57 protein-coding genes, 3 tRNA genes and 1 rRNA gene are annotated in these 57671 nt (G+C 38.2%); 55 read left to right on the forward strand and 6 right to left on the reverse strand.

The window, feature by feature from the left end; translation table 11 throughout:
• The 14 genes from rrf to rsmI all read left to right on the forward strand — a co-directional run.
• Positions 1-93 (forward strand): 5S ribosomal RNA (rrf, locus tag ACMZ42_RS21280); the annotation flags it as partial.
• 117 nt (positions 94-210) lie between these two features.
• Positions 211-645 (forward strand): SRPBCC domain-containing protein, encoded by a 435-nt coding sequence (locus tag ACMZ42_RS21285; RefSeq protein WP_415732725.1) that lies wholly within the window; start codon positions 211-213, stop codon positions 643-645.
• Positions 646-913: 268 nt separating this feature from the next.
• On the forward strand, positions 914-1507 hold the full coding sequence (locus tag ACMZ42_RS21290; protein WP_370081851.1) for a TetR/AcrR family transcriptional regulator: 594 nt from the start codon (positions 914-916) through the stop codon (positions 1505-1507).
• A gap of 187 nt (positions 1508-1694) precedes the next feature.
• Positions 1695-2231 (forward strand): HXXEE domain-containing protein, encoded by a 537-nt coding sequence (locus tag ACMZ42_RS21295; protein WP_370081853.1) that lies wholly within the window; start codon positions 1695-1697, stop codon positions 2229-2231.
• Between the two features lie 88 nt (positions 2232-2319).
• On the forward strand, positions 2320-3744 hold the full coding sequence (locus tag ACMZ42_RS21300) for an aminotransferase class I/II-fold pyridoxal phosphate-dependent enzyme (RefSeq protein WP_415732726.1): 1425 nt from the start codon (positions 2320-2322) through the stop codon (positions 3742-3744).
• Between the two features lie 17 nt (positions 3745-3761).
• On the forward strand, positions 3762-4391 hold the full coding sequence (gene tmk / locus ACMZ42_RS21305; RefSeq protein WP_415732727.1) for a dTMP kinase: 630 nt from the start codon (positions 3762-3764) through the stop codon (positions 4389-4391).
• A 263-nt stretch (positions 4392-4654) separates the two neighbouring features.
• Entirely contained in the window at positions 4655-4984 is a 330-nt protein-coding gene (locus ACMZ42_RS21310) for a cyclic-di-AMP receptor (RefSeq protein WP_049667342.1), read from the forward strand.
• Positions 4985-5031: 47 nt separating this feature from the next.
• Positions 5032-5472, forward strand: coding sequence for a YaaR family protein (locus ACMZ42_RS21315; protein ID WP_370081859.1), 441 nt, complete (start codon positions 5032-5034; stop codon positions 5470-5472).
• Positions 5473-6033: 561 nt separating this feature from the next.
• Complete coding sequence (gene holB, locus ACMZ42_RS21320) at positions 6034-7038, forward strand: DNA polymerase III subunit delta' (RefSeq protein ID WP_370081863.1); 1005 nt, start codon at positions 6034-6036, stop codon at positions 7036-7038.
• Positions 7031-7846 carry a stage 0 sporulation family protein gene (locus tag ACMZ42_RS21325; RefSeq protein WP_132364280.1) on the forward strand — a complete coding sequence of 272 codons (816 nt, stop codon included), beginning with the start codon at positions 7031-7033 and terminating at the stop codon, positions 7844-7846. Before holB ends, ACMZ42_RS21325 begins: the two co-directional genes overlap by 8 nt.
• Before the next feature lie 27 nt (positions 7847-7873).
• Entirely contained in the window at positions 7874-8230 is a 357-nt protein-coding gene (yabA, locus tag ACMZ42_RS21330; RefSeq protein ID WP_370081865.1) for a DNA replication initiation control protein YabA, read from the forward strand.
• A 63-nt stretch (positions 8231-8293) separates the two neighbouring features.
• Complete coding sequence (locus ACMZ42_RS21335) at positions 8294-9043, forward strand: tRNA1(Val) (adenine(37)-N6)-methyltransferase (RefSeq protein ID WP_370081867.1); 750 nt, start codon at positions 8294-8296, stop codon at positions 9041-9043.
• On the forward strand, positions 9027-9290 hold the full coding sequence (locus ACMZ42_RS21340; RefSeq protein WP_142510476.1) for a GIY-YIG nuclease family protein: 264 nt from the start codon (positions 9027-9029) through the stop codon (positions 9288-9290). The genes ACMZ42_RS21335 and ACMZ42_RS21340 overlap by 17 nt, the downstream gene beginning before the upstream one ends.
• Complete coding sequence (gene rsmI / locus ACMZ42_RS21345) at positions 9287-10159, forward strand: 16S rRNA (cytidine(1402)-2'-O)-methyltransferase (RefSeq protein ID WP_370081869.1); 873 nt, start codon at positions 9287-9289, stop codon at positions 10157-10159. Before ACMZ42_RS21340 ends, rsmI begins: the two co-directional genes overlap by 4 nt.
• Before the next feature lie 412 nt (positions 10160-10571).
• Here the strand turns inward: rsmI and ACMZ42_RS21350 are convergent, their stop codons facing one another.
• Positions 10572-10850 (reverse strand): AbrB/MazE/SpoVT family DNA-binding domain-containing protein, encoded by a 279-nt coding sequence (locus ACMZ42_RS21350; protein WP_004229214.1) that lies wholly within the window; start codon positions 10848-10850, stop codon positions 10572-10574.
• 583 nt (positions 10851-11433) lie between these two features.
• On the opposite strand from ACMZ42_RS21350, the gene metG reads away from it, so the two are divergent.
• The 10 genes from metG to ACMZ42_RS21400 all read left to right on the forward strand — a co-directional run bounded on the left by metG (position 11434) and on the right by ACMZ42_RS21400 (position 20804).
• On the forward strand, positions 11434-13410 hold the full coding sequence (gene metG / locus ACMZ42_RS21355; RefSeq protein WP_370081873.1) for a methionine--tRNA ligase: 1977 nt from the start codon (positions 11434-11436) through the stop codon (positions 13408-13410).
• 253 nt (positions 13411-13663) lie between these two features.
• Positions 13664-14434 carry a TatD family hydrolase gene (locus ACMZ42_RS21360; RefSeq protein WP_370081875.1) on the forward strand — a complete coding sequence of 257 codons (771 nt, stop codon included), beginning with the start codon at positions 13664-13666 and terminating at the stop codon, positions 14432-14434.
• A 135-nt stretch (positions 14435-14569) separates the two neighbouring features.
• The gene (locus ACMZ42_RS21365) at positions 14570-15781 is read left to right on the forward strand and encodes a ubiquitin-like domain-containing protein (RefSeq protein ID WP_415732728.1); all 1212 of its coding nucleotides are present in this window, start codon (positions 14570-14572) and stop codon (positions 15779-15781) included.
• Between the two features lie 221 nt (positions 15782-16002).
• Positions 16003-16569 carry a ribonuclease M5 gene (gene rnmV, locus ACMZ42_RS21370; RefSeq protein ID WP_402934774.1) on the forward strand — a complete coding sequence of 189 codons (567 nt, stop codon included), beginning with the start codon at positions 16003-16005 and terminating at the stop codon, positions 16567-16569.
• Positions 16562-17443, forward strand: coding sequence for a 16S rRNA (adenine(1518)-N(6)/adenine(1519)-N(6))-dimethyltransferase RsmA (gene rsmA, locus ACMZ42_RS21375; RefSeq protein WP_370081881.1), 882 nt, complete (start codon positions 16562-16564; stop codon positions 17441-17443). The genes rnmV and rsmA overlap by 8 nt, the downstream gene beginning before the upstream one ends.
• A 157-nt stretch (positions 17444-17600) precedes the next feature.
• Positions 17601-17861: a biofilm formation stimulator Veg gene (gene veg / locus ACMZ42_RS21380; RefSeq protein WP_370081883.1), complete on the forward strand. Its 261-nt coding sequence runs from the start codon at positions 17601-17603 to the stop codon at positions 17859-17861.
• A gap of 109 nt (positions 17862-17970) precedes the next feature.
• Positions 17971-18153, forward strand: coding sequence for a small, acid-soluble spore protein, alpha/beta type (locus ACMZ42_RS21385; RefSeq protein ID WP_053594103.1), 183 nt, complete (start codon positions 17971-17973; stop codon positions 18151-18153).
• A 523-nt stretch (positions 18154-18676) separates the two neighbouring features.
• Positions 18677-19543: a 4-(cytidine 5'-diphospho)-2-C-methyl-D-erythritol kinase gene (ispE, locus tag ACMZ42_RS21390; RefSeq protein WP_370081886.1), complete on the forward strand. Its 867-nt coding sequence runs from the start codon at positions 18677-18679 to the stop codon at positions 19541-19543.
• 56 nt (positions 19544-19599) lie between these two features.
• Positions 19600-20433, forward strand: coding sequence for a pur operon repressor (gene purR, locus ACMZ42_RS21395; protein WP_079563681.1), 834 nt, complete (start codon positions 19600-19602; stop codon positions 20431-20433).
• Entirely contained in the window at positions 20430-20804 is a 375-nt protein-coding gene (locus ACMZ42_RS21400; protein ID WP_142510486.1) for a RidA family protein, read from the forward strand. The genes purR and ACMZ42_RS21400 overlap by 4 nt, the downstream gene beginning before the upstream one ends.
• A 153-nt stretch (positions 20805-20957) precedes the next feature.
• On the opposite strand, the gene ACMZ42_RS21405 is transcribed toward ACMZ42_RS21400, so the two are convergent.
• Positions 20958-21143 carry a hypothetical protein gene (locus tag ACMZ42_RS21405; RefSeq protein WP_370081890.1) on the reverse strand — a complete coding sequence of 62 codons (186 nt, stop codon included), beginning with the start codon at positions 21141-21143 and terminating at the stop codon, positions 20958-20960.
• A 189-nt stretch (positions 21144-21332) separates the two neighbouring features.
• Here ACMZ42_RS21405 and spoVG point away from each other — a divergent pair, with 189 nt between their 5' ends.
• From spoVG to ACMZ42_RS21480, 15 genes are all read left to right on the forward strand, one after another.
• Positions 21333-21626 carry a septation regulator SpoVG gene (gene spoVG, locus ACMZ42_RS21410; RefSeq protein ID WP_370081892.1) on the forward strand — a complete coding sequence of 98 codons (294 nt, stop codon included), beginning with the start codon at positions 21333-21335 and terminating at the stop codon, positions 21624-21626.
• 207 nt (positions 21627-21833) lie between these two features.
• Positions 21834-23204: a bifunctional UDP-N-acetylglucosamine diphosphorylase/glucosamine-1-phosphate N-acetyltransferase GlmU gene (gene glmU / locus ACMZ42_RS21415; protein ID WP_370081894.1), complete on the forward strand. Its 1371-nt coding sequence runs from the start codon at positions 21834-21836 to the stop codon at positions 23202-23204.
• A gap of 24 nt (positions 23205-23228) precedes the next feature.
• Positions 23229-24188, forward strand: a complete 960-nt coding sequence (locus ACMZ42_RS21420) for a ribose-phosphate diphosphokinase (RefSeq protein WP_370047888.1) — start codon at positions 23229-23231, stop codon at positions 24186-24188.
• Positions 24189-24788: 600 nt separating this feature from the next.
• Positions 24789-25379: a 50S ribosomal protein L25/general stress protein Ctc gene (locus tag ACMZ42_RS21425; RefSeq protein WP_402874737.1), complete on the forward strand. Its 591-nt coding sequence runs from the start codon at positions 24789-24791 to the stop codon at positions 25377-25379.
• 237 nt (positions 25380-25616) lie between these two features.
• Entirely contained in the window at positions 25617-26177 is a 561-nt protein-coding gene (gene pth / locus ACMZ42_RS21430) for an aminoacyl-tRNA hydrolase (RefSeq protein ID WP_370081898.1), read from the forward strand.
• A gap of 208 nt (positions 26178-26385) precedes the next feature.
• Positions 26386-26613 carry an anti-sigma-F factor Fin gene (locus ACMZ42_RS21435; protein WP_132364328.1) on the forward strand — a complete coding sequence of 76 codons (228 nt, stop codon included), beginning with the start codon at positions 26386-26388 and terminating at the stop codon, positions 26611-26613.
• A 137-nt stretch (positions 26614-26750) separates the two neighbouring features.
• The gene (mfd, locus tag ACMZ42_RS21440) at positions 26751-30263 is read left to right on the forward strand and encodes a transcription-repair coupling factor (RefSeq protein ID WP_415732729.1); all 3513 of its coding nucleotides are present in this window, start codon (positions 26751-26753) and stop codon (positions 30261-30263) included.
• A 513-nt stretch (positions 30264-30776) separates the two neighbouring features.
• Positions 30777-31313, forward strand: a complete 537-nt coding sequence (gene spoVT, locus ACMZ42_RS21445; protein ID WP_142510491.1) for a stage V sporulation protein T — start codon at positions 30777-30779, stop codon at positions 31311-31313.
• Between the two features lie 148 nt (positions 31314-31461).
• Positions 31462-33084 (forward strand): putative polysaccharide biosynthesis protein, encoded by a 1623-nt coding sequence (locus ACMZ42_RS21450; RefSeq protein WP_415732730.1) that lies wholly within the window; start codon positions 31462-31464, stop codon positions 33082-33084.
• Positions 33085-33093: 9 nt separating this feature from the next.
• A complete protein-coding gene (gene mazG / locus ACMZ42_RS21455; protein ID WP_415732731.1) occupies positions 33094-34554 on the forward strand; it encodes a nucleoside triphosphate pyrophosphohydrolase in 1461 nt (486 codons plus the stop codon).
• Positions 34555-34558: 4 nt separating this feature from the next.
• Complete coding sequence (locus tag ACMZ42_RS21460; RefSeq protein ID WP_370081906.1) at positions 34559-34849, forward strand: RNA-binding S4 domain-containing protein; 291 nt, start codon at positions 34559-34561, stop codon at positions 34847-34849.
• A gap of 149 nt (positions 34850-34998) precedes the next feature.
• Positions 34999-35298, forward strand: a complete 300-nt coding sequence (gene yabP / locus ACMZ42_RS21465; RefSeq protein WP_004229167.1) for a sporulation protein YabP — start codon at positions 34999-35001, stop codon at positions 35296-35298.
• Positions 35295-35786 carry a spore cortex biosynthesis protein YabQ gene (yabQ, locus tag ACMZ42_RS21470; protein ID WP_415732732.1) on the forward strand — a complete coding sequence of 164 codons (492 nt, stop codon included), beginning with the start codon at positions 35295-35297 and terminating at the stop codon, positions 35784-35786. The genes yabP and yabQ overlap by 4 nt, the downstream gene beginning before the upstream one ends.
• Positions 35787-35803: 17 nt before the next feature.
• On the forward strand, positions 35804-36268 hold the full coding sequence (locus ACMZ42_RS21475) for an FtsB family cell division protein (RefSeq protein WP_370081910.1): 465 nt from the start codon (positions 35804-35806) through the stop codon (positions 36266-36268).
• Between the two features lie 134 nt (positions 36269-36402).
• The gene (locus ACMZ42_RS21480) at positions 36403-36849 is read left to right on the forward strand and encodes a S1 domain-containing RNA-binding protein (RefSeq protein WP_054612548.1); all 447 of its coding nucleotides are present in this window, start codon (positions 36403-36405) and stop codon (positions 36847-36849) included.
• A gap of 151 nt (positions 36850-37000) precedes the next feature.
• On the opposite strand, the gene ACMZ42_RS21485 is transcribed toward ACMZ42_RS21480, so the two are convergent.
• The 4 genes from ACMZ42_RS21485 to ACMZ42_RS21500 all read right to left on the reverse strand — a co-directional run bounded on the left by ACMZ42_RS21485 (position 37001) and on the right by ACMZ42_RS21500 (position 37878).
• On the reverse strand, positions 37001-37252 hold the full coding sequence (locus ACMZ42_RS21485; protein WP_370081912.1) for a hypothetical protein: 252 nt from the start codon (positions 37250-37252) through the stop codon (positions 37001-37003).
• A 386-nt stretch (positions 37253-37638) separates the two neighbouring features.
• Positions 37639-37710: transfer RNA gene (locus ACMZ42_RS21490), tRNA-Glu, on the reverse strand.
• Positions 37711-37715: 5 nt separating this feature from the next.
• A tRNA-Met gene (locus ACMZ42_RS21495) sits at positions 37716-37792 on the reverse strand.
• A gap of 11 nt (positions 37793-37803) precedes the next feature.
• Positions 37804-37878 (reverse strand) — tRNA-Gly (locus ACMZ42_RS21500).
• A gap of 992 nt (positions 37879-38870) precedes the next feature.
• Between ACMZ42_RS21500 and ACMZ42_RS21505 the strand changes: the two genes are divergently transcribed.
• The 16 genes from ACMZ42_RS21505 to dusB all read left to right on the forward strand — a co-directional run bounded on the left by ACMZ42_RS21505 (position 38871) and on the right by dusB (position 57573).
• Positions 38871-41264 carry a SpoIIE family protein phosphatase gene (locus ACMZ42_RS21505; protein WP_370081914.1) on the forward strand — a complete coding sequence of 798 codons (2394 nt, stop codon included), beginning with the start codon at positions 38871-38873 and terminating at the stop codon, positions 41262-41264.
• Positions 41265-41292: 28 nt separating this feature from the next.
• A complete protein-coding gene (tilS, locus tag ACMZ42_RS21510; protein WP_370081916.1) occupies positions 41293-42699 on the forward strand; it encodes a tRNA lysidine(34) synthetase TilS in 1407 nt (468 codons plus the stop codon).
• A 64-nt stretch (positions 42700-42763) separates the two neighbouring features.
• Positions 42764-43306: a hypoxanthine phosphoribosyltransferase gene (gene hpt, locus ACMZ42_RS21515; RefSeq protein WP_132364364.1), complete on the forward strand. Its 543-nt coding sequence runs from the start codon at positions 42764-42766 to the stop codon at positions 43304-43306.
• Positions 43307-43731: 425 nt separating this feature from the next.
• The gene (gene ftsH / locus ACMZ42_RS21520) at positions 43732-45756 is read left to right on the forward strand and encodes an ATP-dependent zinc metalloprotease FtsH (RefSeq protein WP_415732733.1); all 2025 of its coding nucleotides are present in this window, start codon (positions 43732-43734) and stop codon (positions 45754-45756) included.
• Between the two features lie 142 nt (positions 45757-45898).
• Positions 45899-46732: an aldo/keto reductase gene (locus ACMZ42_RS21525; RefSeq protein ID WP_415732734.1), complete on the forward strand. Its 834-nt coding sequence runs from the start codon at positions 45899-45901 to the stop codon at positions 46730-46732.
• A gap of 782 nt (positions 46733-47514) precedes the next feature.
• Positions 47515-48282, forward strand: coding sequence for a type III pantothenate kinase (locus ACMZ42_RS21530; RefSeq protein WP_142510501.1), 768 nt, complete (start codon positions 47515-47517; stop codon positions 48280-48282).
• A gap of 21 nt (positions 48283-48303) precedes the next feature.
• Positions 48304-49185, forward strand: coding sequence for an Hsp33 family molecular chaperone HslO (hslO, locus tag ACMZ42_RS21535; RefSeq protein ID WP_402875094.1), 882 nt, complete (start codon positions 48304-48306; stop codon positions 49183-49185).
• Positions 49169-50140: a peptidyl-prolyl cis-trans isomerase gene (locus tag ACMZ42_RS21540; protein ID WP_415732735.1), complete on the forward strand. Its 972-nt coding sequence runs from the start codon at positions 49169-49171 to the stop codon at positions 50138-50140. Before hslO ends, ACMZ42_RS21540 begins: the two co-directional genes overlap by 17 nt.
• A gap of 419 nt (positions 50141-50559) precedes the next feature.
• On the forward strand, positions 50560-51489 hold the full coding sequence (gene cysK, locus ACMZ42_RS21545; protein WP_370081926.1) for a cysteine synthase A: 930 nt from the start codon (positions 50560-50562) through the stop codon (positions 51487-51489).
• A gap of 290 nt (positions 51490-51779) precedes the next feature.
• A complete protein-coding gene (locus ACMZ42_RS21550) occupies positions 51780-53189 on the forward strand; it encodes an anthranilate synthase component I family protein (protein WP_415732736.1) in 1410 nt (469 codons plus the stop codon).
• Positions 53186-53767 (forward strand): aminodeoxychorismate/anthranilate synthase component II, encoded by a 582-nt coding sequence (pabA, locus tag ACMZ42_RS21555; RefSeq protein WP_370081930.1) that lies wholly within the window; start codon positions 53186-53188, stop codon positions 53765-53767. The genes ACMZ42_RS21550 and pabA overlap by 4 nt, the downstream gene beginning before the upstream one ends.
• Complete coding sequence (gene pabC / locus ACMZ42_RS21560; RefSeq protein WP_415732737.1) at positions 53768-54607, forward strand: aminodeoxychorismate lyase; 840 nt, start codon at positions 53768-53770, stop codon at positions 54605-54607. It begins immediately after the preceding gene.
• 13 nt (positions 54608-54620) lie between these two features.
• Entirely contained in the window at positions 54621-55475 is an 855-nt protein-coding gene (folP, locus tag ACMZ42_RS21565) for a dihydropteroate synthase (protein WP_370081934.1), read from the forward strand.
• Positions 55475-55843: a dihydroneopterin aldolase gene (gene folB / locus ACMZ42_RS21570; protein WP_370081936.1), complete on the forward strand. Its 369-nt coding sequence runs from the start codon at positions 55475-55477 to the stop codon at positions 55841-55843. Before folP ends, folB begins: the two co-directional genes overlap by 1 nt.
• A complete protein-coding gene (gene folK / locus ACMZ42_RS21575; RefSeq protein ID WP_370081938.1) occupies positions 55840-56361 on the forward strand; it encodes a 2-amino-4-hydroxy-6-hydroxymethyldihydropteridine diphosphokinase in 522 nt (173 codons plus the stop codon). Before folB ends, folK begins: the two co-directional genes overlap by 4 nt.
• 171 nt (positions 56362-56532) lie before the next feature.
• Entirely contained in the window at positions 56533-57573 is a 1041-nt protein-coding gene (gene dusB / locus ACMZ42_RS21580; RefSeq protein ID WP_248717623.1) for a tRNA dihydrouridine synthase DusB, read from the forward strand.
• The last annotated feature ends 98 nt before the right edge of the window (positions 57574-57671 follow it).

The raw sequence follows: 57671 nt of genomic DNA on the forward strand, positions 1-57671 counted from the left end.
CACACCCGTTCCCATACCGAACACGGAAGTTAAGCTCTTTAGCGCCGATGGTAGTTGGGGGCTTCCCCCTGTGAGAGTAGGACGTCGCTAGGCACAAAGCAGCCACTGAGAAATCAGTGGTTTTTTTAATGTTTAAAAATCGGTAATAACGCCCTGAAAAATGTTAGAATTTAATTGATCTAAATGAATAAATAAAAGGGGTGTATTGAAATGGCAACAGGATTATATAGTGAAAATATTCAAATTGAGAAAGCAAAACTACAAGAGTTTATTCATAATAAAGAGCAATGGGCTGTACTAATACCCGGTTATTTACATCATGAATTTCCAAATGAACAAAATATGATTTGGGTATTTAAAGGGGATTTTGGCATTATCCAAAAAGCTGTAAAGGTTGAGCTTAAGTGCAAGGAATCAAACCCTAATCAAGTTATGTTTGATTTAGTAGGCTTATCAGACCCAATAAACGGTGACGGTTATTTTGAAATTACACAAGATCAGGATGGTACATGTCAGTTAGTAGGCAATTTAACAATGAAGGCAAGTGGTTTCTTAGCGGGCATGATGAATCCAATTTTAGAGAAGTTTGTACCGCAATTAGTTGAAAAGCTAGTACAAGGGATGGCGGTAAAAGCTAGTATCTAGTATGTTGTAGAGAAATTAGAGTTAAGTACATTTTAAAATAGTTTTTATTGATAAACGTGTAATATAAAGGATCGTTGCTATTAGGTGCAATGGTCTTTTTATATTTATCAGCAAAAGTAGTAAGAGATGACATGACATTATATTAAAACGTTTACGAGTCGGAACTGAAATCCTTTACGTTATTCGTACTTATTATATGGAATAACTTGACAGATCCCTTTGTGAAGTTTAAATTTGAGTAAACACTCAAAAAAGGTGGTGAAAAGGTTTGGTATCAAAGAAGGATAAAATTTTAGAAGCGTCATTAGAGCTTTTTACTAAAAAGGGCTTTACCGCAACGACTACTAAAGAAATAGCATTAAAGAGCGGAGTAGCAGAGGGGCTTATATTTTATTATTTTAAAGATAAAAATGAACTTCTTAATTATCTTATTCATGAGTTTTCATTTATTGGCTCACTACAAAATGAGATAAAAGAGCTTTCAAAGATGGAGCCATATCCAGCTTTAATTAAATTTGGCCAATTATATGCCAATTTTTTATTAGATCATAAAAACTTTTTAACTTTTATTTGGTCTCCAGAAATAGTACAGAATACAAATGTTAGTAAGGATATTGTGGATTTTATAAATGCAATGGGTGAACAAGTCAGTTCACTTTTGATAAGAGCTTCTTCATGTGCTGTGGAAAAAAAGACGGTAGAAACAGCAGCTTCAATGTTTCTATCAACAATATTAACGCATGTTTTAATTGAAGAAAGAAAAACAGATAAAATGCCAATTGAAAATAATCATTATATTGAAGAGGTAGCTATGTTTATATTAAAAGGGATTCAAAATCCGGGCGCATTTGTTTATCTATAGCGAAAGCAATGCGACAGCGGTAATTATGCCAAGTCGAAATTGATATAAGTTGATTGAAGTGGAGATTAGATGCCCCTAGGAAAGCGCCCAATCGGAACGGAAATCAACCACACGTTATGATGAGAAGCTATTTTTTTTGAGAAATTTTGAGTAATTACTCAATATATTTTAGATAGGAGGAATCATCATGGAACAATGGGTAGGTATTCAAACACTTATTTGGTTATTTCCTATTATGTTTATTCTTCATGATTTTGAAGAAATTATTATGGTTGAAAAGTGGCTAAACAAGAATTCTATCATCTTGTACGAAAGATTGCCGAAAAACATTGCTGATCGGGTTATTAAACAGTTTTCGATGTCGACAGCGCAGTTTGCGGTAGCAGTCATCGTAATATTCATGTTTGTAAGTAGTTCCACTTTTGTGGCAAATCAGTATGTGAATCAAGGGCCATATGGAGATATCTACTTTTTTACTGTTGTTACACTAACCTACTTTCTACATGCGTTCACTCACCTTGCACAGTCTATATTTCTTCGTTCCATTACACCTGGTGCATTCACATCTTTGATAATCGTTATTCCATATAGTTTAATTTTGTATCATTCGTTATTAGTCAATAAAGTCATAACTTGGAACATTATTTTTATTTGCTTACCGTTTTGTCTTTTAGTGATCCCTATTGCATTACTAGCACATTGGATCGGGAAAAAGGTTATATGAATTTCACTTTATTTATCTTCAGCAAATGTTTTTGTAACGTAAGTGTTATAATTAACTAAGAGAATATAACGGAAATGGGTGTTTTGTTTTGCAAAAGAAAAGGCCGATTGTAGAAGGATTAGAGCGCTTTCGACAACAACAAAATATTTCCTTTCATGTCCCAGGGCATAAGCATGGAGAGCTGTCCCATCTTCCTCAGCCCTTTAAAGATGTAATGCGGTATGATGTGACTGAATTATCAGGTCTTGATGACTTACATCACCCAGAGGAAATGATATTAGAGGCAGAAAACTTGTTGGCAGATACATATGGGGCGATGAAAAGTTTCTTTTTAGTAGGCGGATCTACAATTGGAAACTTAGCGATGATTTATGCCACATGTAAAAAAGGGGATACGATTATTGTCCAACGTAATGCACATAAGTCTATATTTCACGCAATTGAGCTTGTTGGAGCAAAACCTGTATTTGTTTCCCCGCTATGGGATGAACGTACATTAACTGCAACACATGTTTCTTATAAAGATTTAAAAGGTGCAGTTGATGATTATCCAGTGGCCCGTGCTGTCGTATTAACGTACCCTACTTATTATGGTATGACATCTAAAGAAATGCAGCAGCAGATCGCGTATTGTCATGAGAAGGGTATTCCTGTTTTAGTGGATGAAGCACATGGTGCCCATTTTAGTGCATGTACTTTATTTCAACCATCAGCATTGACGTTTGGTGCAGATATAGTAGTACAGTCTGCACATAAAACACTACCTGCTATGACAATGGCATCCTTTATGCATGTTAATTCTGATTTAATCGATGTCGACAAAATAAATCACTATTTACGTATGTTACAATCTAGCAGCCCATCCTATCTTTTATTGGCTTCATTAGATGATGCACGTTATTATATACAGACATATTTGGAGAGTGACGGTGCATATATAATAGGAAAAAGAGATCAATGGGTTGAGGCATTACGAGCTATTGGCTCTTTGGAAGTTATTGAGGTAGACGACCCTATAAAATTATTGTTACGTGTTAATGGCTATAGCGGTTTTCAATTACAAGAGGCATTGGAAGCAAAGCATGTATATGCAGAACTAGCAGATGCAAATCAAGTATTGCTTGTGCTACCTTTATTGAAACAGGGACATAACTATCCATTTGCAGAAATACGCGTTCGTATTAAGGATGCTATAACATTGTTAGTAAGTACACCAAAGGCAGAAATAATAACGGCTTCACAAACAGCCTATAATTTTGTAGCTATTACGGAACCAGCCTACACATTTGAGGAAATTGAAAAGGCAGAAAAAGAATGGTTACCGTATATGCGAACAATAGGACGTATCTCTGCTAATATGATTATTCCTTATCCACCAGGCATTCCATTGCTTGTTCCGGGAGAAAAAATAACAGTAGCAAAGCTAAGCCAGCTAGAGGAGTTACTGGCTTGTGGTGCAACGTTCCAAGGAAATCACCGTTTAGAAGAAAAGATGATTGAGATCATTAAATAGTTGGAGGCAATAACAGCATGAATTGCAATTTATTTATTACATTTGAAGGTCCAGAGGGTGCTGGGAAAACAACAGTTATTCAAAAAATAGCCGAGCGACTTGCAGAAGAAAATATTGATGTATTAGCAACGAGAGAACCTGGTGGTATTGAAATTGCTGAGAAAATTAGGAGCATTATTTTAAACCCTGAACATACAGCCATGGATGAGCGTACAGAAGCATTATTATACGCAGCAGCAAGAAGTCAGCATTATTTTGAAAAAGTACGACCTGCGTTGGATGCTGGTAAAACGGTTATTTGCGATCGATTTATCGATTCTTCATTAGCATACCAAGGATATGCGCGTGGTATCGGCGTTGATGAAGTATTATCTATTAACGAGTTTGCAATCGGTAAGATGTTACCCGATATGACAATATTATTTGACCTTGCACCAGAGGTTGGCTTGGCACGGATTCATGCTCATGGAGAGCGAGAAGTAAATCGCTTAGATGTCGAAAGTTTAGCTTTTCATAAGAAAGTTCGGGAAGGATATTTACAGTTAGTAGAGCGTTACCCTGAGCGTATACATGTCGTCAATGCGGATCAAAATATTGAGCGTGTTGTTGAAGATGTATGGTCATTAATATATGAAGCAATACAGTAAATGCATGAAGTTGTCTACCACAATGTGATATAATGGTAACATCAATAATCATTCAGCAATGTTTTCTGCGCGAAAGCAAAGCGACAGCGACAAATGTTTTCTGCGCGAAAGCAAAGCGACAGCGACAAATGTTTTCTGCGCGAAAGCAAAGCGACAGCGACAAATGTTTTCTGCGCGAAAGCAAAGCGACAGCAGCTGAATGCGGATAGATAAAAGGTAACTAAAATTTATTTAGATGAATTTTATCGAAGGGGTGAGTGCGAATGAAGTTAGTCGTAGCTGTAGTGCAAGATCAGGATAGCAGCCGCTTATCGAATGCTTTAACGAAAAATCAGTTTCGTGCAACTAAATTAGCGAGCACAGGAGGATTTTTACGCTCTGGAAATACGACGTTTCTTATTGGGACGGAAGACTCTCTCATACCTAAAGTTTTAGATATTATTCGTGATAATTGTCGAGCACGAGAACAAATGGTTGCCCCTGTTTCGCCATTAGGCGGGAATACAGATTCCTATATACCTTATCCTGTAGAGGTAGAGGTAGGAGGAGCCACAGTTTTTGTATTACCAATTGAACAGTTTCATCATTTTTAAGCACAATATATGTATTTGATAAAGAAAGCAAGTGGGGGCGAAACAGCTTGAAGATCAATCAAGATATACGTGTCGGGTTAAATACTAATCGTAAAGAGCCACTGCATAACAATAACCTAAATAACCGATTTGGAGATATGGTCGTCAAGCAAGGAACCAAATTACAGACTGAACAGCTTACACGATTGCTAGGGGATATTTCTACAGCAGGTGATCGTGTTGCAAGATCACGTAATTTACGAGAACTTGCTCGTTTTAAAATGCTTGTTAAACGATTCCTACAAGAAACGGTAGAGCATGGTATGGATTTAAAGCAATCCCATACTTGGAATCGTTTTGGTGAAGGAAGACGCTTGAAAATAATTGAAACTATTGATACGCGTCTTGTAGAGCTTGCGCAAGATATTTTAGATGAAGAAAAGGAAGCAATTGACCTTCTTGATAAAATCGGTGAGATTAAAGGCTTATTAATTAATTTGTATATGTAAAACCCGTGTCTCGTTCTCTTGTAGGCGCGGGCTTTTTTCAAATCTATTCAGCAGCCAAATTTATTTGTTGAATGACATAAAACTAATCTATCTGCTCTAAAGCCGCAGATATTTCTGTACTAAAATTGGTTCATCACCAAAATTTATGGATGACTTTTGTTAAAACGTCTACTATGTAAATAAGTTGATTGGAGTGGAGGCTGGGCGACTCCTTGGGGATTAGCGATAGAGGAACGAAGGCTAAAACCATCACATCCTGTGATAACGCCTTCGTGACTAACATCGTGTAGGCCCGAGACCCTGGAGCGAGCACATAGGGGAACGAAGGCTAAAAGCATCACGTTCTGTGATAACACCTTCGTGACCAACATCCTGTTGCCCCAAGCGGCTCATCGGACGCCCCCAGGAAGCTCTGCTCTGCGCGAAAGCGAAGCGTCAGCAACAACAAAGCGCCCAGCCGGAACGGAAATCAACCACACGTTTTGGTGATGATCCATAAAATTGAGCAATAGGAAACAATTATGCTATGAGCGTAATTGATATAGGAAGGAATTTAAATTTATGGCCAAGAATGTTGAAGAGCTATTCACACTGCAACCAGTCGTAATGAAGCAGCTTCAAACGATTTTTGACAAAAATAGATTAGCACATGCATACATTTTTGATGGCGAAAAAGGGACAGGCAAAGTAGATATTATGCAGTTTTTTGTCAAATTAATGCTATGTGAGCAACCAAGTCAAAATGTTCCATGTGAAACATGTCGAAATTGCAGACGTGTTGTTTCGGGTAATCATCCAAATATTCATCAAATTTATCCAGAAGGTCAATTTATAAAAATTGATCAAATACGTGATTTAATTGCAGAAATGAAGATGATGGGTGTTGAAGAGGGACGTAAGATTTATGTACTTCATCATGCAGATCGTCTCAATATTGCATCTGCAAACATGATACTTAAATTTTTAGAGGAACCAGAGGGTGAAGTAACTGCAATTTTGTTAACGGAGCAAATGCAGTCAATTTTACCAACGATTCGTTCTCGCTGCCAGCATGTTAAATTCCAAAAAATGCCCCGACACTTATTATTAAAGCATTTGCAAGATAGCAACATTTCTTACTCGATGGCTTCTACAGTGAGCATGCTGACGAACGAGCTCGAAACAGCTATGATTTTAGCAAATGATGAGCAGTTTGCACATGCTCGAAAAACAGTGTTAAAATTAGTAGAGGCAATTCGTCAGAATGTACATGAGGCAATGCTTGTTGTACATGAAGAATGGTTGCCACTGTTTAAAGAAAAAGGCGAGATGGAGCAGGCATTAGATTTACTACTATTTGCTTACCGTGATATAGTGTCAATAAAAGCTAATCCCGAAGTAGCTTGTACTTACCCAGACATGTTACAAACATTTAAAGAAGCTGCGCTACATTCGACTTATGAACGTCTATCTAGTCAAATGGAGTCTATTTTACAGGCACGTTCATCTTTACAGCGTAACATGAATAGGACGTTAATGATGGAGCAGTTAATGCTAAATCTGCAGGAGGGATATACATTTGTATAATGTAGTGGGAGTCCGTTTTAAAAAAGCGGGTAAAATATATTACTTTGATCCAGCATCATATCTACTCGAGGACAGCCAATATGTCATTGTAGAGACAGCTCGCGGTGTAGAATATGGTAAAGTAGTTGTCCCCCAAAAGGTTGTTGGGGATAATGATGTTGTATTACCACTTAAACAAGTTCTACGACCAGCGGATGAACGTGATCGTATCCAAGTAGAGGAAAATGCAGCCGAATCAAAGCATGCATTTGAACTAGCAAGCGCAAAAATCATTGAGCATAATTTAGAAATGAAGCTCGTTGATGTTGAATATACATTTGATCGTAATAAAATCATCTTTTATTTTACGGCTGAAGGACGCGTTGATTTCAGAGATCTTGTAAAAGATTTAGCTTCGGTTTTCAGAACACGTATCGAACTTCGTCAAATTGGTGTTCGTGATGAGGCGAAGTTGTTAGGTGGCATTGGTCCGTGTGGCCGAATGCTTTGCTGCTCAACGTTTTTAGGAGATTTTGAGCCGGTTTCTATTAAAATGGCTAAAGATCAAAACTTATCTTTAAATCCATCCAAAATTTCAGGTCTTTGCGGTCGTTTAATGTGCTGCTTGAAGTATGAAAATGATGAATATGAGGAAGCAAAAGAGGGTATGCCAGACGTTGGTGATATGACGATGACACCAGATGGCCGCGGTAAAGTTGTAGGTTTAAATGTACTGGAAAGACTCATTCAAGTATATTTACAAGAGCAGGAGCGCACAGTCGAGTATACATTAGAAGAACTGCTAGCATGCGAAAAAAATCTTATTTAAGATAGAGAATTGGACGAGGTGGCTTGGGTGAAGGACCGTAATTTCTTAGATACCGTTATGGAGTTCGAACAACAGCTCGAAGCAATGCAGGAGCAATTTAGTGCATTGAAACAATTTGTAGCGTTAATGATGGAGGAGCATAAAGCACTCGAAACAGAAAATCATCACCTTCGTACACGTCTAGAAGAACTACTTTCTAATGAAAACTCTGTACAGGCTTCTGATGTGAAGAAAGAGAATCCGTTAGATATTGGCGAAGGTTATGATAACCTAGCACGTTTATACCAAGAAGGCTTCCATGTTTGTCATGTTCATTTCGGAAGTTCCCGTAAAGGTGAAGACTGTCTGTTTTGTCTATCATTTTTAAATAAACAAAATGTGTAATAGAAGGCTGATTCCCACTATAGTGGTGTCAGTCTTTTGTTTTGTATAGTAGGAGGAAGAAACATGGAAAATTGGTTGAAGGGTGATGAACGATTAGACTATTTATTAGCTGAGAATTTACGTATTATTCAAAGTCCCTCGGTCTTTTCGTTTTCATTGGATGCAGTGCTACTTTCAAAATTTATCAATGTCCCATATCATAAAGGGAAAATTGTTGATTTGTGCTCAGGTAATGGTGTAATTCCACTTTTTCTAAGCGCCAGAACAAAGGGACATATTACAGGAGTAGAAATTCAACCACGTTTATTTGATATGGCTGAGCGAAGTATCCGTTACAATAAGTTAGAAGAACAAATTCATATGGTTCTTGGTGATGTGAAGGAAATTCCTAAGGAGCTTGGTATTGAAAAATATGATGTTGTAACCTGTAATCCACCATATTTTTTAGCACATGAAGCTAGTGATAAAAATTTAAGTGAGCATTACGCTATTGCACGTCATGAACTATATTTAACCCTAGAGGAAGCAATACAATCAGCAAGTAAATTATTAAAGCAAGGCGGAAAGGCAGCTTTTGTTCATCGTCCTGGTCGATTACTAGATATTGTTACGGCAATGCGTGCAAATCGCTTAGAGCCTAAACGTATGCAATTTATTTATCCGAAAGAAGGTAAGGAGGCCAATACACTATTAATAGAAGGAATTAAAGATGGTAAGCCTGATCTGAAAATATTACCGCCCCTGTATGTTTATAATTCGGATAATGAATATACAGCAGAAGTGAGAGAAATCCTTTATGGAAAAGAGCAATAGCCATTATTTTTATGTGTTAGAGTGTGCCGATCAATCCTTTTACGCTGGCTACACGAATAATGTAGACAGGCGTGTCGATGTGCATAATGCTGGTAAGGGAGCAAAATATACGAGAGCGCGAGGTCCAGTGGAATGTATTTATGTAGAGGAATTCGATACAAAACAAGAAGCGATGCGCGCAGAATACGCTTTTAAACAGCTAACACGAAAGCAAAAAATGAAATATATAGGGAGGGATGACGCATGAAATCTCAGAAAAGTACAATGCACGGTCATACAGGTTGTTTATATTTAGTGGCAACGCCTATTGGTAACCTAGAGGATATGAGTGTACGTGCGTTACGTATTTTAAAGGAAGCAGATATTATTGCTGCCGAGGATACACGTAATACAAAGAAGCTATGCAACTACTTTGATATAGAAACACCACTGATAAGCTATCATGAGCATAATTTAGAGGTGGGGGGAGAAAAGCTATTAGCCTTCTTACGTGAAGGAAAAACAGTCGCATTAGTTAGCGATGCTGGTCTACCTTGTATTTCCGATCCAGGTGCAGATATAGTCGAAAAAGCTATCGATCAAGACTTTCCAGTTGTGCCGGTGCCAGGTCCCAATGCTGCAATATCAGCATTAATCGCTTCTGGATTAACACCGCAGCCATTTTTCTTTTATGGATTTTTAAATAGAGGAAAAAAGGACCGTCGACAGCAATTAGAGCAACTAAAAAAACGTCAGGAAACTATTTTGTTTTATGAGGCTCCTCATCGTTTAAAGGACACTTTAAAAGATATGGAATCTATTCTTGGTAATCGTCGAATCGTATTAGCTCGTGAGTTAACTAAAAAATTCGAAGAGTTTTTACGTGGTACGTTGGCTGAAGCAGTGGAATGGTCACAAACGGAGGAAATTCGAGGGGAATTTTGTATTGTCCTTGAAGGTAATGAGAATGCCGAGGAAGAAATTAACGAAGATGCTTATTGGATGACAATGTCTGTCGTTGAACATGTCGATTATATTATTAATGATACAGGCGTTACATCAAAAGAAGCTATAAAGGAAGTAGCAAAACTACGTCAAGTAGCTAAGCGAGAAGTCTATAATGAATACCATAGTTAATGGAAAGAAAGAGGTTGCCTAAATAAGGCGACCTCTTTCTTTGTATATCTAATCAAATAGATGACTCATCACAATAACGTGAGGTTGATTTACGTTCCGGCTGAGCGCTCTATTGCTGATCCCCAAGGAATCGCCCAGCCTCCACTCCAATCAACTTAACTTCATAGTTTTACAAATGTCACGCCTAACCTTTAGTGAGGAGCATATAAATCAAATAAATTGATAATAATTGTAAAAAATAGTATCCTTAATCATAAAAGGTCTGACATGGACATTATAAGGGACTCGAAAATTGGGTATATTATATTTATCTTCTATTAAATGAAGATAACGCCTCCAGATGCATCAAGCCAAGGCGAAATTGATAAAAAAAAACCTAAATCACTGTGTTGATTTAGGTGTGTATATCAAATTATTTTTTTAAGTTAGATTGGATTTCTTTCACTAACATTTCTGCGCCTTCAGGGCTTAAAATTAATTTGCCTCCAACTAGACGGAAGTTATCATCAGAAACTTCACCAGTTACAGCACATGTCATGTTTGGCATATATTTTTTTAAGATGATTTTGTCATCATCCACATAGATTTCTAAAGCGTCTTTTTCTGCAATACCTAGTGTACGGCGAAGTTCGATTGGAATTACTACACGTCCTAATTCATCGACTTTACGAACGATTCCTGTTGATTTCATAATTATTTTTCCTCCTAATGTAAAAAAGTTATATTGGTATTTCGTCAAATTTCGACATAATTTCCTTGTCTGATAGTTATCATACCAAGTAATGCCATAAACGTCAATTAATTAATACACTAATATTATTGTTTTGAAAAAATTTTTTGAGGAGAAAACAGATATTTTGCTTATTTTAAAAGGTTTTTATTATATATTTTAATTTATAGTAAAAAAGCTTCTCATTTAAGACATTAAATGGATTGGTTCTATCATTCGACATTTTTCGCGCGCGATGAACTATCAATCAATTATACCTCGGCATAATTGCGTTCGGAATTGGCTTTGTGCCAGGCCTGCAGATGTTTTTTGTGCGAAAGCGTAGTGCTACCGCAGCGGCAGCAACTTGTTTTTGTCTGTGCGAAAGCGAAGCGTCAGCAACAGCACCGACGCTGATCACTCAGGCGTTTTCACAGGATGTAAAGGTCTTAGCCTGAGTTCCTCTATTTCAGCGGGTGTTTGGACACCCGCTGAAAGAAGTTGAAACGAATTTCGTACTTAGTTAGAATAGATAGTATACTGTGAAACAATGGAGGCAGTTCTTGTGAGCGAACAAAACAAAACATTCTATATAACAACCCCTATTTATTACCCAAGTGGGAAATTCCATATCGGTACAGCGTATACAACTGTAGCATCAGATACAATTGCACGTTATAAACGTTTACGTGGTTATGATGTACGTTTCTTAACGGGAATGGATGAGCATGGGCAAAAGATTCAAGAAAAAGCTGCAGAAGCGGGCAAACATCCTCAAGAATACGTGAATGAAATTGCAGATGCTGCGAAAAAGCTTTGGGCATTGATGGACATTTCATACGATGACTTTATTCAAACGACGCAAGAGCGTCATACGAAAACTGTCGAAAAGATTTTCCAAAAGTTTTTAGATAATGGTGATATTTATAAAGGTGAGTATGAAGGTTCGTACTGTACACCATGTGAATCTTTCTTTACTGAGACACAATTAGTAGAGGGTAACTGTCCAGACTGTGGTCGTCCAGTACACAAAGTTAAAGAGGAATCTTACTTCTTTAATATGAAGAAATACGCAGATCGTCTTTTAGCTTATTATGAAGAAAACCTTGAATTTATTGAGCCTGAATCTCGAAAAAATGAAATGATTAATAACTTCATTAAACCAGGGCTAGAAGATTTATCTGTTTCAAGAACTTCATTTGATTGGGGCATTAAAGTTCCAGGAGACCCTAAACATGTAATTTATGTATGGGTAGATGCCTTAACTAACTATATAACGTCATTAGGATATCTTTCGGAGGATGAAACATTATTCAATAAATATTGGCCGGCAGATGTACATGTAGTTGGTAAAGATATCGTTCGATTCCATACTATTTATTGGCCAATTTTCTTAATGGCACTAGATTTACCACTTCCTAAAAAAGTATTTGCCCATGGTTTTATAATGATGAAAGACGGTAAGATGTCTAAATCAAAGGGCAATGTTATTTATCCTGAAATGTTAATAGAACGTTATGGTTTAGATGCGACACGATATTTCCTATTGCGCGAGTTACCATTCGGATCTGATGGTGTATTTTCGCCAGAATCATTTGTTGAACGTACAAACTTCGACTTAGCAAACGATTTAGGCAATTTATTGAATCGTACTATTTCAATGATTAATAAATATTTCGACGGCATTATTCCAACTGAAAATCTTCAGTCGACAGAATTTGATGCGGCTTTAAAAGAGCAGGCTAAATCGGTACGTATTAAATATGAAGAAAGTATGGAAAAAATGCAATTTAGTGTCGTATTAGCAGACGTATGGACACTTGTTTCAAGAACGAATAAATATATAGATGAAACTCAACCGTGGGTGCTAGCAAAAGAGGAATCAGATAAGCCAAAATTAGGAGCTGTTATGCGAAATTTGGCGGAGAGTTTACACCAAATTGCTGTCATGTTACAACCATTTATGACATCTACTCCCAAACGAATTATTGAACAATTAGGCTTGGATGACAAATTCTTAGCATGGGAAACAATTGAAACATTCGGCAATACTATTCCAGCAAACATTAAAGTGGTAGAAAAAGGGATTCCCATTTTCCCTCGTTTAGAGAGTGAAGTTGAAATTGCGTATATTCGTGAAGAAATGCGTGGTTCAGTGAAAACTCCACAAGTGGAAGAAACAAAAAACGAGCAAAAAGCTGCAGAGGTTCCAGAAATTCCTGAAATTACTATTGATGATTTTATGAAAGTTGATTTACGTGTAGCTACTGTAACAGCGTGTGAAACTATTCCAAAGGCAGACAAATTATTAAAGCTTCAAGTGGATCTTGGATATGAGCAACGACAAGTAGTTTCAGGTATTGCAAAGTTTTATTCTCCAGATGAATTAATTGGTCAAAAAGTGATTGTAGTCTCTAACTTAAAGCCAGTTAAATTACGTGGTGAATTATCACAAGGAATGATTCTAGCTGGTGAAAAAGATGGGATTTTAAAATTAGCATCGGTTGATCCGAAGCTAGAGAACGGCGCAAAAGTAAAGTAATAAATTTTAGGAAGGCCTGCTGAATGTAAAAAGTTCAGCAGGCTTTTAAAATCCGTCTTGAAAATGAGTGTTTTATTATCTTGAAATAATTTATACACATTATTCATTGAGGTTTTTTAGGTATATAGTAACAAAAGCGGTGTCTGAGGTTATGAGTAATGTTATAATACTAAATTGTTTGTAACAAAATTGTAACACTGATGAAAAATATGAAATAATAATTTCTAATAAAATCTATGTTAGGAGAATGACGATGTTTATTGATACACATGTACACTTAAATGCAGATCAGTATGAAGAAGACTTACAAGAGGTTATAGATAGAGCTCTTGAAGCCAAAGTAGAAACAATGGTTGTTGTTGGTTTCGACCGCAAAACTATAGAAAAAACAATGCAACTGGTTGAACAGTATGATTTTGTTTATGGTGTCATTGGTTGGCACCCTGTCGATGCCATTGATTGTACAGAAGAGGATTTAAATTGGATTGAGAAATTAGCAGCACATCCAAAAATAGTAGGTATTGGTGAAACCGGGTTGGACTATTATTGGGATAAATCCCCGAAAGATGTTCAACAAGCACTTTTTCGCAAGCAAATTCATTTAGCGCAAAAGCTGAATTTACCAATCATTATTCATAACAGGGATGCTACTGGAGATGTTGTACAAATTTTACGTGAAGAAAACGCTGCTTCCGTGGGAGGCGTTATGCATTGTTATAGTGGCAGTGTGGAAACCGCACAAGAATGTATTGCTATGAATTTTATGATTAGTCTTGGTGGGCCGGTGACATTTAAAAATGCACGAATGCCGAAAGAAGTGGCGACAGAAATACCTTTAGAACATTTGATGATTGAAACTGATGCACCGTATTTAGCACCTCATCCATATCGAGGAAAACGTAATGAGCCAGCTTTAGTGCCATTAGTTGCAGAAGAAATTGCCCGTTTAAAAGGATTAACGATTGAGGAAATTGCACAAGTAACGACAGCCAATGCGAAAAAATTTTTTAGGATTGACAATTAACTAGCTGAGATGCCTCCAATACTGGGTTTGTGGTTGGCTAAAAAGGGAATGTCAATTTTCTTTGAAATACATTCGGGTTGACAGTGCCAAATCTAGTACGTATAATCCAACTTTGTATTAAGGAGGCGTTTTTTCATGTCAAATAATTCCATGAAAAACTTGTTCTTAGGATCATTGAGGAGTAAGCAAACAGTGATAAGCATTATTTCACTTGTCCTGTTTGTATCTGTAATTTCATTTGTACTTTATCAAGGTACTAAAAAGTCCGTAACGCTTGATTCGAACGGAGAAACAATCGAAGTAACAACACATGCCAAAACTGTAGAACAATTATTACAAGATCAAAATATAGACGTAGCAGAGCATGACAAAATATCACCCTCTCTGAACACCAAAATTGTTAATGGATTAGCAATTTCATGGGAACAGGCAAAAGAAGTAACTATTTCAGTTGATGGAAATCAGTCAAAAGTTTGGACAACTGAAACACAAGTGAAAGACATTTTGAAAGAAGCAAATATTGAAGTATCAGAGCATGACTCATTAGTACAAGGTCTAGATACAGAAGTAGGAGCAGACAACAAGATCGATATTCAAAAGGCGTTTCAAGTATCGCTTGTCGATGGCGTAAACGAGAGACAAGTATGGTCCACTTCGACTACGGTCGCTAACTTTTTAAAACAACAAGGAATTCAACTAAATGAATTCGATCGTGTCGAGAATAACCTGAAGGACGTAATCACTCCGCAGAGTAAAATCACAGTAGTTCGCGTAGAAAAGGTTATCGATGTAGTGGAAGAATCTTTAGATTTCGCAATTGAAAAGAAGCAGGATGCTTCATTACAAAAAGGAAAACAAAAAGTTGTAACAGCAGGCCAAAAAGGATTAATGACTAAAACGTATGAAGTTGTGAAAGAGAATGGCCAAGTTGTAGCTAAAAATTTACAATCAGAGAAAGTTGTAAAAGAATCGCAAAAGCAAGTGGTTGCAGTAGGTACTAAGACTGTAGTGGCTAGCGCAGCGACTGTATCACGTGGTTCATCAGAGCCAGCTAGTGGTAAAGAATTTTATGTAACGGCAACCGCTTATACACCTAATTGTAGCGGCTGCTCGGGGATATCTGCCACTGGGATTAATTTGCAATCAGGATCTGGGTTGAAAGTAATAGCTGTAGACCCTTCTGTTATTAAGCTCGGTTCAAAAGTTTGGGTTGAGGGCTATGGAACAGCTATTGCAGGAGATACTGGTGGTGCAATTAAGGGTAATCGGATCGACATACTTGTACAATCTGAATCCCAAGCTAGTAATTGGGGAGTAAGGAAAGTGCGTATAAAAGTATTAAATTAAAAAAATTGTAAAATTAATCAAAATGTTTTTCACTATTATTAGCTTTCCTGTTTTGACTGGCGGGAAAGCTTTTTTATTTTTTTCAGTAATTTGTTCTAGAGAATCAACAATAGCAAAATCAAGGCTGAATATTATAAAAGATGAATAGCCGGGTATTTCTGTACAATCGTACAGTGCAGTTGTAAAATGGTCTGAAGATAAGGTAGAAAAGAGGAGCCTTTTTGCAAATAAAAGAAATCATTGTTGTTGAAGGAAAAGATGATACAACAGCTATTAAGCGAGCTGTACAAGCAGATACTATAGAAACAAATGGATCGGCTATTTCAGAGGAAACACTGAAGAGAATTCAACATGCACAGGATAAAAGAGGTGTTATTGTTTTTACTGATCCAGATTATCCAGGACGTCGAATTCGTTCCATTATCGAGGAGCATGTAAAAGGTGTAAAACACGCTTTTTTACCGAAAGCCAAAACAATTGCGAAAAACGGTAAAGGACTAGGCATTGAGCATGCAGCAGATGAAGATATACGCGAGGCACTGCAACATGTCTATACCCCAAATGAGGTTGAGCCAACCACAGATGATATCACTCTCGAAGATTTAATGACGGCACATTTAATTGGCCATCCACGGGCGAAGACTCGACGTGATCGTCTTGGAGAAATTTTGAATATTGGTGCAACAAACGGCAAACAACTTCATAAAAGATTGAAAATGTTTCAAATTACAGAAAAGCAATTTGGTGCGGCAATCGCACAGTTAGATCAGGAGGAAAACGATGCATAAGGATATTGCAACACCAATTAGAACACAGGAAATTTTAAGAAAATATGGATTTTCATTTAAAAAAAGCTTAGGTCAAAACTTTTTAATAGATCCGAACATTTTACGAAATATTGTTAGTCATGCAAATTTAACTGAAAATAGTGGCGCAATCGAAGTTGGTCCTGGCATTGGAGCATTAACAGAGCATTTAGCAAGAAGTGCAAAAAAGGTTGTATCTTTTGAAATTGATCAGAGATTATTACCTGTATTAGAAGACACACTTAGCCCATATAATAATGTAACTATTGTACATTCAGATGTTTTAAAGGCGGATGTGGCTAAAGTAATTCAGGAAGAGATGCCAGGTATTGAAGATATTATGGTTGTAGCGAATTTACCTTATTATGTGACGACACCAATTTTAATGAAATTACTTAATGATCGTTTGCCGATTCGCGGTTTCGTTGTCATGATGCAAAAGGAGGTTGCAGATCGTATTACAGCTAAGCCTGGAACGAAGGAGTACGGTTCTTTATCAATTGCGATTCAATATTATGTAAAGGCTGATATTGCCATGACGGTACCGAAAACTGTTTTTATGCCGCAACCAAACGTGGATTCTGCAGTGATCCGTCTTATTAAGCATGATGAACCTCCAGTAAACGTAATTGATGAGGATTTTTTATTCGTTGTTACTCGTGCGTCGTTTGTACAACGACGAAAAACAATCTTCAATAATTTACAATCAGGTTTACCAAATGGTAAGGTACACAAAGAAAAAATTATGGATGCTTTAAGAGCGGTAAATATTGAACCAACACGTCGAGGAGAGACCCTAACCATTCAAGAGTTTGGAAAATTAGCCGATGCACTATACCCTACATTTGCAAAGTAAAAAATTTTTGTTAACTTTTTTGAGTATAAGTAAAAAAACATGTCTTTTTTATGAAAAATAAGTTGACAACATTAATTAGAGGCTGATAAAATAATATATTTTGTTGACATTTTTGGGCGAATCGCTTATACTATTTATTAGTGAGGTGTAAGCGAAAATGCCAAAAACTTTAGCGGACATTAAAAAGTCGTTGGATTGTCATTTGGGTAAACGTTTGCAGTTAAAAGCAAACGGAGGTCGCAAAAAAACGGTCGAGTGTGCAGGGGTATTGCGTGAGACATATCGCGCTATCTTTGTAGTTGAGCTTGATCAAGAAGACAATACGTGCAAGCGCGTATCGTATAGCTACACAGATATTTTAACTGAGGCAGTAGAGATTACATTTTTAGACGAAGCACAAGCTGCTATCGCAAAATAGTTTCTAGTACTTATTTCTATATTTTGAAACACTCATGTATAAAAACTGCATGAGTGTTTTGCGTTTTCTGGGGCATACTAAAATCGTCAGTTGTTAAGGAGGAGTTTATATGCCTAGAAAAGGTATCATGTCACCTCGTTTAAAGGAAGAGATCGCTAAAGAGCTTGGATTTTATGATGTTGTGCAACGAGAAGGCTGGGGCGGCATAAAAGCTCGAGACGCCGGTAATATGGTCAAACGTGCCATCGAAATGGCTGAAAGAGCAAGTAGTGAGCAAGAGCATAATAAGTAGCCTCTTTGTGAAAATAGACCACTTATTATTTTGAAACTTCAATTACAGGGATGAAAACTTCCTGTATACACAACAACACGACTGACGAAAGAGAACCGTTACACCAAATAGGGGTATACGGTTCTTTTTTTCCATTTTCACATTCCCATTATGGTAAAATAAAATGAATAATCTTGTGAAAGATGAATGACAGGTTTATCTTCATTCAGAAAATGTTTTATATAGCGAAGTGAACGCCAGCTACTGATGTTTTGTAACAGTTACAGAAGACTCCTACATCTAAAGACAGACAAAGTGTAATTTCTATTCAGTGTGTATTAAAATATCAAACTGAATGATCTGTCAGATGTTACGGTTTAAAGGACAAGCTAGGAGGTTAGCCTAACTCCATGCGATAAGGCTTATTAACCTGCATCGGTAGCTTTAATTTAAAATTAGGAGCATTGTTTATCTGTGCGAGGCGAAGCGTCAGCCAATTGCGCTAATGCGTAATTGATAAGTGTAGCTATAAGGAGGAAGAAAGATGCTTTATGTAAAGGCGCCTGCAAAAATAAATTTAACATTAGATGTGCTTTATAAAAGACCAGATAATTTTCATGAGGTAGAGATGGTCATGACAACTGTGGATTTAGCTGACCGTATCTGCCTAGAATCTCGAGAAGATGGCGTAATTGAAATAATTTCTACTGATAATTTCGTGCCAAATGATCACCGAAATTTTGCTTATCAGGCAGCGCGTCTAGTTAAAGATACATACGGCATTGGACAAGGTGTATCCATTACTATAGAAAAGGAAATACCAATCGCAGCAGGGTTAGCAGGTGGCAGTAGCGATGCGGCTGCTACACTAAAGGGTTTAAATGAGTTGTGGAATTTAGGGTTATCTATAGATGAGTTAGCTGAATTAGGTGCGAAAATTGGTTCGGATGTTTCATTTTGTGTCTATGGTGGCACAGCATTAGCAACGGGGCGCGGAGAAAAAATTCAGGAATTGCCTGCACCACCAAACTGTTGGGTAGTCTTAGCTAAGCCTAAAATAGGTGTCTCTACTGCAGAGGTATATGGAGGATTAAAGGTTGAAGGGTTAGAACATCCAAATACGAAGCAAATGATTCATGCTATTGAAACGGAAGATTATGAGCTACTATGTGCATCATTAGGGAATGTTTTGGAAACTGTAACTTTTAAGCTACATCCAGAAGTAGTAATGTTAAAGGAACAAATGAAGCGCTTTGGAGCAGATGCAACATTAATGAGTGGAAGCGGTCCGACGGTGTTTGGTTTAGTGGATAGTGAAGCTCGAGTGAGCCGAATTTATAATGGTTTACGTGGTTTTTGCGAAGAAGTATATGCTGTTCGGATTTTAGGTGAGCGAAATTCGCTTGCTTAAAACCGCAAATTTATGTTAATTTTACCTATAAATATTCGTGTTTAGGAGAGGGTCGCATGAAATGGAAGCGTAGTGAACGACTAGTTGATATGACGTACTATTTACTAGAACATCCACATCAGCTGATCCCGCTAACTTATTTTTCTGAACTATATCAATCTGCAAAGTCTTCTATTAGTGAAGATTTGACGATTGTAAAAGAAACTTTCGAAGAAAAAGGAATCGGGTTATTGATGACAGTACCGGGCGCTGCAGGAGGAGTTAAGTATATTCCTAAAATGTCCGAGGCTGAGGTCCGTTTAGTTATTCATGATTTAAAGGCGGAGCTTGAGCATTCAGATCGTTTGTTACCGGGCGGTTATTTATTTATGACGGACTTACTCGGCAATCCAGATTTAATTAATCGAGTGGGAAAGGTATTTGCATCCGCATTTGCTGATCAACAAATTGATGTCATAATGACTGTCGCAACAAAGGGGATCTCTATTGCCCACGCAATTGCAAGACATTTAAATGTACCAGTTGTTGTTGTCAGAAGAGATAGTAAGGTAACTGAAGGCTCTACAGTCAGCATCAACTATGTATCTGGTTCTTCCAGAAGAATTCAGACAATGGTATTATCAAAAAGAAGCATGAAGAGTGGGCAACGAGTGCTTATTACTGACGACTTTATGAAGGTCGGTGGTACAATGAACGGCATGAAAAATCTATTAGAGGAATTTGACTGTCAGCTAGCTGGTATTGCAGTGCTTGTAGAGGCTGAGCATGCAGACGAAACTTTAGTAGATGATTATTATTCACTAGTAAAGCTTCATGAGGTCAATGAAAAAGACCGTACAATTGCACTAAGTGAAGGTAACTATTTTTCTAAAAGGGGAAATGACAAATGAAAGTAGTAGCAACAACAAATGCACCAGCAGCAATTGGACCATATTCACAAGGGATTATTGTAAATGGCATGTTTTATAGCTCAGGTCAGATCCCACTAACAGCAACAGGCGAATTAGTGGAAGGTGATATCACTGTTCAAACAAATCAAGTATTTGCAAATTTAAAAGCAGTTCTAGCTGCTGCTGGATCATCTTTGGACAATGTTATTAAAACAACCGTTTTTATGAAGGATATGAACGACTTTGTTGCAATGAATGAAGTATATGCTAGCCACTTTGGTGATCATAAACCAGCTCGTTCAGCCGTAGAGGTTGCACGTCTACCAAAAGATGTGAGAGTAGAAATCGAAGTTATTGCCATCGTTAAATAAGGAATTTTTTAAGCTCACTAGAAGAGAATCTTTTAGTGGGCTTTTTTTTATAGCAATGTTTTCTGCGCGAAAGCAAAGCGACAGCGACAAATGTTTTCTGCGCGAAAGCAAAGCGACAGCGACAATACGCCAAGGGGAAGTGAATATTCTAAACTACAAGTAGTATCGCTGATAAAGTAGTGAAATCGATGATAGAATTCCAATAATCGCTGATAAAAATGGAAAAACCGCTAATAGAGTTCCAATAATCGCTGATAAAAATAAAATAACCGCTGATAAAACCCCAACAATCGCCGATAAGGAGCAAATCGCTGATAAAACTCCTAAAAGTATTACCAAACTGAAAAGTAACACCCATAGAGGGCGACTGACAAACAATTGACAAAATTTACGTATAAAAAAGGAAATATTATACTAATAAGTATTCAAATTTTTTAGAAAATTTGATAGACTAGAAAAAGGAAAATATTCGGTAATAAAGAATATTATATTTTCATTTAGGCATCTAAGAAGAGAGGTGGTGAGAAAATGGAAGTTACTGATGTAAGATTACGTCGTGTACAGACGGATGGTCGCATGCGTGCGATTGCTTCCATTACACTCGACAATGAGTTCGTAGTTCATGATATTCGTGTGATTGATGGCAATACAGGTTTGTTCGTTGCTATGCCAAGTAAACGAACGCCAGATGGTGAATTTAGAGATATTGCGCATCCTATCAATTCTACTACTCGTAATAAAATTCAGGAGATTATTTTAAACGAGTACCATAATTCAAGCGAAGTAGAAGCAGCAGAAGAATTAGAAGGAATTGGCGTATAGTTAAAGAGAGCTCTTCATAATTTGGAGAGTTCTTTTTATTTTGAGAATAAGAGAAAATGAGTAGTTTTAGGACATACATATTAACATTCGAGCATAAGGTGCATATGATTTGGAAATTCATCTTTTTGTCAAGTCAACATGCCTTGAAAATAGATGGATTTTGCTATATAGTCATAAGAGAAAATGAGCGTATTGGAGGACTTACAGATGAGCAACATTTTTGCTGTCATTTTGGCTGCAGGTCAAGGTACACGTATGAAGTCCAAATTATATAAAGTGCTCCATCCAGTATGTGGGAAGCCAATGGTACAACATGTGGTGGATCACATTCAAACGTTAGATGTGAATCGCATTGTAACGGTTGTAGGACATGGTGCAGAAAAGGTGAAACAACAGCTTGGCGATAAAAGCGAGTATGTTTTACAGGCTGAACAGTTAGGGACAGCTCATGCTGTACAACAGGCGGAGGCAATTTTAGGTAGCGAAGAAGGGACAACATTAGTTGTTTGTGGCGATACACCACTTATTCGCCCTGAAACGATGCAAGCATTATTCGAGCATCATCAAGCAAAGAATGCTAAAGCAACGATTTTAACAGCTATTGCTGAAAATCCAACAGGCTATGGTCGTATTTTACGTGGCGACAATGGACAAGTGGAGCAAATTGTTGAGCAAAAGGATGCTTCAGCAGAGCAGCAATTAGTGAAAGAGATTAATACGGGCACATATTGCTTCGATAATAAAGCGTTATTTGAGACATTGAAGCTTGTGAAAAATGACAATGCTCAGGGTGAGTATTATTTACCTGATGTGATTGAAATTTTACAAAAACAAGGCGATGTCGTTGAAGCATTTGTAACGGAAGATTTCGAAGAAACACTTGGTGTTAATGATCGTGTTGCTCTGTCTCAAGCAGAGGCGCTAATGCGTACAAGAATTAATGAAAAGCATATGCGTAACGGTGTCACAATTATTAATTCAGAAGCAACATACATCAGCGCTGAGGCAATGATTGGTCGTGATACTGTCATCCAACCAGGTTCTATGATTGAAGGTACAACTGTTATTGGTGAAGATTGTATAATCGGGCCAAACACACAAATCATTGATAGCCGTATCGGTGACCGAACAACTGTACATTCTTCTGTTGTACGTGAAAGCGCTGTAGCAGAAGACACAGCTATAGGACCGTTTGCAAATATTCGACCACTTTCTGATATAGGTAGCCATGTGAAAATTGGTAACTTTGTAGAAGTGAAGAAAAGTAAACTAGGTAATGACACGAAAGTATCCCACTTAAGCTATATTGGCGATGCTGAAATAGGAAGCAATGTCAATATTGGCTGTGGTTCCATTACAGTAAACTATGATGGGAAAAACAAGTTCCAAACAATTATTGAAGATGATGTATTTGTAGGATGTAATACTAACTTAGTAGCGCCAGTGAAAGTTGGAAAAGGTTCATTTATTGCAGCAGGATCTACAATTACAAAAGAAGTTCCTGAGGATGCGCTAGCAATTGCTCGTGCAAGACAAGAAAACAAACCGAATTATGTAAGCAAATTAAATTCAAAATAATTATCAACTAAACAGGAGGCCATCATGCCGTATCATTATGCAAACTCACAATTAAAAATATTTTCACTTAACTCTAACAATCCGCTTGCTCAAGAAATTGCGCAAGAAATGGGTGTTGAATTAGGTAAATCTTCTGTTAAACACTTCAGCGATGGAGAGGTTCAAATTAGCATTGAAGAAAGTATTCGTGGTTGTGATGTGTTTATCGTGCAGTCTACTTCTGCGCCTGTAAACGAACATTTAATGGAGCTTTTAATTATGGTAGATGCTGTAAAACGCGCATCTGCTCGTACAGTAAACGTTGTAATGCCTTATTATGGATATGCTCGTCAGGACCGTAAAGCAAAAGCACGTGAGCCAATTACAGCTAAATTAGTAGCAAACTTACTTGAAACAGCTGGTGCAACACGTGTTATCGTTTTAGATTTACATGCACCACAAATCCAAGGTTTCTTCGATATTTTAATCGATCACCTGATGGCAGTGCCTTTATTATCTGATCACTTCAAATCAAAAGGTATCCCAGAAGAAGAAATCGTTGTTGTTTCCCCAGACCATGGTGGTGTAACACGTGCTCGTAAAATGGCAGAACGTTTAAAAGCACCTATTGCAATTATTGACAAACGCCGTCCAAAACCAAACGTTGCAGAAGTAATGAACATTGTTGGTAATGTTGATGGTAAAGTGGCAATCTTGATTGATGATATTATTGATACTGCTGGTACGATTACAATCGGCGCGGATGCATTACGTGCAGCTGGTGCGAAAGAAGTTTATGCTTGTTGTTCTCACCCGGTATTATCAGGCCCAGCAATCGAGCGTATCGAAAACTCTTCGATTAAAGAATTAGTTGTAACAAATACAATCCAACTTCCTGAAGAGAAAAAATCTCCAAAAATTACAGAGCTTTCAGTAGCTAAATTGATGGCAGATGCAATCTCTCGTGTCTATGAAAATAAATCTGTAAGTACTCTATTTGATTAATATAAATAAACAGATCCCAATATGTGGCTTATTAAGGACAAATCTACGTTTGTAAGTAGATTTGTCCTTTTTCTAGGTTTCTTTTGTTTGAATTTTCTTGTAAAAGGGTATATGGTAATTGTGACTTAATAATATTTACACTACTTTATAAAAAATAGTTTACCGCCTAAGGTGGGATATATTTTGTTAAAACATAAGTTGATTGGAGTGGAGGCTGGGCGACTCCTTGGGGAATAGCAATAGAGGAACGAAGGCTAAAACCATCACGTCCTGTGATAACGCCTTCGTGACCAACATCGGTGCTGTCGCTTCGTTGTACTATGCTTTCGCACAAAAAACATCTGTTGGCCCAAGCGGCTCATCGGACGCCCCCAGGAAGCTCTGCTCTGCGCGAAAGCGAAGCGTCAGCAACAAATGTTTTATCTGCGCGAAAGCGAAGCGTCAGCAACAAAGCGCCCAGCTGGAACGGAAATCAACCCCACGTTATGGTGATAAGCTAAAATTGTAGTAAATATTATTATAGCCTTAACAAATGTCATTAAAAGTAGTGACATTTATAATAAGGCGTAAATAAATTTTTCTTGGAAGGGGAAGTATAGTATGAGTACAGTATTAAGTGTTAAAAAGCGCGAAGCTGGGCATCGTTCGACATTAACCCAACTTAGAAAAGGGGGAGCCATTCCTGCAGTTATTTACGGCTATAAATTAGATTCGACCCCAATTTCTATTTCAGCGAATGAATTCAGAAAATCCATTCAAAAGAATGGGCAAAACGGTGTTTTTTCAATGGAGTTAGATGGTAAAAAGGTGAATGTTGTTGTATCAGAAATCCAACAATGCTCAATGAAAGATGAAGTAAATCATATCGACTTTTTAGCAATTGATATGTCCGAAGCAATAGAAGCTGAAGTGCCTATTAGACTTGTTGGAGAGTCAGTTGGAGTTAGTGTGGGTGGCATATTAATGCAGCCCAACCTAGATGTGAAAATTAACGTAAAACCAGCAGATATACCAGAAGCTATTGAAGTTGACATTACTGAACTTAAAATTGGTGAAACAATTACGGTAGCAGATATTCGAGATACGATTGATTTTGATATTATCAGTGAAAATGGTCATACATTGGTATCAATTATGGCCCCGGCAGTCGTTGAGGAATCGACAGTAGATAGTGAGCAGGTACAAGAGTAAAAATATTTGTTAAGGAAAGGCTACTGAGGAAGTTAAACTTCTTCAGTAGCCTTTTATATTTTAAATTAATACATGTGTTGTTTTAAAACCATTTCACGATATGTATGGTTGAAGTGAGGATTTTAAATAATATCAAGCCATTATTGAACTTTTACTTTCAAAAACTGTACAAACTGCTTTCTTAGTGCATGATATGGTAAAATAATGACTATTAGATTTGAAAGAAGAGGGGTACTTATGAAAATTATCGTTGGTTTAGGGAATCCAGGCAAGCCTTATGAGCATACAAGACATAATATTGGCTTCGATGTTATTGATGCATTAGCTGAAAAATGGGGTACACCTTTAACTAATTCAAAGTTTAATGGTATGTATGCAACGGTACATCGTCCTGAAGGAAAGGTTCTACTTGTTAAACCTTTAACATATATGAATTTATCGGGGGAATGTGTTGGGCCCCTTATGAACTATTTTGATATTGATGTGGAAGACTTAATTGTTATTTATGACGATTTAGATTTAGAAACAGGGAAATTACGCCTGCGTCAAAAAGGAAGTGCGGGTGGACATAATGGTATTAAATCATTAATTCAGCATCTAGGTACACAAGAATTTAATCGCATACGTGTTGGGGTTAATCGCCCGCCTGCTGGTATGAAGGTAGCAGATTATGTGTTGTCAAAATTTTCAAAAGAAGATCAAGCTATTGTTAGTGAAGCTATTGAAAAAAGTGTAAATGCTGTAGAAGAATCTCTTTCAAAGCCATTTCTTGATGTGATGAATCGCTTTAACGGGTAATAATAGGTTAAAGCGTAGTGTGGATATTACAGCTGTTTTAACCTAAGCGGCTCATCGGACGCCCCCAGGAAAGCGACTGGTTGGTACGAAAATCAACCCCACGTTTCTATATTCTAAAAGGCGCTAAAGCAAAATTGGAAGTGCATAATCTGTTTTAGAAATGTCTATACTTTAAGTAGTAAGTTGCTTAAAGGAGGATGATTTGGAGATGTCAGTTCGCTATCGATGTCGTCATTGTGAAGTTGAAATAGGAACACTACCATTTGATGCAGATGATACAATTCGAAAACTACATATTTTCGAAATGGGTGAAGCGGATGATTATGTTGAGAAAGATCAGCATGGTCACACGACGGTGCACTGCATTTGTGAGCAATGTGAGGATTCGCTGAAACAATATCCAGATTATCACGCACTCAATAAATGGATTCAATGATTGGAAGGATGCTTTGGCGCACATCACGTGCGTTCAAAGCTTTTTCCATTGATAAAATATACAAAAAAGATGCGTATTATAGTACTAGATTACTAGTAATGGCGAATAGAATTATGCGCTGAGAGGAGCTTTTGACATTGGAAGTTTTACGACAGCTTGTGATGCAGGACAAACATATCACATCATTTTTACAGGAGATTCAGAGCGGTCAATCTGCAACACAGCTTATAACAGGATTAACAGGAAGCGCGCGCCCGGTAATGGTCGATGCTTTATTTGAATATGTAAAAAAACCTATTTATATTGTATCTCCTAATCTATTGCAGGCACAAAAAATGGTTGACGAGCTGGCGGGACTTTTAGGTGAGGAGCATGTTCATTATTATCCTGCCGATGAGTTTATTGCTGCAGATTTGTCTGTTGCCTCTCCAGAGTTACGTGCTGAGCGTATCGCAACACTTGATTGCCTAGCTAGAGGTGAAAAAGCTGTTTATGTGATACCAGTTGCGGGCTTACGCAAAATGATGCAGCCTAAAGAGCATTGGCAACAGTATTTTTTACAGATTGCAGTAGGCGAAGATATTCAGATTGATGAATGGCTCCAAACGTTAGTAGAGATGGGTTACGTGCGTAATTCAATGGTGACAACACCTGGAGAGTTTGCGCTACGTGGAGGGATATTAGATATTTATCCACCATATTTAGAGGCGCCGATTCGTATAGAATTATTTGATACGGAAGTTGACTCGATTCGAACATTTTCTGCGGACGACCAACGTTCCATTGATAAATTGCAGAAGGTTCGTATTCTACCAGCATCAGAAGTTATTTTGACAAAGGAAGAAAGAATGGCATTGGCAGGCCGTTTAGAAGCGGCATTAGCGACAAGTTTAAAGAAAGTCAAAAAGCAGGAGACGAAGGAATTACTGTATCAGCATATTCAATATGATATTGAATTGTTACAGCAAGGGAATTTACCGGACTATGTAAATAAATATGGTTCGTTATTGTATGAGAAAACATCATATTTAGGAGATTATTTTGTACATGATGGCATTGTGCTGTTTGATGAGCTCGGACGTATTCAGGAGGTTATGGATGCCTGGGAGCGCGAAGAGGATGAGTGGTTTTTATCATTAATTGAAGAAGGAAAAATGGTGCATGATGTAAAGCCAGCATTCTCTTTGAAAGAAATCCTAGCAATGCTGTCTCAACAAAAGCTATACTTCTCATTATTTTCACGAACATTTGCAGGGGTATCTTTTAATAAGACGACGAACTTTTCTTGCAAACCAATGCAACAATTTCATGGCCAAATGTCATTATTACAAAGTGAGATTGAACGCTGGTTGCTTGGTAAATTTACAGTATTAATTGTTGCAAGAGATAAAGATCGTGTTAAACGTGTACAGCAAATGCTTGGAGAATATGATATTCATACGACAATTGGTAAGCCGACAGAAGCGGGTATTTATATTGTGGATGGCTCACTATCTAGTGGCTTTGAATTACCACTACAACGTGTGGTGATTGTCACAGAGGATGAGTTATTTAAACAACAGGTGAAGAAAAAAGCACGTCCTCAAAAAATGACGAACGCAGAACGTATTAAAAGCTATACAGAAATTAAACCAGGCGACTATGTTGTCCATGTACATCACGGTATTGGGAAATATATAGGCTTAGAAACATTAGAGGTAAATGGAACACATAAGGATTACTTACACATTCGATACCGCGCAGATGATAAGTTATATGTTCCCGTAGAGCAAATAGATTTAATCCAAAAATATGTAGCATCTGAAGACCGAGAACCGAAGCTACATAAATTAGGTGGAGCAGAGTGGAAAAAAGCTAAAGCCAAGGTATCCTCTGCTGTGCAAGATATTGCTGATGATTTAATTAAGCTGTATGCGAAACGTGAAGCAGAGAAAGGCCATGCATTCGCGATTGACAACGACGATCAGCGCAATTTTGAGGCTTCTTTCCCCTATGAAGAAACGGAGGATCAGCTACGTTCAATTATCGAAGTAAAACGTGATATGGAGCGTGAGCGTCCGATGGATCGTCTTGTATGTGGAGACGTAGGGTACGGCAAAACAGAGGTAGCGATTCGTGCGGCATTTAAAGCAATTCAAGATGGCAAGCAGGTAGCTTTCCTTGTGCCGACAACGATTTTAGCGCAGCAGCATTACGAAACGATTCGTGAGAGATTCCAAGACTTTGCTATGAATGTAGGTCTCTTGTCTCGTTTCCGTTCGAAAAAAGAGCAAACAGCGACGTTAAAGGGCTTAAAAGAAGGGCAAGTTGATATTGTCGTTGGAACGCATCGAATTTTATCTAAAGATTTAACATTCCAAGACCTTGGACTACTGATTGTTGATGAGGAGCAACGTTTTGGTGTAACGCATAAGGAAAAAATTAAACAACTTAAGACGAATGTCGATGTATTAACGCTAACGGCAACTCCGATTCCAAGAACACTTCATATGTCGATGGTAGGTGTTCGTGATCTATCGGTAATTGAAACGCCACCAGCAAACCGTTTCCCTGTGCAAACTTATGTAATGGAGCATAGCGGTGCATTAGTGGGGGAAGCTATTGAGAGAGAAATGGCGCGTGGTGGGCAAGTATTCTACTTATACAATCGTGTAGAAGATATGGCTCGTAAGGTTGATGAAATTCAAATGCTTGTCCCAGAAGCGCGTATTGGGCATGCACATGGCAAAATGACGGAATCAGAATTAGAATCTGTTATATTAGCCTTTTTAGAAGGTGACTATGATGTGCTTGTAACGACAACCATTATTGAGACAGGCGTGGATATACCAAACGTTAACACATTGATTGTTCATGATGCTGATCGAATGGGCTTAGCGCAGCTTTATCAATTGCGTGGGCGTGTTGGACGTTCTAATAGGGTGGCGTATGCTTACTTTATGTATCAACGTGACAAAGTCCTTACGGATGTAGCTGAGCAAAGATTACAGGCGATTAAAGAATTTACAGAGTTAGGTTCGGGATTTAAAATTGCTATGCGTGACTTATCTATTCGTGGTGCAGGAAATTTACTTGGAGCGCAGCAGCATGGCTTTATTGATTCTGTCGGTTTTGACTTGTATTCACAAATGCTGGAAGAAGCGATTGCTGAGCGCCAAACAGGTGTGAAAAAAGAAGAGAAGCCTGACATTGAAATTTTATTGAGTGTGGATGCGTATATCCCAGATGCATACATTCCTGATGGCTATCAAAAAATTCAAATGTATAAACGTATAAAAGCAATGGATCAAGTGGAGGAGTACAGCGAAATCATAGAGGAATTACAGGATCGTTTTGGTGATCTTCCGATTGAAACAGAGCGTTTATTGCGAATTGCGCGTATGAAGGTATGGGGCTTGGGTACAGGTGTATTGTCTGTAAAAGAAAAGCAAAAAATTATCACAATATTGTTGTCTGAAGAAGGTACTGGGCAAGTTGATGGCGGTAAAATTGTGGAAGAATCTATGAAATTTGAACGTGCTGTAGGGTTTGGTATGGATGGTATGCAATTGAAACTAACGATTGATGAACGTAAGTGTGGGAAATATCAACCCTTTGATATTTTAGAAGAAATGATGCATATTATTGCTGACGCAAAAAAACAACAATAGAAGAAAAGCTGATCTTATCTCTAGGGATAATGATCAGCTTTTTATTGTTAAAAACAAAAAATTACAAGGAAATCTCTGTGAATGTTGTGGCGCTTTATCTTCATTTATTAATTGGACTGTAGACTGTGTGGCTCCTTAGAGATCAATATCACAAATTGAGACTCATGAGCTAGATAGTAGGGAAAATAAGGGTAAAAGTATCACTTTTTGTTATGGTTCTTTTGTGATAAACATCCTTTTGACTTATTGACGTAATGGCAAAGGTTGAATTATTATTATTTCTTGTTAAAAATATTTTATAAATTAATTTATAAAAATTTGTTTTTGTGGTTAATCTAAGATAAGTTGATTGAAGTTGAAAAATTCTACATGGTATTTGCTTAGGTTTTTAAGGCCTTTTTGAAAATATTGTTGGGTGTGAAATCCTATTTCTTCAGTTTTTGCATAGATTGCTTCATAAAAAACCATACTAAAATTGAAAAAATTTCATTGTAGCGAAAGCGAGGATTAAGAATGAAGGCAACAGGGATTGTTCGTCGTATTGATGATTTAGGGCGTGTGGTTATTCCAAAAGAAATTCGTAGAACGTTACGTATTCGTGAGGGAGACCCACTAGAAATTTATACAGACCGTGAAGGTGAAGTCATTTTAAAGAAATATTCTCCAATTAATGATTTAGGGGAATTTGCAAGAGAATATGTGGAAACATTATATGAAACGTTAGGTACTCCAGCGTTTGTAACCGACCGAGATGAAGTAATTGCTGTCTCAGGGATCGGTAAGAAAGAGTATATTAATCGTCGTATTACATCCTTTGCGGAAAGTTTTATGGACGAACGTTCAACAAAAATAGAAAAAATGGAAACAACAATCGAGATTGTTCCTGGACAATATGAGCAAGTAAAGTCTTATTGTGCAACGCCTATTATGGTAAACGGTGATCCGATCGGCTGTATTATCGTTTTGTCTAAAGTACACTTTATCGGTGAAGTTGAAGTGAAAGTTGCTGAAACAGCGGCTAACTTCTTAGCTAAACAAATGAATAGTTGATAAGAATTGAAAGTTATTGCGCTGACCTTTTTAGGCTGAACAATAACTTTTTTTCGTACATAGTTTTATGGTAGTGCTACCCGCGCGCGTCATACTTTGGAGATGTGCTATACTATTGGCATTGTTAAAGAAGGAAAGAGGGCAATTTATGTCGGAACGTTTTGGCATGAAAAGCTACATGAAGGGCGCAGCCTTACTTACAATTGCTGCTCTTATTGTGAAGGTTCTTAGTGCAATTTATCGTGTGCCTTTTCAAAATCTTGTTGGTGATGAAGGATTTTATATTTATCAGCAAGTGTATCCAGTTATATCTATTTTTGTCGTATGGACAGCTAGTGGATTTGCAGTAGCTATTTCTAAAATGCTTGCAGATAATGATTGTATTTTAGACCCGCTAGAGAGAGATCATAAACGAAGCGGTATTATGCGTATTGTTTTTCGTTATTTAACCGTACTATCGTTATTGTTTTTTGTTGCTTTATTTAGTGGTGCTGAAATAATTGCGCAGCTTATGGGCGATACTCAGCTTGCGCCTTTAATACGGACGGGTTCATTTATAGTACTTGTTATGCCAGCTCATGCTATTTTTAAGGGCGGCTTCCAATCAAGAGGCATTATGGAGCCGATTGCTTATGCACAAGTCCTTGAACAAGCTGTGAGAGTATCTGTCATTATAGCAGGAACATTTATCATTATGAAGACGACAGAATCACTTTATAGTGCTGGACAAATGGCCATTATAGGTACAGTTATTGGTGAAATTGTAGGCTTTGTATTACTTGCGCTGATCTTTAAAAAACGTTTTGGTTTATTTAATGATAAGAAACAACAGCGGCGTATCGATAGTTTTCCCATTATTAAAGAGGTAACATTGCTGAGTTTAAGTGTGAGCATGAGTGGTCTATTGTTGCTTGGCTATCAGTTAGTTGATTCCTTTACAATTTATTCGCTATTAATAGATGGTGGAATGGATCAGACGGTAGCTAAGGCAACAAAAGGCGTTTATGATCGTGGGCAGCCATTGGTACAGCTCGGAGTTGTTATTGCTTCTTCACTTTCACTTGCTATTGTGCCTCTTGTCGCGCATATGTCCAAAAGACAGGAAGGCCGTAGTGCCATTCCGTTTATTCAACTAACGTATAAAGCGTCTGTATTATTTGGGTGGGCGGCATCTCTAGGTTTAATACTCGTTATGCCTTATATTAATGTAATGCTCTTTAAAACAGATGCACTGTCGGAAGTACTTATGGTATATGTATTACAAATTGTGCCATTGTCAATTATTTTGACATTTACAGCTATTTTGCAAGGCTATGGAAAATTAAAAAAGCCGGCTTTATTTTTGATTATAGGTTTTATTTTAAAAATAATATTGAATGTGCTAACAATTAGTTTATTCGGTGTATTAGGTGCGGCTATTGCGAATAATGTAGGTCTTTTGTTTACTGCCCTAATACTTATTTTTTATTTAAAAAGAATGACTGCCATTCAATTAGCGCCAGCCAATTTTTACAAAAAAGTTGGGATTGCATCACTCAGCATGGCAGCTGTAGTGCTAGTTTGGCTACAGTTTATACCATCGTTGTTAAACCAATTTTTATCACCTCGATTTGTCGCAGTGGTAGCAGGTTTTTCGGCCGTGTGTTTAGGAGCGTTTGTAATGATCACAATAATTGCTAAGTTACGAGTACTAGTCGAAAAAGAGTGGTACTTACTACCGTTTGGGCGCAAAATGGCAGTTTATCAATTATGGTTAAATCGAAAGAAGTAGGTGGATTGATTGAATACTTTAACAGTTATTGGTCTAGGTGCGGGTGATTTTAATCAGCTGCAAATGGGTGTCTATAAAAAGCTAAAAGCGGCAAGAAAATTATATGTTCGTACAGTGGACCATCCTGTATTAGAAGAATTATCAGCTGAGGGCTTACAATTTGAAAGCTTTGACGCAGTCTATGAAAAACATAATTCGTTCCAGCCTGTGTATGAGGAAATTGCAGAAAAGCTTGTGGCTGCAACAGCAAATGAAGATGTCATGTACGCTGTACCGGGGCATCCACTTGTCGCAGAGCAGACTGTACAATTGCTTATTGCCGCTGCGGATGAGGGAAAAGTAAAACTAGTCATTGAAGGTGGGCAAAGCTTCTTAGATCCAATATTTGGTGCGTTAAAAATCGACCCAATTGAGGGTTTCCAACTGCTGGATGGTACTAGCTTTTCTATGCATGACATTAACATGCGTCAACATATTTTAATAGCTCAAGTATATGATACATTTAGTGCATCAGAAGTAAAGCTAACGTTAATGGAGAAATACGATGACGAATACCCTGTTACAGTCGTTACAGCAGCTGGCTCGTCACAGGAAAAATTAGTGACGGTACCACTTTATGAACTCGACCAAAGCGTTGAGGTGGACAATTTAACAACGGTATATGTGCCACCTGTAAAATCACAAGAGGACGCTTTACGAGACTGGACAACTTTCCGTCAAATTATTGCTGTATTACGAGGTCCAGATGGCTGTCCGTGGGATCAAAAGCAAACACATGAGTCACTGAAAAAATATTTACTAGAAGAAGCACACGAATATTTGGCAGCGGTAGATGCAGAGGATGACTTTGCGATGATCGAGGAGCTTGGAGATGTACTGTTACAAGTGTTCCTTCATGCACAAATCGGAGAAGATCAAGGTTACTTTACGTTGGAAGATGTATTAGCTTCAATAAGTGAAAAAATGATTCGTCGACACCCTCATGTATTTGGAGATGTATCGGTGGAAGATGTAGAGGGTGTTGTAGCTAACTGGGAAGTTATAAAAGCGGAAGAAAAGGGTATAAGTGAAAAGCCACTATTAAAAGAGGAATACCGGGCGTCCTCTGCTCTACAAACAGCATATAATTATCAAAAAAGAGCTGCGAAGGTAGGATTTGATTGGCCTGATGTAGATGGAGCATGGGACAAGTTTGCAGAGGAGTGGCAGGAGTTTCGTAATGAGGTGACGAAAGGTACAAATGCGTCACGTCTTGATGAATTTGGAGATGTCTTGTTCACACTTGTGAATTTAGCGCGTTTCTACAAGCTATCTCCAGAAGAGGCTATGTTACATGCGAATGAGAAGTTTGCGAAACGCTTTGGTTATGTGGAAGCAAAGGTAAAGGAAAGTGGAAAGCCATTTTCTGATTATACATTAGAACAATTAGATGCTTTCTGGAATGAAGCAAAGCAGCTAGAAAAGGAGTAAAAATATGCGATTAGATAAATTTTTAAAAGTATCACGTTTAATTAAACGTCGTACATTAGCGAAGGAAGTAGCAGACCAAGGTCGTATTACGATCAATGGTAAGGTCGCGAAAGCTAGTAGTGCTGTTAAAGTTGGCGATGAGCTAGCTATTCGTTTTGGACAAAAAATTGTGACAGCGCGTGTAGAGGAATTACGTGATACTGTGAAAAAAGAAGATGCCGCAAAAATGTTTACTATTTTGAAGGAAGAGCGCCTTGAAAAAATTGAACCTGAATTTATTGATGATGAGGACTAATTAATAATAGTGTAGGAGTCTTCTGAAGTTGTCCATGGCTTTTTCCGTAAATGGGGGATAAAAGTGTAACAACTTTAATAAAGTTGTCATGCTTTTAAGGTTGTCCGCATAAAGTGAACAGAAGCTAGGACGACTAAAGGAGGAAAAAAATGACGCTACATCAAGAAAGTAACCGTTACACAATTCCATCTGGAGAGCATATTTTAACGATTCGTAATCGTAAAAGAATGGACATGACTTCTGTAAAATCAATTGAACGCTTTGATCAGGAAGAATTTTTCATCAAGACGTCCCAAGGGCATTTGTTAATCCGTGGAGAAGAACTGCATATCGTTCATTTAGATGTTGACAAAGGGTTATTGACGCTTGAAGGAACTGTAAAAACCTTGCAGTATGACGAGGAGGAAAGTGGCTTCTCGAAAGGTTTCCTTCATAAATTGTTTGGATGATTGTTAGTGAACAATTTGTTCAGCTATTAGTCATGGTTTTGAGCGGTATAGCAGTCGGGTTCATTATTGATAGTGTAAGGCTCATTGTTTTTTCAACTCCAAAAAGGTCAAGCCTTCGAAGATGGATGATGGTATTTGAACTACTTACCTGGATTCTACTTGGAGGCATGACATACTATTTATTATTTTGGCTAAAAGATGGCGCTTGGCGGGCTTATGACCCGCTAGCGCAAATAGCCGGAATTTTTTTGTATCAAACGTTTTTTCAAACTTTTTTACGTTTCGTCGCGAGGGTTTTGGTGAATATAACATGGAGACCCCTGTGGTTCATCATACGGTTAATAAGTGCTATCATTCGACAAATTTTTAAATTCTTAATAAGTATTAGTGCGTTTGTTTTAAGACCTTTTGTCAAAATTTATTCGTATTTGTCCAACACTTTTTTTAAAAAAGTTCGATTTATCAAGTATAATAAAAGACAACAATAATTTTCGGAGGTGCGGGCATGACTTTACGTCGTTCATCAAATGATGACCAACAAAACTATACTAAACTTGATAATGACTATGTCCGTAACACGGATAAAGCTATAAATCGTAAAATTCAAGCGCGAAAACGGAAAATGCGCCGTATTGCCTTTTTTGCGATTGTGCCAGTCGTTATTATTGCCTTTCTCTTAAATATACTTTCGAATCAAAATGAAACTCTAGCTGCAAAAGAGCAAAAAAAGGTTGAAGCGAAGGAGCATCTTTCTGAATTGAAAGATGAGCGAGATTCGTTAAATCTTAAAATTAAACAGTTAGAGGATGATGAGTATATCGCGAAGTTATTACGTAAAGATTATTTTTTATCCGAAAAAGGTGAAATAATTTTCATTATTCCGGACGAAAAAGGTAAAAAAGGCGATATACCGGAGGAAAAAGATAAAAAAGACAGCAAATCAGAAAAGAAAGGTAAAAAAGAAGACTGAAAAGCTATGTATTGTTGACACTCTTTTATTGTTATATATAATGAAAAGAGAAACTTATTGTAGTAAAAAGTTTGATTAAATTGATTACATGACTCAAATGAGTCGCTTAATTTTTAAGGAGGAGCATTTTTTTTATGTCAATTGAAGTAGGCAGCAAGGTACAAGGTAAAGTAACAGGAATCACAAATTTTGGAGCATTCGTTGAGCTGCCAGACGGCAAAACAGGCTTAGTACACATCAGTGAAGTTGCTGACAATTATGTAAAAGATATCAATGAGCATCTAAAAGTTGGAGATGAAGTTGAAGTAAAAGTGATGAATGTTGAAGCGGACGGAAAGATCGGTCTTTCAATCCGTAAAGCAAAGCCTCAAGCAGAGAGACCAGAGAGACCAGAGCGTCCAGAGCGTCCGGCACGTCCACGTCGCGATAATCGATCTAATGATCGCAACGATCGTCATCAGCCAAAAGAGAATTTTGAGCAAAAAATGGCACGTTTCTTAAAAGATAGTGATGAACGCCTAGCAACACTTAAACGTGCTACAGAATCAAAACGCGGTGGTCGTGGAGCTAGAAGAGGGTAGTTTGCTGACTGTTTTAATCGTAGAAAAAGTGTATTAAATAGATTTGGGATTAGCTTTTTAATAAAGCTAATCCCTTTTTTTAATAATCTCTGCATACATCTCATCTAGCTATAAGTCATAATGACCCTTCTAGTAGGATCTATGTGTCGTCCTACAACGTGGATGTCGGTCTTTTCTTCTTTTTAGGAGCTTGCGCGGGTGTTTGTTCTGTTAGTGTTTCTAAAGGTTTTTCGGCTGGCTTAACAACCATTTTGACAAGTAAAAACACACCGTAAACACTAACCGCTAGTCCGGTGAGGAGTAAAAATATTTGTACGGCAAATGGTAAATTAATAAGAATAGATACGAGAATAATCATAGAGCCACTTCCGCAAATTAAAGCAGCTTTAGTTAATGAACCCAAAGGAAATAAACCTCCTAGTTTACACGCTTTTTTCATTATTAGTATGCCATATTTTTATGTTCATCACCATAACTTGGGTTGATTTCCGTTTCAGCTGGGGTCTTTTCGAAGGGGCGTTAGGAGCAACGAGTATTTTTTATGTGCGAAAGCGAAGCGACAGTAACAATAGGGTTTTGTCTGTGCGAAAGCAACAGCAACAGTAACAACAACAGTGGCAATAACAAAGGGAAACTGCTCGTGAAACCATTGGCGCAGGCGTTCCTAAACTGATTACACCGGGGCATCAGGTAGTAAAAAAATAAATAAATTCGATATTTCTAGTATTCAACTTTAATCTGCAAAAAAAATAGGCGTCTCAGAAATCGTTCTGAGACGCCTATTTGATATGACCCCTACGGGATTCGAACCCGTGTTACCGCCGTGAAAGGGCGGTGTCTTAACCACTTGACCAAGGGGCCTACTATGGTGGCGGCCGAGGGGATCGAACCCCCGACCTTACGGGTATGAACCGTACGCTCTAGCCAGCTGAGCTAGGCCGCCATTAAATATTATGGAGCGGAAGACGAGGTTCGAACTCGCGACCCCCACCTTGGCAAGGTGGTGTTCTACCACTGAACTACTTCCGCGTTTTGCCTTAAGCAACAAGTTATATAATACATGCCTTTGTAACTAACGTCAAGTAGTTTTTTTAAAAAAATTAATAAAAATATATGGTTTTATTAATTATTTAAAGATTTGCTAACAAAAAGAGAGAGTATTTGATAGCTCATCACCATAAAGTGTAGTTGATTTCCGTTCCGACTAGGCGCTTTGTTGCTGACGCTTCGCTTTCGCACAGAAAACATCCGCTTCGCTGCAGGGTCTCGGGCCAACAGATGTCTTTTGCGCGAAAGCGTAGTGCAACGAAGCGACAGCAACAGCACCGATGTTGGTCACGAAGGCGTTATCACAGGATGTGATGCTTTTAGCCTTCGTTCCTCTATTGCTAATCTCCAAGGAGTCGCCTAGTCTCCACTCCGATCAACTCTTATCAAAGGTGTTTGGACTCCACTGAAATGGAACCACACCTTTATTTATCTCACCACCTACAAATGTAGGAGTCTTCTGTAGCTGACGCTTCTCTTTCATTACAAAAGACATTGCTGAATGAAGTTAGAGCCTCCGTACGCAATTATACCGAGGCATAATTAATCAAATGTCATCCACAACTTTTGGTGATGAGCCTTTTGATTGGGAATTTATCAAACTTTTTGTTCTTAAGTAGAAAAGTATCGGTGTACTTGTTGACTATAGTATTTTAATGAAATTGGGAGCATCGATCAATGAAAAAGAAGGGGCCAACATGCACTAGACCTCTCATGGCAAAAAAAATGTAAAGTTTTTTATGTAACAACGGTGGGACTGGGTTATGTAATTTTCGTAATTTTTAAACAAATTATACAGAAAGAGATGTTTATAATGTTGTGCAGCAAATCGTTTTTGTAGAAATTGTTGCCATTTCTCGTATTTATGCATATGTATTCGTCGAAATGTTTATATTTTTTTCTGTCACCGTCAGACAATCTTTCCATACATAATTTCTTATAATAGCTCCAAAAGGCAGAAAGGGGATAGTGAAATGACGAGTATTGAATGGTATAACACGGCAAATGTAGACGAACAGAAATTAGGAGTGAAAAAAAGGCAATTGTTAATAGGCTCTTTATTTTTTTTAACATCCTTCTTTTTAGCTCAGTCTGTGGTGTTTGAAGCGGCCGTACCTTTCTCAGTTCCTTTTTGGGCAATTATTCGAACGAAATATAAAGAATATGCCAAATATGTTTTGTTCGGTGGTTTGATAGGATGTTTTTTCCTTGGCTTTGGACAAGTCTTCATTTTAGCATTGCAGATCGTCTTGTATGAATGTGTTATGCGCTTCCGTTATTGGCAGATACCACAAAGTATAGCGGTATCTTTAGCGGTACTACTTGTACAGATAATGTGGCAGGGAGTTATGTATCAAGGTTTACCTCCGGTGCTTGTGCAATTTTATGTAGGCTGTGAAGCGGCTTTAGCTCTTATTATGACGCTGTTTATGCAAGTGTTGTTTGTCAATTCTCATGAATGGTTTACGAGTCATTGGACTTATGAGAAGCTAGGCTCTGGATTAGTTGTATTTGCTGCTATGCTTACAGGTATGCAAGCGATTGTCATTAGCTATTTTTCACTCCCCATTTTTTTATTACAACTATTCATTTGCTTCGGTGCGTTAGTAGGAAGTGTACCATTAGCGACGGTTATCGGAGCCGTACTCGGGACTCTCATTGGTGTTGCAAAACTTTCATTTACGGGTATGCTGTCTGTAGCCACCTTAACAGGATTGTGTGCCGGGATGGGGGCTCGTGTTGGACGATTCGGTGTAGCAATTGGCAGTATTTTGCCAAGTGTGTTTTTTTTATTTTACGATGCAACATTGCCGTTAGATAGCGTGTATTTTACATCGATTGTTGTTGGTAGTATCGTTTTTATAACGATCCCAAGTAAATATTCTGAAAAGGTGCGGGACAAGCTGTTTCCACAGCGTGAGGAGGTCTTACTCGCTCGTCAAAATTGGTTAACGGAGCATGTTACGTTTAAATTAGAGCATTTTCAGCATTTTGTACAGTTTATGAAGGAGCTTGTGTTTGAGCGTTTTATGACGGCCCCGATAGAAGAGGCGAAGGAAGTGTCACCGATGAATACATGCTTGAGCTGTTTCCGCTATGATCGCTGTTGGGGAGCGCAAAATAACGGAATGGACAAGCTCATGACAGACTGGTTTCATATGAAAGGTGTTGGGAAGGATTCTGGTATTCATCGTGTCGAAGAACAAATACGCTATAAATGTGTGAAATCAACGAAAATTTTCGAGGAATTGGAAACGGAGCTGTACAGAGAGCGCATTAATGGTCAGTATTTCCATGGTAAGAAAATGATAGCGCTTCAGCTACGTGATATGAGCAATCATCTAAATCAGTTAATAGCGGAGATGAAAGAAGAGACTATTTCATTCGTTAGTGTGGAGAAGGACATTACTCAACGATTAAAAGATGCTAATATTGAATGTTTTCAACTAGATGTGCTTAGTAATAAACCTGGGGCACGAAAAATAGTCTGTGCTTTAGCACCAGCACGAGTCGATTGGGAGGAAGACACAACAGTAGCTGAACGGATGATATTGCCGATTTTATATGATATTTTTGAAGAACCATTTGAAATTGAAAAAGTAGTAGCAAGCGATATACCATTTCGTCACATTCAAGTAAGCTTTAGATCAGCTATTAGCTTTGAAGTAGAGTATGATATATATAGCATGTCTAAAGATGCGACGTTATATTCCGGTGATTCCCATGCATTATTTCAATTACATCCAGGACTATTTGCAATTTTATTGTCAGATGGTATGGGTCAGAGTAAAGAAGCACAGCATGAGAGTAGAAAGTTAATACACTTAATGCGAGAATGTTTAAATTACAATATGAACCCAGAGACTGCGATGCATACGTTGCATTATGTCATGTCCTTAAAGCAACAAAATGATATGTATGCAACGCTTGATTTTGCACTTGTCGATTTACAACAAGGTGATTTATGGTCGTGGAAGGCAGGGGGAATGTCTACGTATATTTTACGTGGGAAAGAGGTGCTGAAGGTTGAAAGTAATGCAGCGCCTGTAGGTTTTTTATCCATTTCAGCAGTCGAGGCTGAAAAAAGAAAGCTTAAAGCTGGCGATGTAATTTTGATGCACTCTGATGGATTATTTTCAAGTGTTGATGATTGGGACGAGCAAGAAGAGCTATTTTTAGCGTATGCGCAGCAAGTAGCTGGAACTACTAAAACCATCCAGGAAAAACTAACAACGATTATGCAATCTTTCCAATCTTACTATGCCATTGAAGACGATTGCACTGTATTGATGCTAGAGGTTACACATGTTGTACCTACGTGGGCTGTATTTAGGCCAGTTCAACACTCTATGAGCAATTCATCATAAAAGAGAACGAAAAGGGGAGGAGAAGCGTTTGTCACTTGAATTAAAGGTCAAAAAATTTATCGAAGAAGAGCAATTATTGCAGCAAGACGACCATCTTCTCATCGCCGTTTCGGGTGGAGTGGATTCAATGGCTTTGCTCCATTATTTTGTCAAAACAAAAGAGCAGTGGGGAATTACAGTAGGAGCCGTACATGTTGATCATATGCTAAGAGGTGAAGCGTCTACTGAGGACAGAGCTTTTGTCCAGAAGTATTGTGATGAGTATGGTGTATATTTATATGCAAAGGCAATTCCAATACCAGAGATTATGGCTTCAGAAAATGGAAATACACAGCTTATTTGTCGTAGAGAAAGGTATCAATATTTTAAAGAGGTCATGGAAAAAACGAATGCTAGCAAGCTTGTAACTGCACATCATGCGGACGACCAACTGGAGTCAGTATTAATGGCCCTGACAAAAAATGCAACGATAAATGGTATGCAAGGTATACGTTCACAACGTATTTTTGAAGGAAAAACATTAATTCGTCCGTTTTTAACGGTTACAAAGTTAGAAATAAGGGAATATTTACTTAAGCAAGGTTTAGATTATCGGGAAGACGCTAGCAATGCTAAGGATACCTATGTACGCAATCGTTTTAGACATCATGTGGTGCCTTTGTTGGAGGCAGAAAACCCAAGAGTAACAGAGCAGGTAACTCATTTTACAAAACAATTGCAAGAAGACGATGCCTATTTAATGACATTAGCGGAGGATGTATTTTCTAGAACAGTAAAAAGAAAAGATGGAAATACATATAGCATGGAAATTAAGGCTCTTCAATTGGTACCACTTGCTTTACAAAGGAGGCTCATTTTAATACTATTAAACTATCTTTACAAAGATTCAAATACGATACAAAGTTATGCTTTATTGACTTCAATTTCAAAGCTTTGTGATACGACAGCAGGGTATGCTGAAGTTCACTTGCCAGAAGATTTTATAGCAGTTCGCCGTTACGGAAAATTAACAATTCAGAAGAAAGAGCCATTAGAAGATGAAGCTTCTCCTGAGAAAAAGATTATTTCGACTACTAATGGGTGGACAACACTGACGAATGGTGAACGTTTATGCGTAGTCGAGTTGCCTGATTTATCGTCTGAAATGCTGACGAATACTGCACAACTTTTTTATTTTAACGCTAGCAAACTCAAACTTCCACTCTATGTTAGAGCGCGTAAGGAAGGGGACAGAATACTGTTAAAAGGAATGGATCAGCCAAAACGCTTATCTCGCCTTTTTATAGATGAAAAGATTCCTTTAAATGAGCGAAATAGCTGGCCGTTACTGATTTCTCAATCTGATGAGGTCGTAGCGGTAATTGATGTGCGTATGGGAATGTTTTTTTCAACCTCTCCGCAACCAAACGATGATACAGTGCTCATCGTAGACTAAGGTCTTTGTAAAATTTCACCCCAAATGGTTGAACATTTTTTTATACACACGAGGAGGAATCGCTATGTTACAAAATGACATCGAAAAAGTTATGATTACAGAAGAACAATTACAAGAAAGAATCGCTGAGTTAGGGGCACAATTGACAGAGGAATACAAAGATTCATTCCCGCTAGCAGTTGGTGTTTTAAAAGGGGCAATGCCTTTTATGACAGACTTGATGAAACGTTTCGATTCTTTCATTGAGCTAGATTTTATGGATGTTTCTAGCTACGGAAATGCTACAGTTTCATCAGGGGAAGTTAAAATTCTAAAGGATTTAAATACAAGCGTTGAGGGACGTGACGTATTAATCATCGAGGATATTATTGATAGCGGCTTAACGTTAAGTTATTTAGTAGACTTATTTAAATACCGTAAAGCAAAATCCATCAAAATTGTGACATTGTTAGATAAACCATCAGGTCGTAAAGTAGACTTAGGTGCTGATTATGTTGGTTTTGAAGTGCCAGATGGTTTTGTTGTAGGGTATGGTTTAGACTACGCAGAAAAATACCGTAATTTACCGTATATCGGCATTTTAAAGCCGGCAGTTTATTCTTTCTAACAAGTAAGAAATTAACGAAAGAATACCACTATGAAAAGTAAGTGCCTCCAGCGAAGGTCATAGATTTTTATTTTTTTAACTTCTTTCGTCCCCCACCTCTATAGGTGGTGAGATGAATGCAGGTTTAAGTTGCTTTTTAGCAGGTGTCCAAACATCCGCTAAGAACGCCACGTCCTGTGGCAATTAAGCACAAAGCCGATTCAGGACACAATTATGCAGAGGCATAATTGATCATAATTCAAAAATCTAGGTACATTGTTAGATGCAACTACGCTGGAACATACTTGATAAATGCATAAATATTTTTCGATTTCGACAAAAATCGGACGAAACTTTTTTTATGTAGGGCTTTTCGTTGTATGATGAAATCATGATATGTTAAGATTTTACTTATAATTTTTCTGTTTGTAATGAGGAGGCTGGAGATGAATCGAATATTTCGATATACCATATTCTATTTACTGATTTTCTTAGTGATTATCGGTATATTTGGTACTTTCAATGGTGGAAATGCGCCAACGAAAGAGTTAACTTATTCTGAGTTTCAAGATGCTCTAGATAAGAAAGAAATAACAAGTGCTACAATTCAACCTGATAAATCAGTATACATCGTTGAGGGTACGATGAAGGGTTATGAGAAGGGTCAAAGCTTTACAGCAAATATCCCTCGTGATAACCAATCTTTATTGAACCGTATCGATGAGGCTGCTAAGGATAAGAATAGTAATATTAAATATTTAACAGCGCCAGAAACAAGTGGATGGATTCAGTTCTTTACAGGGATCATTCCTTTCATCATTATCATTTTCTTATTCTTCTTCCTAATGAGTCAATCTCAAGGTGGCGGTAATAAAGTGATGAGCTTTGGTAAAAGTAAAGCCAAACTTTATGACGACCAGAAGAAAAAAGTTCGTTTTACAGATGTAGCGGGTGCTGATGAAGAGAAAGCAGAGCTTGTAGAGGTTGTTGATTTCTTAAAGGATCACCGTAAATTTACTGAAATTGGTGCCCGAATTCCAAAGGGTATCTTACTTGTAGGTCCTCCAGGTACAGGTAAAACATTACTTGCACGAGCGGTAGCAGGTGAGGCAGGCGTACCATTCTTCTCGATTTCAGGTTCTGACTTCGTAGAAATGTTTGTCGGTGTCGGTGCATCACGTGTTCGTGACTTATTTGAAAATGCCAAGAAAAATGCACCTTGTATCATCTTTATCGATGAGATTGATGCAGTAGGTCGTCAACGTGGCGCAGGTCTTGGTGGTGGCCATGACGAGCGTGAACAAACATTGAACCAATTGTTAGTTGAAATGGATGGTTTCGGGGCAAATGAAGGTATTATTATTATCGCTGCAACAAACCGCCCAGATATTTTAGATAAAGCGTTATTACGTCCTGGTCGATTTGACCGTCAAATTACAGTAGGACATCCTGATGTAAAAGGTCGTGAAGCAATTCTAAAAGTACATGCGCGCAACAAGCCTTTATCTGATACAGTAGATTTAGCAGCTGTTGCACAACGTACACCAGGTTTCTCAGGTGCTGACTTAGAGAACTTGTTAAATGAGGCTGCACTTGTAGCGGCTCGTAAAAGCAAACGTACAATTAATATGGCAGATATCGATGAGGCATCTGACCGAGTAATTGCAGGTCCGGCAAAAGCTAGCCGCGTTTACTCAGCGAAAGAGAAGAAACTTGTAGCCTTCCATGAAGCTGGGCACGTAGTTGTTGGTTTAGAGTTAGATGAAGCAGATACAGTACACAAAGTAACAATCGTCCCTCGTGGCCAAGCTGGAGGTTACGCGATTATGTTACCGAAGGAAGAACGTTTCTTCACAACAAAACAAGAACTATTAGACCGTATTGCTGGCCTACTTGGTGGTCGTGTAGCAGAGGAAATCGTACTTGGCGAAGTATCTACTGGGGCACATAACGACTTCCAAAAGGTAACAAGTATTGCACGTGCCATGGTCACTGAATATGGTATGAGTGAAAATCTTGGTGCAATGCAGTTTGGTTCAAGTCAGGGTGGGAATGTATTCCTTGGTCGTGACTTTAATTCAGATCAAAATTACTCTGATTCAATCGCCTATGAAATTGATAAAGAAATGCAAAAAATTATCGATTCGCAATATGAGCGTACTAAACGAATCTTAACTGAAAAACGTTATTTACTTGATTTAATTGCTAATACATTAATGCAAAAAGAAACATTAAATGCGCAAGAAATTGAGCATTTACGTGATCACGGTGTCTTACCGGAACCTGAGGTAGAAACGGTTGTGGAAAAAGCTCCTAAAGCTGAAGCTCAACCAATATTAGATGTAGTTGGTGAACAGGCTGTTAAAAAAGAATTGCTTAGCAATGAGCCGGATCCAACAACAGCTGATTTACCTAAAGAAGGTAGAGAGCCGAATAATACACCAAAAGGTATCGATGAAAAGCGTGATTAATGTGAGAAAGACTGTTTACGATTTTAGTAAGCAGTCTTTTTCTTTGCCTTTTTTCGGTAATAGGTATTACGATAGAATGTACGCAGCTGCGTATATAGGTTCTTAAATTTTTTAGGACCAAAATAGATAGGAGTGTTGTAACGTGGGAAATGTAACATTGAATAATGGTTTAGAGATGCCGTTAATAGGCTATGGCGTTTTTCGAGTGCCTGAAGGGGATGACTTGGCTGAGGCGGTTAAAACAGCTATTGCAAAAGGTTACCGTAGCATTGATACAGCCCAAGTATATCGCAATGAAGAAAGTGTTGGACGAGGAATTCGTGCAGCAATTAACGAGGGCTTAGTAACACGTGAAGAACTATTCGTAACATCAAAGGTTTGGAATGATGGACTTTCCTATGAAGAAACACTGGCAGCTTATGATAGTAGTTTAGAGAAATTAGGATTAGATTATTTAGATTTATATTTAGTTCACTGGCCAGGTATAGATACAAATTATGTTGATGTTTATAAAGCGCTTGAAAAAATCTATCAGGATAGCCGTGTACGCTCAATTGGTGTTAGTAATTTCCATGTTCATCATTTAGAAAATTTATTAAAGGAAACATCGGTTGTTCCTGTTATTAATCAAATTGAATTTCATCCGCACTTAACTCAAGAGGAGGTACGTGCCTATTGTAAGGAAAAGGGGATACAGGCAGAAGCGTGGTCACCATTAATGAATGGTTCTTTATTGGAAGAATCATTGATTCAGCAGTTAGCTTCTAAATATGGCAAAACACCAGCGCAGATTGTGTTACGTTATGATGTGCAGCATGGTGTAGTCACTATTCCAAAAACAATGACTCCTGCACGTATGACGGAAAATCTAACGGTCTTTGACTTTGCATTAGCTGAGGAAGAAATGACTCAGTTAGATGCACTAAATGATGGCCTACGTTGCGGACCAGACCCAGAAAAATTTAATTTTAAATAATGTGAAAGGAGCTACCTAATATGGGGGTGGCTCCTTTCAAAATAAATTTCATACTAAAAAAGTGAAGTTGATTTCCGTTCCAGGCTACTCGCTTTGTTGCTGACGCTTCGCTTTCGCACAGAGCAAAGCTTCCTGTGGGCGAGCGTCGAGCCGCTTCCTTCGCTTACGCTCCGTGCAGGGTCTCGTCTGTCTCGCTTTCCCACGGGAGTCGAGTAGCCTTCCACTCCAATCAGCGGTAGCGTAGAACTTTTATAAAATATTATTCATTTCAAAAGTGAATAATATTACGACCTATAACAGGGAAGTAATTGTCGACCTGTTATTGCTAACGCTACGCTTTCGCACAAAAACACATTTTGTTGAAGTTTTTTAATAACTATAAATAGAGTACCTTGCCAGAAGATACACGCTAAGTAGATTGGTTGATTGAAGTGGAGGCTGGGCGACTCCTTGGGGATCAGCGTCACAGATGAGACCCTGGAGCGAGCATCGCGAGTGAAGCGGCTCATCGGACGCCCCCAGGAAAGCGCCCAGCCGGAACGGAAATCAACACCACGTTTTGGTGATAGGAATTAAATTTAATTGAAAGGAGCTACCTAATATGAGGGTAGCTCCTTTTGGGAGTAAGAATGTATGCTATTTCATAGGAATAAAAATGTGGTATCATTTTCTAAAGTGTTTAATTCGATTTTTTGTGCATGAATATGCATTGTTTTAGTTGTATCAATCGTATAGTGACAGGTACAATTACGATGAAGGGCAATAAATAGGAGGCATCAACCATGATTTTAGTTTTAGATGCAGGGAATTCGAATATCGTATTAGGTGTCTATGATGACAACGATCAATTGGCCTTCCATTGGCGTATGGTGACTGACCTTCATAAAACAGAAGATGAATACGCAATGCAAGTATTATCTTTCTTTAATCATGCAGGCATTTCATTTGAACAGGTTACAGGCATTATTATATCCTCTGTTGTACCACCAATAATGTTTTCGTTAGAAACGATGTGTCAAAAGTATTTTCGCAAAAAACCGCTCGTTGTAGGACCAGGTGTGAAAACAGGATTGAATATTAAATATGAAAACCCGCGTGAAGTTGGCTCAGACCGCATAGTGAACGCTATTGCAGCTCTTGATGTTTATAAAGCACCACTGATTATTGTTGATTTTGGTACTGCCACAACATATTGTTACTTAAACGAAAAGGGCGATTATATGGGCGGTGCTATCGCTCCAGGTATTTCGATTTCAACGGAGGCGCTTTATACACAGGCAGCTAGATTGCCACGTATTGAAATATTGCGCTCTACACATATTGTTGGAAAGACAACCGTATCTGCGATGCAGGCCGGGATTTTTTATGGCTTCGTGGGGCAAGTTGAGGGAATTGTTAATCGCATGAAAGCACAAAGTAAGGAAGAGCCTTTAGTAATTGCTACTGGAGGATTAGCAAATTTAATTGCTGGTGAGACGCAAGCTATTGATGTAGTCGATCCGTTTTTAACATTAAAAGGCTTATATAAGCTATATAAACGCAATCAATAAGAAATGAGGGACATTTCATTTATGAAAGACTATTTAGTACGAGGTTTAGGATTCAACGGACAGGTTCGTGTTTTTGCGGCTTGTACAACAACAACTGTAGGAGAAGCACAACGTCGTCATAATACATGGCCTGTTGTGTCGGCAGCCCTTGGTCGTTCTATGACTGCTGCGGTGATGATGGGTGCCATGTTAAAAGGTGAGGAAAAAATCACTGTTAAAATTGAGGGGAACGGTCCAATTGGTCCAATGGTAATTGACAGTAACGCGCACGGTGAAGTACGTGGTTTTGTAACAAATCCCCACGTTCATTTCGATTTAAACGAGCACGGTAAGCTTGATGTTCGAGCGGGTGTTGGGACAGAGGGCTCATTAACAGTCGTAAAAGATCTTGGCTTGAGAGACATGTTCTCTGGACAAACGCCAATTGTATCGGGTGAAATTGCTGAGGACTTTACTTACTATTTCGCTACATCAGAGCAAGTGCCTTCATCTGTTGGATTAGGGGTTTTAGTAAATCCTGATAACACAATTCTAGCAGCTGGTGGGTTTATCCTTCAATTAATGCCAGGTTGTGAAGAAGAAACAATCGATGAAATTGAGCAGCATCTTGCTTCTATAGAGCCTGTTTCAAAAATGATTGAAAAAGGTTTTACACCGGAGCAAATATTAGAAGCTGTATTAGGAAACGGTCATCTGCAAATTTTAGATTCCATGCCGGTAGAATTCAAATGTCAATGTTCAAAAGAGCGATTTGGTGCAGCGATTTTAGGGTTAGGGACACAGGAAATTCGAGAAATGATTAAAGAGGATGGCGAAGCAGAAGCACAATGTCACTTCTGTTTAGAAACATACCACTTCTCAAAAGAAGAGTTAGAAGGATTCATCGATGAGCTCAACGCGTAATCGACGACCTTTATCCGCTGCAACACCCAACCAAACGCCCTTATTGCAACGTCGTCTGAAGACAAAACCTGCATTAACAGTTATTGCAATCTTATTATTAGGAAATATTTTATGGTTTATAACTTGGTTAATTCCTAATAAAGACAAGGAAATTGGTAGCGACGAGCAAGTCGCTGCCGTTGACGGGGATATTATTACACGTCAAGAGTGGATGGTAGCCATGGAAGAACGCTATGGTAAAGAGACGCTACAAAATTTAGTGAATGAAACAGTGATGGAAAAAGCAGCTAAAAAGTTTAAAATACAAGTAACGGATAAGGAGGTTGATCTAGAGTTAGCCTTAATGCGTTCTGCCCAAGATAAATTTGATACTGCAATGCAAAACCTTTCGTCAGAGCAACTGCAACAAAAAATTCGCTCACAGCTTATATTAGATAAGGTACTGACAAAAGATGTGGTTATAAAAGAAGGTAGTATTGAAAAATATTATGAGGAAAATCAGGCACTGTACAATACGAAAACAAGCTATCGTACGAATTTTATAGAAGTGAATTCAAAAAAAGCTGCTGAGGAAGCATTAAGTGAAATAAAAGATCCCGCTGATTTTTCGGTGTTAGCACGTGAAGTTTCAGTAGACAGTGCTTCAGCTAGCTTAGGCGGAGATATTGGTTTCCTCACAGAAAAACAGGAAAATGTCGATCCTGCCATTTTAAAAGCAGTGAAGGCTTTAAAAACAGGTGAGGTTAGTAAAGCATTTAAGCTCGCTAACGGTCATTACGGAATTGTACAAGTTCAAGAGATAACAGAAGGACAATCCTTTACATATGACGATGTGAAAGAACATATTGAACGTGAGCTTGCGTTAGAGCAATTGCCACAACATGTTACACCGGAATCATTCTGGTCTGAATTCAATGCGACTTGGTATTACGGAGAAGCAAAAAAAAGTAAATAACAGATTGCTCTGAAATGAGTAGCAATTATGCCTCGGCATAATTGCGTCCGGAATCGGCTTTGTGCTTTGGCCTGCAGATACGTTACAAAAACATTTGTACCTGTCGCTACGCTTTCGGTACAAAAGACATTTGCTGAAAGAAGTTGAAAAATCTGCAAGATATCTGCGGGAAAAGTGAGCCAGGGAAACCCTGCAGACGTTTAGCGTCAACAGAGTAATGGCCACTTCGGGATATTGAGCAGATTTTTGTTTCCCTTCATTCGCAAAGCCAATAACTTTTGACGTTATTACGAACAAGGCGAAGTAATAAATATTCTGAAAATATAAGTTATATTTATTGACAATCGAATGGTAAAATTGATAAAATCAAAAATAAGTAAAACCTATAAAATTAGTAGGGATTAGGAGTGGATTGATAAATGAGTAGATTAGCAAACTCAGTAGCTGAATTAGTTGGTAAAACGCCAATTGTTAAATTAAATCATGCAACAGGTGAAAACGAAGGTACTGTTTATGTAAAATTAGAATATTTTAACCCGGGTAGCTCAGTGAAAGATCGTTTAGCTTTAGCGATGATTGAAGCGGCTGAAAAAGACGGTACATTAAAGTCTGGTGGTACAATTATTGAACCTACTTCTGGTAACACTGGTATTGGTCTAGCGATGATTGCTGCTGCTAAAGGCTATAAAGCGATTTTAGTAATGCCGGAAACAATGAGCCTAGAGCGTCGTAACTTATTACGTGCATATGGTGCAGAGCTTGTGTTAACACCTGGACCAGCAGGTATGAAAGGTGCAATTTCTAAGGCGGAGGAATTAGCTGCTGAACATGGCTACTTCTTACCACAACAATTCACGAACCCAGCTAATGCAGTTGTTCACCGTTTAACAACTGGTCCGGAAATTGTAGAAGCATTTGAAGGTTTAAAATTAGATGCATTTGTTGCTGGTGTTGGTACAGGTGGTACAATTACGGGTGCGGGTGCTGTGCTAAAAGAGAAGTATCCAGAGATTGAAATTATTGCTGTTGAGCCAAAAGATTCACCAGTACTTTCTGGCGGTCAACCAGGGCCTCATAAAATTCAAGGTATCGGAGCTGGCTTCGTACCTGAAGTGTTAGATACAGATGTGTATTCTTCTGTATTCCCAGTTGAAAATGAAATTGCTTTCGAGGTAGCTCGTAAAGTAGCACGTGAAGAAGGTATCTTATGCGGTATTTCATCAGGTGCAGCTATTCATGTTGCGATTGAAGCAGCAAAACGTTTAGGTAAGGGCTCGAATGTTCTTGCAATCGTACCTTCTAATGGGGAACGTTACTTATCAACACCTTTATATCAATTTGAAGACTAATCCAATTATTTGAACGTAAAGGCTCCTTTAACGAGGAGTCTTTTTTATTTGTTAAAGAATCTTATTCTATTTTCAAGTTATGGATTACGAGGTATTTCGTTCGCAAAAGAGGTGGAGTGCGTACTGTTGCTTCGGATGTAAATGAGCGTTTTAGCATATTTGTTCATCACCGATCTGATGTAAAAACATTCGGTAATTAAATTTTACGTGGCTATTGAAAAATATTCGCTTCCAGGCAATATTCAAGTTAAGATGGAATCACATCATATGACTTAAAGGGGAATAGCAACTTGAAGACAATACGGACGAAAACAATAACGATGGATGCAGACTCGTTTTTTTATAGTTATAAGAAGCAAACTGAAGCAGAACAAGCACATGTATTTTTAGAAAGTGGACGCGGAGGGAATTTTACAATAGCTGCTTGGAATCCGCTAGCTATAGCACAATCAATCGAGAATGGTTTACTTGTAAATTGGAGAAATGGTGAGACTGAAAATTTAAATGGTGAACCTCTTGCTTTGTTAGAGAAATTAGTGGAGAACTATCACATTGCATATAGTTCGGACCTTCCTGTTTTTCAAGGTGGTGCTATCGGGTTTGTTTCATACGATTACGCTCGTAAAATTGAAGCGTTACAGAATACTGCTGTAGATGATTTACATATACCAGATATCTATTTTTATATTTTTGATTGCTGGGCAGTACACGATGTGAAAACAAATAAAGTAACGCTTATGAAGCTAACAGACTGTAGTGTGGATTTGGAAGAATGGGCTAATGTGTGGCAAGAGGCCGCACAAGAAGGACTGCTTACACGTAAATTTGAAAAAACAAATGCTGTCGAAATAGTAAATGACGAAAGTGAATTGTTAGTATCTTTTGCTGGGACTGCCTTTGAGGAAGCAGTAAGTAAAATCCAAACATACATAGCGCAAGGTGATGTATTTCAAGTGAATTTGTCGGTACGTCAATCAAAAAAATTAAACGCAACTGCAATGGATGTATATGAAGCATTACGTGCATTTAATCCTTCACCTTACATGGCTTATATAGAAGCGCCGGATTTTACTGTCGTTTCTGGTTCACCTGAGCTTTTGGTGAAGCGTCATGGTAAGGAGTTGTCTACTCGACCAATCGCTGGTACACGACCAAGAGGTAAATCCGAGGCTGAGGATTTAGCTTTAGCGCAAGAATTGATCGATAACGAAAAGGAACGCGCTGAACATGTAATGCTTGTTGATTTAGAGCGCAATGATTTAGGGAGAGTATCTACATATGGGACGGTTGAAGTAGATGAGTTCATGGTGATTGAACGTTATTCACACGTGATGCACATTGTTTCTAATGTACGAGGAGAAATAGCTGAAGGGAAAACGAATGCAGACGTTATCCGTGCCATGTTCCCAGGAGGAACAATAACAGGTGCACCTAAAATTCGTACGATGGAGATTATTGAAGAATTAGAACCTGTAAGACGAGGGTTATATACGGGTTCAATTGGCTGGCTAGGCTTCACAGGTGATATGGAATTTAATATTGTTATTCGTACAGCATTTGTTAAAGATGGAGTAGCGCATATTCAGGCAGGCGCAGGAATTGTTATTGATTCTGTTCCGGAAATAGAATACCTAGAATCTTTAAATAAAGCGAAGGCGATGTGGCAGGCAAAGGCAATGGCAGAGGAGCGAGCAAAATGATTTTAATGATTGATAACTACGATTCTTTTACGTATAACCTTGTACAATATTTTGGGGAATTTGGACATGAATTAGTGGTCAAAAGAAACGATGTATTAACGGTGAAAGATATTGAGCAGCTTGCACCAGATATGATTGTCATTTCTCCGGGGCCATGTAGCCCGAATGAAGCGGGTGAAAGCCTGAACATTATTAAGTATTTCGCGGGAAATATTCCGATTTTAGGCGTTTGCCTTGGCCATCAAGCTATTGCTCAAGTATTCGGGGGGAATGTTATACGAGCTGAACGTTTGATGCATGGTAAAACATCACCGGTACTACATGCTGAAATAGGTTTGCATAAGGGGATGCCAAATCCATTTGCAGCTACTCGTTACCACTCCTTAATTGTAGAAAAGGAAACGTTACCGGCATGTTTTGAAGTGACAGCATGGACAGAAGAAGGTGAAATTATGGGCGTTCGTCATAAAGACTATCCAATTGAGGGAGTGCAATATCATCCTGAATCGATTATGACGGAGCAAGGTAAAAAGCTTCTACGCCAGTTTATAGATTTGTATGTTGAGGGAGCGAAGTAAATGCTGTGCTGGATGAATGGAGACTACATAGCGGCGCAGGACTTGCGCATTTCACCATTTGATCATGGATTTTTATACGGATTAGGCTTTTTTGAAACGTTTCGAACGTATAAGGGTAAGGTATTTTGTTGGGAAGCACATATGGAGAGGTTGCAAACCACGCTTTCTCAATATCGTATTCATATGCCGTATACTGAAGAGGATTTACTTAATGTTGCTCAGCAATTAAATGAACAAGCTGATGGGCAGGATGGATATTTCCGAATAAATGTCTCAGCTGGAGAGCATAGTATCGGTTTACAGCCTACTGAATATAGACAACCGAATGTTATTGTTTTTCGCAAAGAATTACATGATACACCTCGAGGTATGGAAAAAAACGCACAATGGCTTGTAACACCGCGTAATACGCCTGAAAAAGGGCTTCGAGTGAAATCGCACCATTATGGCAATAACGTTCTTGGGCGTTTTGAGATGCCATCTTTGGCACAACAAGAAGGCTTCTTTTTAACGGAAAATGGCTTTGTTGCTGAAGGTGTAACATCAAATATCTTTTGGGTGAAAGATGATATACTATATACGCCTTCCTTAGAGACGGGTATTTTACCTGGTATTATCCGAGCGTGGGTAGTTGAGCGAGCACAATCTCTAGGGATTAAGGTAAAAGAAGGCTTCTTTACTAAAGAGGATGTAGAGCAAAGTTCAGAGTGCTTTATTACTAACTCTGTACAAGAGCTTGTTCCAATTCTTAAATTAGAGAGCAAGCAGTTATTAGGCAATAAAGGGCCTGTTTATTCGCGTTTACATGAAGTATTTGTCAATGAAGTGGAACAAGAATAGAAGGAGAGTTAACATGCTAGAAAAATATACAACACCATTAACTATTAACGGGATCACGTTAGACTATACAGCAGAAACTTTTGTGATGGGTATTTTAAATGTCACACCGGATTCATTTTCAGATGGAGGAAAGTACAATAACGTAGAAGCTGCAGTTGCTCAAGCGAAAAAAATGGTAGCTGAGGGCGCTAAAATTATTGATGTTGGCGGAGAATCAACACGCCCAGGTTATGAACGTATTTCCGATGAAGATGAAATTGCACGAATTGTACCAGTTATTCAAGCTTTAGTAGCTGAAGTGCCAGCAGTTATATCGGTTGATACGTATAAAGCGAACGTAGCTCGTGCAGCTATTGAAGCTGGTGCACATATTATTAATGATATTTGGGGAGCGCAAGCTGAACCCGAGATCGCTCAAGTTGCTGCAGATTTAAATGTACCGATTATTTTAATGCATAATCGAGACAACACTAATTACGGTGCTGATTTCTGGATGACGGCAAAGGCTGACTTAGAGAAGAGTATTGCTATTGCTCGGAATGCAGGTATACCAGACAATCATATTATTTTAGATCCAGGCATAGGCTTTGCGAAGACTACTGCTCAAAATATAGAAATGATGAAGCATTTAGATGATTTAGTAGCAATGGGTTATCCTGTTTTGCTAGCGACTTCACGTAAATCAATGATTGGTAATGTCTTAAAGTTGCCTGTTGAGGAGCGTATAGAAGGTACAGGGGCAACAGTTGTTTACGGTATTGAAAAAGGCTGCCATATGATTCGTGTGCATGATGTAAAGGAAATGGCACGATCTACACATATGGCTGATGTTTTAGTTGGTAAGCGTACTTATAAGGAGGAAGCGTGATGGACTATATTCATTTAAAGGACATGCAGTTTTACGGCTATCATGGCGTTTTAGCAGCGGAAACAACACTTGGCCAACGCTTCCGTGCCAATGTTTCACTTGCTGTAGATATGACAAAGGCTGGAGAGACGGATGACTTAAATCATACGGTGAACTATGCAGAGGTTTATGCGTTATGCCGTGATATTGTAGAAGGAGAGCCTTTCAAGCTTATTGAAGCGCTTGTATCCAAAATAGCAAACAGTATTTTAGAGACATACTCAGAAAAGGTTAAGGGAGTTCGCGTGGAGCTTATTAAACCAGATCCACCAATCCATGGCTATTATAAAGAAGTATCGGTAGAGATCACGAGAGGTGATTACGAATGAATGATGTGTATTTATCAATCGGTACAAATATGGGAGATCGATTTGAAAACCTACAACATGCTGTTACTCTTTTAAAGGGCAAAGAGGAAATTGAAGTTGTACACATTTCTTCTGTTTATGAAACAGCTGCTGTAGGCTACACGGACCAAGCAGATTTTTTAAATATTGCTGTTCATATTAAAACGAGTTACTCATCTTCCGAAATGCTGAACATTTGCCAATGGGTTGAAAGCGAACTTGGGCGTGTTCGTGAATTTCGATGGGGCCCTCGAATCATAGACCTTGACATTCTACTCTACAATCATGAAAATGTTGAAACAGAGAGCTTAATTGTTCCACATCCAAGAATGTATGAGCGAGCTTTCGTATTAGTTCCACTAATAGAAATTACACCTGCACCAGTTGGACAACAACTGCAAAGGGCACATGATACAATGCAGCAGATGAATTGTGAAGAGGAAGGCGTAACTTTATGGCGAGCATCAGCAGAGCTGAAAATTATGCAGACTGTTAATTAAGTTTTTAATCCAGTGGTCAAAGATAACTGGTGTAGTGACTGCCTATAACATCAGCAAGCCTAAGCACAAAGCCAAATTCGGATGCCATCATGCCGAGGCATAATTGATTTGCGTAGCATTAACGATTGATATATGGAATAGGTGAAAACCTATAGAAGGAGGAAAACAGCGTTGAGTCAGACAACTGAAAAGCCGTTTCAAATTGGCGATATAGTCATGGACAACCGTGTCGTATTAGCACCAATGGCAGGAATCTGTAACTCTGCTTTCCGTTTAACTGTTAAGGAGTTCGGAGCAGGGCTAGTATATGCAGAAATGATTAGTGATAAAGGGATTGTCCAGAAGAACGAAAAAACACTAGGCATGCTTTATATCGATGAGCGTGAAAATCCACTTTCATTGCAAATCTTTGGTGGTGATAAGGCTACGCTAGTGGAAGCGGCTAAGTATGTAGATGAAAACACAACTGCCGATATTATCGATATTAATATGGGTTGCCCAGTTAATAAAATTATTAAATGTGAAGCGGGCGCCCGTTTACTTTTAGATCCAAATAAATTATATGAAATGGTAGCGGCTGTTGTAGATGCAGTAAAAAAACCTGTCAGCGTGAAAATGCGTATTGGCTGGGATGACGAGCATATCTTTGCTGTTGAGAACGCACAAGCTGCCGAACGTGCTGGTGCTTCAGCAGTAGCTGTTCATGGACGTACACGTGTACAAATGTACGAAGGAAAAGCAAATTGGGATTTCATTCGTCAAGTGAAGGAAAATGTAAAAATTCCTGTGCTTGGTAATGGTGATGTAGAAACTCCTCAAGATGCAAAACGTATGCTTGATACTACTGGAGTGGACGCAGTAATGATTGGACGCGCTGCGTTAGGCAATCCATGGATGATTTATCGTACAGTTCAATACCTTGAAACTGGTGAGTTAAAGGAAGAGCCGAGTGTACGCGAAAAAATTGATGTGTGTTTGCTTCACTTTGAACGCCTTATGCAATTAAAAGGAGAAGGTGTGGCGGTACGTGAAATGCGTAAACATGCTTCATGGTATTTAAAAGGTATTCGTGGTAATGGTAAAGCGCGTAAAGCGATTAACCAAACAGAAACTGCGGTAGAGCTTCGTGCGCTATTAAATGGAATTGTACAAGACTACGAAGAGCTTGAATCTAAATTAATAGTACCAGAAGCAAAAGAATTAATTCTTTAATACAGTAAATAGACGTCTCTCTGTTCGTTCTGAGACGTCTATTTTTCTGGGAACATTAATTTTTAGAATTATTAATTATTTATCCTATTATGGAAATT

Source organism: Lysinibacillus sp. NPDC056185, from assembly GCF_047737915.1.
Taxonomy (GTDB): domain Bacteria; phylum Bacillota; class Bacilli; order Bacillales_A; family Planococcaceae; genus Lysinibacillus.

Coding starts and splice junctions, on each gene's coding strand:
- rsmI (WP_370081869.1), top strand. CDS start 9,287: ATGAAATCTCAGAAAAGTACAATGCACGGTCATACAGGTTGTTTATAT.
- rsmA (WP_370081881.1), top strand. CDS start 16,562: ATGCATAAGGATATTGCAACACCAATTAGAACACAGGAAATTTTAAGA.
- ACMZ42_RS21295 (WP_370081853.1), top strand. CDS start 1,695: ATGGAACAATGGGTAGGTATTCAAACACTTATTTGGTTATTTCCTATT.
- ACMZ42_RS21310 (WP_049667342.1), top strand. CDS start 4,655: ATGAAGTTAGTCGTAGCTGTAGTGCAAGATCAGGATAGCAGCCGCTTA.
- cysK (WP_370081926.1), top strand. CDS start 50,560: ATGAGTAGATTAGCAAACTCAGTAGCTGAATTAGTTGGTAAAACGCCA.
- yabQ (WP_415732732.1), top strand. CDS start 35,295: ATGATTGTTAGTGAACAATTTGTTCAGCTATTAGTCATGGTTTTGAGC.
- ACMZ42_RS21530 (WP_142510501.1), top strand. CDS start 47,515: ATGATTTTAGTTTTAGATGCAGGGAATTCGAATATCGTATTAGGTGTC.
- ACMZ42_RS21285 (WP_415732725.1), top strand. CDS start 211: ATGGCAACAGGATTATATAGTGAAAATATTCAAATTGAGAAAGCAAAA.
- pabA (WP_370081930.1), top strand. CDS start 53,186: ATGATTTTAATGATTGATAACTACGATTCTTTTACGTATAACCTTGTA.
- ACMZ42_RS21435 (WP_132364328.1), top strand. CDS start 26,386: ATGTCAGTTCGCTATCGATGTCGTCATTGTGAAGTTGAAATAGGAACA.
- ACMZ42_RS21385 (WP_053594103.1), top strand. CDS start 17,971: ATGCCTAGAAAAGGTATCATGTCACCTCGTTTAAAGGAAGAGATCGCT.
- ACMZ42_RS21425 (WP_402874737.1), top strand. CDS start 24,789: ATGAGTACAGTATTAAGTGTTAAAAAGCGCGAAGCTGGGCATCGTTCG.
- veg (WP_370081883.1), top strand. CDS start 17,601: ATGCCAAAAACTTTAGCGGACATTAAAAAGTCGTTGGATTGTCATTTG.
- ACMZ42_RS21460 (WP_370081906.1), top strand. CDS start 34,559: ATGCGATTAGATAAATTTTTAAAAGTATCACGTTTAATTAAACGTCGT.
- folP (WP_370081934.1), top strand. CDS start 54,621: ATGCTAGAAAAATATACAACACCATTAACTATTAACGGGATCACGTTA.
- ACMZ42_RS21450 (WP_415732730.1), top strand. CDS start 31,462: ATGTCGGAACGTTTTGGCATGAAAAGCTACATGAAGGGCGCAGCCTTA.
- pabC (WP_415732737.1), top strand. CDS start 53,768: ATGCTGTGCTGGATGAATGGAGACTACATAGCGGCGCAGGACTTGCGC.
- hpt (WP_132364364.1), top strand. CDS start 42,764: ATGTTACAAAATGACATCGAAAAAGTTATGATTACAGAAGAACAATTA.
- ACMZ42_RS21475 (WP_370081910.1), top strand. CDS start 35,804: ATGACTTTACGTCGTTCATCAAATGATGACCAACAAAACTATACTAAA.
- hslO (WP_402875094.1), top strand. CDS start 48,304: ATGAAAGACTATTTAGTACGAGGTTTAGGATTCAACGGACAGGTTCGT.
- ACMZ42_RS21365 (WP_415732728.1), top strand. CDS start 14,570: ATGTCAAATAATTCCATGAAAAACTTGTTCTTAGGATCATTGAGGAGT.
- ACMZ42_RS21360 (WP_370081875.1), top strand. CDS start 13,664: ATGTTTATTGATACACATGTACACTTAAATGCAGATCAGTATGAAGAA.
- purR (WP_079563681.1), top strand. CDS start 19,600: ATGAAATGGAAGCGTAGTGAACGACTAGTTGATATGACGTACTATTTA.
- folB (WP_370081936.1), top strand. CDS start 55,475: ATGGACTATATTCATTTAAAGGACATGCAGTTTTACGGCTATCATGGC.
- ACMZ42_RS21540 (WP_415732735.1), top strand. CDS start 49,169: ATGAGCTCAACGCGTAATCGACGACCTTTATCCGCTGCAACACCCAAC.
- spoVT (WP_142510491.1), top strand. CDS start 30,777: ATGAAGGCAACAGGGATTGTTCGTCGTATTGATGATTTAGGGCGTGTG.
- ACMZ42_RS21340 (WP_142510476.1), top strand. CDS start 9,027: ATGGAAAAGAGCAATAGCCATTATTTTTATGTGTTAGAGTGTGCCGAT.
- ftsH (WP_415732733.1), top strand. CDS start 43,732: ATGAATCGAATATTTCGATATACCATATTCTATTTACTGATTTTCTTA.
- ACMZ42_RS21480 (WP_054612548.1), top strand. CDS start 36,403: ATGTCAATTGAAGTAGGCAGCAAGGTACAAGGTAAAGTAACAGGAATC.
- ACMZ42_RS21335 (WP_370081867.1), top strand. CDS start 8,294: ATGGAAAATTGGTTGAAGGGTGATGAACGATTAGACTATTTATTAGCT.
- holB (WP_370081863.1), top strand. CDS start 6,034: ATGGCCAAGAATGTTGAAGAGCTATTCACACTGCAACCAGTCGTAATG.
- ispE (WP_370081886.1), top strand. CDS start 18,677: ATGCTTTATGTAAAGGCGCCTGCAAAAATAAATTTAACATTAGATGTG.
- ACMZ42_RS21400 (WP_142510486.1), top strand. CDS start 20,430: ATGAAAGTAGTAGCAACAACAAATGCACCAGCAGCAATTGGACCATAT.
- ACMZ42_RS21505 (WP_370081914.1), top strand. CDS start 38,871: ATGACGAGTATTGAATGGTATAACACGGCAAATGTAGACGAACAGAAA.
- ACMZ42_RS21420 (WP_370047888.1), top strand. CDS start 23,229: ATGCCGTATCATTATGCAAACTCACAATTAAAAATATTTTCACTTAAC.
- ACMZ42_RS21350 (WP_004229214.1), bottom strand. CDS start 10,850: ATGAAATCAACAGGAATCGTTCGTAAAGTCGATGAATTAGGACGTGTA.
- tmk (WP_415732727.1), top strand. CDS start 3,762: ATGAATTGCAATTTATTTATTACATTTGAAGGTCCAGAGGGTGCTGGG.
- pth (WP_370081898.1), top strand. CDS start 25,617: ATGAAAATTATCGTTGGTTTAGGGAATCCAGGCAAGCCTTATGAGCAT.
- spoVG (WP_370081892.1), top strand. CDS start 21,333: ATGGAAGTTACTGATGTAAGATTACGTCGTGTACAGACGGATGGTCGC.
- folK (WP_370081938.1), top strand. CDS start 55,840: ATGAATGATGTGTATTTATCAATCGGTACAAATATGGGAGATCGATTT.
- glmU (WP_370081894.1), top strand. CDS start 21,834: ATGAGCAACATTTTTGCTGTCATTTTGGCTGCAGGTCAAGGTACACGT.
- yabP (WP_004229167.1), top strand. CDS start 34,999: ATGACGCTACATCAAGAAAGTAACCGTTACACAATTCCATCTGGAGAG.